Source organism: Streptomyces celluloflavus, assembly GCA_000720995.1.
Classification (GTDB): Bacteria; Actinomycetota; Actinomycetes; order Streptomycetales; family Streptomycetaceae; genus Streptomyces; species Streptomyces celluloflavus.
Genome location: JOEL01000027.1, coordinates 1 through 55,467, shown reverse-complemented (window position 1 = coordinate 55,467; position 55,467 = coordinate 1). Strand labels below are relative to the sequence as shown.

At 69.4% G+C, this 55,467-nt stretch carries 55 protein-coding genes and 4 pseudogenes (1 of these 59 only partly in view); 29 read left to right on the top strand and 30 right to left on the bottom strand.

All coding sequences use genetic code 11. The features are described 5' to 3' along the window. A protein-coding gene (gene car / locus IH09_RS23115; RefSeq protein ID WP_110952523.1) for a carboxylic acid reductase crosses the window boundary here: on the top strand, nucleotides 1-791 show its final stretch. Its footprint begins 2,740 nt before the window's first position; only the last 791 of its 3,531 coding nucleotides appear in the window; its start codon lies off the left edge, out of view; the stop codon is at nucleotides 789-791. Here the strand turns inward: car and IH09_RS23110 are convergent. Together IH09_RS23110 and IH09_RS23105 are read right to left on the bottom strand one after the other, a co-directional pair. Next, complete coding sequence (locus IH09_RS23110; protein WP_052859371.1) at nucleotides 748-1,314, bottom strand: DUF3291 domain-containing protein; 567 nt, start codon at nucleotides 1,312-1,314, stop codon at nucleotides 748-750. The two genes, car and IH09_RS23110, sit on opposite strands and share 44 nt — an antisense overlap. 408 nt (nucleotides 1,315-1,722) lie before the next feature. After that, complete coding sequence (locus tag IH09_RS23105) at nucleotides 1,723-2,655, bottom strand: LysR family transcriptional regulator (RefSeq protein ID WP_052859370.1); 933 nt, start codon at nucleotides 2,653-2,655, stop codon at nucleotides 1,723-1,725. Nucleotides 2,656-2,763: 108 nt separating this feature from the next. Here IH09_RS23105 and IH09_RS23100 point away from each other — a divergent pair, with 108 nt between their 5' ends. The 5 genes and pseudogenes from IH09_RS23100 (at nucleotide 2,764) to IH09_RS37755 (ending at nucleotide 7,826) form a co-directional block, all read left to right on the top strand. Then, nucleotides 2,764-3,609, top strand: coding sequence for an alpha/beta hydrolase (locus IH09_RS23100; protein ID WP_052859369.1), 846 nt, complete (start codon nucleotides 2,764-2,766; stop codon nucleotides 3,607-3,609). Nucleotides 3,610-3,695: 86 nt separating this feature from the next. Beyond that, nucleotides 3,696-5,075 (top strand): MFS transporter, encoded by a 1,380-nt coding sequence (locus IH09_RS23095; RefSeq protein WP_318279524.1) that lies wholly within the window; start codon nucleotides 3,696-3,698, stop codon nucleotides 5,073-5,075. Between the two features lie 165 nt (nucleotides 5,076-5,240). Next, nucleotides 5,241-5,825, top strand: coding sequence for a DinB family protein (locus IH09_RS23090; protein WP_052859367.1), 585 nt, complete (start codon nucleotides 5,241-5,243; stop codon nucleotides 5,823-5,825). A gap of 197 nt (nucleotides 5,826-6,022) precedes the next feature. Beyond that, nucleotides 6,023-6,126: pseudogene (locus IH09_RS40695) on the top strand (IS5/IS1182 family transposase); the annotation flags it as partial. A 398-nt stretch (nucleotides 6,127-6,524) separates the two neighbouring features. Continuing rightward, on the top strand, nucleotides 6,525-7,826 hold the full coding sequence (locus tag IH09_RS37755) for a VanZ family protein (RefSeq protein ID WP_172450474.1): 1,302 nt from the start codon (nucleotides 6,525-6,527) through the stop codon (nucleotides 7,824-7,826). 28 nt (nucleotides 7,827-7,854) lie between these two features. Here IH09_RS37755 and IH09_RS23075 read toward each other — a convergent pair whose 3' ends face one another. From IH09_RS23075 to IH09_RS40115, 4 genes are all read right to left on the bottom strand, one after another. Further along, entirely contained in the window at nucleotides 7,855-8,217 is a 363-nt protein-coding gene (locus tag IH09_RS23075) for a hypothetical protein (RefSeq protein ID WP_052859365.1), read from the bottom strand. A 96-nt stretch (nucleotides 8,218-8,313) separates the two neighbouring features. Beyond that, entirely contained in the window at nucleotides 8,314-9,309 is a 996-nt protein-coding gene (locus IH09_RS23070) for a radical SAM/SPASM domain-containing protein (RefSeq protein ID WP_052859364.1), read from the bottom strand. Nucleotides 9,310-9,828: 519 nt separating this feature from the next. Beyond that, the gene (locus tag IH09_RS23065; protein WP_190233381.1) at nucleotides 9,829-10,065 is read right to left on the bottom strand and encodes a hypothetical protein; all 237 of its coding nucleotides are present in this window, start codon (nucleotides 10,063-10,065) and stop codon (nucleotides 9,829-9,831) included. A gap of 85 nt (nucleotides 10,066-10,150) precedes the next feature. Next, nucleotides 10,151-10,648, bottom strand: a complete 498-nt coding sequence (locus tag IH09_RS40115) for a hypothetical protein (protein WP_318279523.1) — start codon at nucleotides 10,646-10,648, stop codon at nucleotides 10,151-10,153. A gap of 106 nt (nucleotides 10,649-10,754) precedes the next feature. On the opposite strand from IH09_RS40115, the gene IH09_RS23055 reads away from it, so the two are divergent. From IH09_RS23055 to IH09_RS23040, 4 genes are all read left to right on the top strand, one after another. Beyond that, nucleotides 10,755-11,588 carry a helix-turn-helix domain-containing protein gene (locus IH09_RS23055; protein WP_052859362.1) on the top strand — a complete coding sequence of 278 codons (834 nt, stop codon included), beginning with the start codon at nucleotides 10,755-10,757 and terminating at the stop codon, nucleotides 11,586-11,588. After that, entirely contained in the window at nucleotides 11,585-11,797 is a 213-nt protein-coding gene (locus IH09_RS23050) for a DUF397 domain-containing protein (RefSeq protein WP_052859361.1), read from the top strand. The genes IH09_RS23055 and IH09_RS23050 overlap by 4 nt, the downstream gene beginning before the upstream one ends. Before the next feature lie 226 nt (nucleotides 11,798-12,023). Next, complete coding sequence (locus tag IH09_RS23045; protein ID WP_052859360.1) at nucleotides 12,024-12,233, top strand: DUF397 domain-containing protein; 210 nt, start codon at nucleotides 12,024-12,026, stop codon at nucleotides 12,231-12,233. Between the two features lie 207 nt (nucleotides 12,234-12,440). After that, complete coding sequence (locus IH09_RS23040; protein ID WP_052859359.1) at nucleotides 12,441-12,818, top strand: nuclear transport factor 2 family protein; 378 nt, start codon at nucleotides 12,441-12,443, stop codon at nucleotides 12,816-12,818. Between the two features lie 420 nt (nucleotides 12,819-13,238). Here IH09_RS23040 and IH09_RS23035 read toward each other — a convergent pair whose 3' ends face one another. Beyond that, a complete protein-coding gene (locus IH09_RS23035) occupies nucleotides 13,239-15,044 on the bottom strand; it encodes an alpha/beta fold hydrolase (protein WP_052859358.1) in 1,806 nt (601 codons plus the stop codon). A gap of 339 nt (nucleotides 15,045-15,383) precedes the next feature. Here IH09_RS23035 and IH09_RS23030 point away from each other — a divergent pair, with 339 nt between their 5' ends. From IH09_RS23030 to IH09_RS40105, 3 genes and pseudogenes are all read left to right on the top strand, one after another. Beyond that, the gene (locus IH09_RS23030) at nucleotides 15,384-15,590 is read left to right on the top strand and encodes a DUF397 domain-containing protein (RefSeq protein ID WP_052859395.1); all 207 of its coding nucleotides are present in this window, start codon (nucleotides 15,384-15,386) and stop codon (nucleotides 15,588-15,590) included. 92 nt (nucleotides 15,591-15,682) lie between these two features. After that, entirely contained in the window at nucleotides 15,683-16,078 is a 396-nt protein-coding gene (locus IH09_RS23025) for a hypothetical protein (protein WP_052859357.1), read from the top strand. Nucleotides 16,079-16,419: 341 nt separating this feature from the next. Then, nucleotides 16,420-16,644 (top strand): annotated as a pseudogene (locus IH09_RS40105) (ATP-binding cassette domain-containing protein); the annotation flags it as partial. A 248-nt stretch (nucleotides 16,645-16,892) separates the two neighbouring features. Here IH09_RS40105 and IH09_RS23015 read toward each other — a convergent pair. The 3 genes from IH09_RS23015 to IH09_RS23005 form a co-directional block, all read right to left on the bottom strand. Next, nucleotides 16,893-17,903 (bottom strand): aldo/keto reductase, encoded by a 1,011-nt coding sequence (locus tag IH09_RS23015; RefSeq protein ID WP_052859355.1) that lies wholly within the window; start codon nucleotides 17,901-17,903, stop codon nucleotides 16,893-16,895. A 401-nt stretch (nucleotides 17,904-18,304) separates the two neighbouring features. Continuing rightward, nucleotides 18,305-18,670 carry a hypothetical protein gene (locus IH09_RS23010; protein ID WP_052859354.1) on the bottom strand — a complete coding sequence of 122 codons (366 nt, stop codon included), beginning with the start codon at nucleotides 18,668-18,670 and terminating at the stop codon, nucleotides 18,305-18,307. 556 nt (nucleotides 18,671-19,226) lie between these two features. After that, nucleotides 19,227-20,213, bottom strand: coding sequence for a transcriptional regulator (locus IH09_RS23005; protein ID WP_240150527.1), 987 nt, complete (start codon nucleotides 20,211-20,213; stop codon nucleotides 19,227-19,229). Between the two features lie 165 nt (nucleotides 20,214-20,378). Here IH09_RS23005 and IH09_RS23000 point away from each other — a divergent pair. Then, nucleotides 20,379-20,765 (top strand): annotated as a pseudogene (locus tag IH09_RS23000) (tetratricopeptide repeat protein); the annotation flags it as partial. Nucleotides 20,766-20,956: 191 nt separating this feature from the next. On the opposite strand, the gene IH09_RS22995 reads toward IH09_RS23000, so the two are convergent. The 3 genes from IH09_RS22995 to rocD all read right to left on the bottom strand — a co-directional run bounded on the left by IH09_RS22995 (nucleotide 20,957) and on the right by rocD (nucleotide 24,068). Next, the gene (locus IH09_RS22995) at nucleotides 20,957-21,493 is read right to left on the bottom strand and encodes a GNAT family N-acetyltransferase (RefSeq protein ID WP_052859351.1); all 537 of its coding nucleotides are present in this window, start codon (nucleotides 21,491-21,493) and stop codon (nucleotides 20,957-20,959) included. Nucleotides 21,494-21,724: 231 nt separating this feature from the next. After that, nucleotides 21,725-22,681, bottom strand: a complete 957-nt coding sequence (locus tag IH09_RS22990) for a hypothetical protein (protein ID WP_240150532.1) — start codon at nucleotides 22,679-22,681, stop codon at nucleotides 21,725-21,727. Nucleotides 22,682-22,862: 181 nt separating this feature from the next. Beyond that, on the bottom strand, nucleotides 22,863-24,068 hold the full coding sequence (rocD, locus tag IH09_RS22985) for an ornithine--oxo-acid transaminase (protein ID WP_052859350.1): 1,206 nt from the start codon (nucleotides 24,066-24,068) through the stop codon (nucleotides 22,863-22,865). A 318-nt stretch (nucleotides 24,069-24,386) separates the two neighbouring features. On the opposite strand from rocD, the gene trpS reads away from it, so the two are divergent. The 3 genes from trpS to IH09_RS22970 all read left to right on the top strand — a co-directional run bounded on the left by trpS (nucleotide 24,387) and on the right by IH09_RS22970 (nucleotide 27,350). Continuing rightward, the gene (gene trpS / locus IH09_RS22980) at nucleotides 24,387-25,400 is read left to right on the top strand and encodes a tryptophan--tRNA ligase (protein ID WP_052859349.1); all 1,014 of its coding nucleotides are present in this window, start codon (nucleotides 24,387-24,389) and stop codon (nucleotides 25,398-25,400) included. 187 nt (nucleotides 25,401-25,587) lie between these two features. Beyond that, complete coding sequence (locus IH09_RS22975) at nucleotides 25,588-26,169, top strand: 2'-5' RNA ligase family protein (RefSeq protein ID WP_052859348.1); 582 nt, start codon at nucleotides 25,588-25,590, stop codon at nucleotides 26,167-26,169. A gap of 221 nt (nucleotides 26,170-26,390) precedes the next feature. Continuing rightward, nucleotides 26,391-27,350 carry a YihY/virulence factor BrkB family protein gene (locus tag IH09_RS22970; protein ID WP_052859347.1) on the top strand — a complete coding sequence of 320 codons (960 nt, stop codon included), beginning with the start codon at nucleotides 26,391-26,393 and terminating at the stop codon, nucleotides 27,348-27,350. A 45-nt stretch (nucleotides 27,351-27,395) separates the two neighbouring features. Here IH09_RS22970 and IH09_RS22965 read toward each other — a convergent pair whose 3' ends face one another. Further along, nucleotides 27,396-28,922: a D-alanyl-D-alanine carboxypeptidase family protein gene (locus tag IH09_RS22965; RefSeq protein WP_240150531.1), complete on the bottom strand. Its 1,527-nt coding sequence runs from the start codon at nucleotides 28,920-28,922 to the stop codon at nucleotides 27,396-27,398. A gap of 10 nt (nucleotides 28,923-28,932) precedes the next feature. On the opposite strand from IH09_RS22965, the pseudogene IH09_RS22960 reads away from it, so the two are divergent. From IH09_RS22960 to IH09_RS22940, 5 genes and pseudogenes are all read left to right on the top strand, one after another. Beyond that, nucleotides 28,933-29,163: pseudogene (locus tag IH09_RS22960) on the top strand (SCO4848 family membrane protein); the annotation flags it as partial. Between the two features lie 640 nt (nucleotides 29,164-29,803). Beyond that, nucleotides 29,804-30,121, top strand: a complete 318-nt coding sequence (locus IH09_RS22955; protein ID WP_052859345.1) for a hypothetical protein — start codon at nucleotides 29,804-29,806, stop codon at nucleotides 30,119-30,121. 98 nt (nucleotides 30,122-30,219) lie between these two features. After that, nucleotides 30,220-31,614: a hypothetical protein gene (locus IH09_RS22950; RefSeq protein ID WP_205379284.1), complete on the top strand. Its 1,395-nt coding sequence runs from the start codon at nucleotides 30,220-30,222 to the stop codon at nucleotides 31,612-31,614. Nucleotides 31,615-31,743: 129 nt separating this feature from the next. Next, nucleotides 31,744-32,934, top strand: coding sequence for a S8 family serine peptidase (locus tag IH09_RS22945; protein WP_052859343.1), 1,191 nt, complete (start codon nucleotides 31,744-31,746; stop codon nucleotides 32,932-32,934). Between the two features lie 152 nt (nucleotides 32,935-33,086). Further along, nucleotides 33,087-33,593, top strand: a complete 507-nt coding sequence (locus IH09_RS22940; RefSeq protein ID WP_052859342.1) for an FBP domain-containing protein — start codon at nucleotides 33,087-33,089, stop codon at nucleotides 33,591-33,593. 178 nt (nucleotides 33,594-33,771) lie between these two features. Here IH09_RS22940 and IH09_RS22935 read toward each other — a convergent pair whose 3' ends face one another. Beyond that, on the bottom strand, nucleotides 33,772-34,584 hold the full coding sequence (locus IH09_RS22935) for a TetR/AcrR family transcriptional regulator (protein ID WP_318279522.1): 813 nt from the start codon (nucleotides 34,582-34,584) through the stop codon (nucleotides 33,772-33,774). 10 nt (nucleotides 34,585-34,594) lie between these two features. Further along, nucleotides 34,595-35,008 (bottom strand): alpha/beta fold hydrolase, encoded by a 414-nt coding sequence (locus IH09_RS22930; RefSeq protein ID WP_275126165.1) that lies wholly within the window; start codon nucleotides 35,006-35,008, stop codon nucleotides 34,595-34,597. A gap of 102 nt (nucleotides 35,009-35,110) precedes the next feature. On the opposite strand from IH09_RS22930, the gene IH09_RS22925 reads away from it, so the two are divergent. Beyond that, nucleotides 35,111-35,530, top strand: coding sequence for a MerR family transcriptional regulator (locus IH09_RS22925; protein ID WP_318279521.1), 420 nt, complete (start codon nucleotides 35,111-35,113; stop codon nucleotides 35,528-35,530). A 121-nt stretch (nucleotides 35,531-35,651) separates the two neighbouring features. Here the strand turns inward: IH09_RS22925 and IH09_RS22920 are convergent, their stop codons facing one another. From IH09_RS22920 to IH09_RS22900, 5 genes are all read right to left on the bottom strand, one after another. Further along, nucleotides 35,652-36,425, bottom strand: a complete 774-nt coding sequence (locus IH09_RS22920) for a succinate dehydrogenase iron-sulfur subunit (protein WP_052859340.1) — start codon at nucleotides 36,423-36,425, stop codon at nucleotides 35,652-35,654. Then, nucleotides 36,425-38,179, bottom strand: a complete 1,755-nt coding sequence (gene sdhA, locus IH09_RS22915) for a succinate dehydrogenase flavoprotein subunit (protein ID WP_052859339.1) — start codon at nucleotides 38,177-38,179, stop codon at nucleotides 36,425-36,427. Before sdhA ends, IH09_RS22920 begins: the two co-directional genes overlap by 1 nt. 25 nt (nucleotides 38,180-38,204) lie before the next feature. Beyond that, a complete protein-coding gene (locus tag IH09_RS22910; RefSeq protein WP_052859338.1) occupies nucleotides 38,205-38,687 on the bottom strand; it encodes a succinate dehydrogenase hydrophobic membrane anchor subunit in 483 nt (160 codons plus the stop codon). A gap of 9 nt (nucleotides 38,688-38,696) precedes the next feature. Next, complete coding sequence (gene sdhC, locus IH09_RS22905; protein WP_094793099.1) at nucleotides 38,697-39,077, bottom strand: succinate dehydrogenase, cytochrome b556 subunit; 381 nt, start codon at nucleotides 39,075-39,077, stop codon at nucleotides 38,697-38,699. Nucleotides 39,078-39,257: 180 nt separating this feature from the next. Next, on the bottom strand, nucleotides 39,258-39,815 hold the full coding sequence (locus tag IH09_RS22900) for a 2-oxo-4-hydroxy-4-carboxy-5-ureidoimidazoline decarboxylase (RefSeq protein ID WP_094791510.1): 558 nt from the start codon (nucleotides 39,813-39,815) through the stop codon (nucleotides 39,258-39,260). Nucleotides 39,816-40,356: 541 nt separating this feature from the next. Between IH09_RS22900 and IH09_RS22895 the strand changes: the two genes are divergently transcribed. After that, a complete protein-coding gene (locus IH09_RS22895; RefSeq protein ID WP_052859336.1) occupies nucleotides 40,357-42,057 on the top strand; it encodes a beta-N-acetylhexosaminidase in 1,701 nt (566 codons plus the stop codon). Nucleotides 42,058-42,164: 107 nt separating this feature from the next. Here IH09_RS22895 and IH09_RS22890 read toward each other — a convergent pair whose 3' ends face one another. Genes IH09_RS22890 through IH09_RS22880 form a run of 3 tightly spaced genes read right to left on the bottom strand, consistent with a single transcriptional unit; the run spans nucleotide 42,165 to nucleotide 44,335 of the window. Beyond that, complete coding sequence (locus IH09_RS22890) at nucleotides 42,165-42,695, bottom strand: SMI1/KNR4 family protein (protein WP_190233380.1); 531 nt, start codon at nucleotides 42,693-42,695, stop codon at nucleotides 42,165-42,167. A 6-nt stretch (nucleotides 42,696-42,701) separates the two neighbouring features. Beyond that, nucleotides 42,702-44,009, bottom strand: a complete 1,308-nt coding sequence (locus tag IH09_RS22885; protein WP_190233379.1) for a WXG100-like domain-containing protein — start codon at nucleotides 44,007-44,009, stop codon at nucleotides 42,702-42,704. Further along, on the bottom strand, nucleotides 44,006-44,335 hold the full coding sequence (locus tag IH09_RS22880; protein WP_052859333.1) for a WXG100 family type VII secretion target: 330 nt from the start codon (nucleotides 44,333-44,335) through the stop codon (nucleotides 44,006-44,008). Before IH09_RS22880 ends, IH09_RS22885 begins: the two co-directional genes overlap by 4 nt. A gap of 779 nt (nucleotides 44,336-45,114) precedes the next feature. On the opposite strand from IH09_RS22880, the gene IH09_RS22875 reads away from it, so the two are divergent. Then, the gene (locus tag IH09_RS22875; protein ID WP_052859332.1) at nucleotides 45,115-45,945 is read left to right on the top strand and encodes a sigma-70 family RNA polymerase sigma factor; all 831 of its coding nucleotides are present in this window, start codon (nucleotides 45,115-45,117) and stop codon (nucleotides 45,943-45,945) included. Then, entirely contained in the window at nucleotides 45,945-47,042 is a 1,098-nt protein-coding gene (locus tag IH09_RS22870) for a hypothetical protein (RefSeq protein ID WP_052859331.1), read from the top strand. The genes IH09_RS22875 and IH09_RS22870 overlap by 1 nt, the downstream gene beginning before the upstream one ends. Before the next feature lie 265 nt (nucleotides 47,043-47,307). Here the strand turns inward: IH09_RS22870 and IH09_RS22865 are convergent, their stop codons facing one another. Beyond that, nucleotides 47,308-47,985: a L,D-transpeptidase gene (locus tag IH09_RS22865; RefSeq protein WP_052859330.1), complete on the bottom strand. Its 678-nt coding sequence runs from the start codon at nucleotides 47,983-47,985 to the stop codon at nucleotides 47,308-47,310. A 129-nt stretch (nucleotides 47,986-48,114) separates the two neighbouring features. Here IH09_RS22865 and IH09_RS22860 point away from each other — a divergent pair, with 129 nt between their 5' ends. Further along, nucleotides 48,115-49,713, top strand: a complete 1,599-nt coding sequence (locus IH09_RS22860; RefSeq protein WP_052859329.1) for an acyl-CoA mutase large subunit family protein — start codon at nucleotides 48,115-48,117, stop codon at nucleotides 49,711-49,713. A gap of 75 nt (nucleotides 49,714-49,788) precedes the next feature. Here IH09_RS22860 and IH09_RS22855 read toward each other — a convergent pair whose 3' ends face one another. The 5 genes from IH09_RS22855 to IH09_RS37740 form a co-directional block, all read right to left on the bottom strand. Then, the gene (locus IH09_RS22855; protein WP_052859391.1) at nucleotides 49,789-49,992 is read right to left on the bottom strand and encodes a cold shock domain-containing protein; all 204 of its coding nucleotides are present in this window, start codon (nucleotides 49,990-49,992) and stop codon (nucleotides 49,789-49,791) included. A gap of 669 nt (nucleotides 49,993-50,661) precedes the next feature. Then, nucleotides 50,662-51,228, bottom strand: coding sequence for a GNAT family N-acetyltransferase (locus IH09_RS22850; protein WP_052859328.1), 567 nt, complete (start codon nucleotides 51,226-51,228; stop codon nucleotides 50,662-50,664). Next, a complete protein-coding gene (locus IH09_RS40690) occupies nucleotides 51,225-51,740 on the bottom strand; it encodes a lasso peptide biosynthesis B2 protein (RefSeq protein WP_404827276.1) in 516 nt (171 codons plus the stop codon). Before IH09_RS40690 ends, IH09_RS22850 begins: the two co-directional genes overlap by 4 nt. Before the next feature lie 104 nt (nucleotides 51,741-51,844). Continuing rightward, entirely contained in the window at nucleotides 51,845-53,548 is a 1,704-nt protein-coding gene (locus IH09_RS22845) for an albusnodin/ikarugamycin family macrolactam cyclase (RefSeq protein WP_052859327.1), read from the bottom strand. Nucleotides 53,549-53,625: 77 nt separating this feature from the next. Then, nucleotides 53,626-53,772, bottom strand: coding sequence for an albusnodin family lasso peptide (locus IH09_RS37740; protein ID WP_107436831.1), 147 nt, complete (start codon nucleotides 53,770-53,772; stop codon nucleotides 53,626-53,628). Between the two features lie 279 nt (nucleotides 53,773-54,051). Here IH09_RS37740 and IH09_RS22840 point away from each other — a divergent pair, with 279 nt between their 5' ends. Further along, nucleotides 54,052-54,882, top strand: a complete 831-nt coding sequence (locus IH09_RS22840; protein ID WP_110952518.1) for a helix-turn-helix domain-containing protein — start codon at nucleotides 54,052-54,054, stop codon at nucleotides 54,880-54,882. Continuing rightward, complete coding sequence (locus IH09_RS22835) at nucleotides 54,879-55,091, top strand: DUF397 domain-containing protein (RefSeq protein WP_052859325.1); 213 nt, start codon at nucleotides 54,879-54,881, stop codon at nucleotides 55,089-55,091. Before IH09_RS22840 ends, IH09_RS22835 begins: the two co-directional genes overlap by 4 nt. Nucleotides 55,092-55,467 lie beyond the last annotated feature (376 nt).

The window sequence follows — 55,467 nt, the reverse complement described above, 5'->3', positions numbered from 1 at the left end:
TCACCTCCCGGGTCAAGCAGTTCACCTTCCTGTCGACGGTCGCCGTCGTCTTCGGGTACGAGGCCGCGGCCGACGAGACGGCGGACATCCGCACGGCCTGCGCGACGCGCGACCTCGACAGCGGCTACGCCGACGGCTACGCGGCCGGCAAGTGGGCGGGCGAAGTGCTGCTGCGCGAGGCGCACGACAGGTTCGGCCTGCCGGTCGCCGTGTTCCGCTCGAACCTGATCCTCGCGCACCCCCGCTACCGCGGCCAGCTGAACATCCCCGACGTGTTCACCCGCCTCGTGCTGAGCCTGCTGGCGACGGGAATCGCCCCGGGCAGTTTCTACGCCCGGGGCACCGGCGAGGGTGGCGGGCACTACGACGGACTCCCCGTGGACTTCACCGCGCGAGCCGTCGCCTCGCTGGGCGACGACGCACGGGAGGGGTACCGGACCTTCAACGTCGTGAACCCGCACGAGGACGGCATCTCCCTCGACACCTTCGTCGACTGGCTGGTGGCAGCCGGACACCCGCTGGCGCGCATCCACGATTACGACGAGTGGCTCCACCGCTTCGAGACCGCCCTGCGCGGTCTGCCCGACGGCCGGCGGCAGCATTCGCTGCTTCCGCTGCTGCACGCCTTCGCCAGGCCGCAGGAGCCCCTGCCCGGCTCCGCCCTGCCCGCGGACCGGTTCCGCGCGGCGGTGCGGGCCGCCGCCTTCAACGAGGAGAACGACATCCCTTGTCTGTCGCGGGACCTGATCACCAAGTACGTGACGGATCTCCGGGCGGAGGGCCTGCTGTGACCGCGCCGCCGGGAGTTCCGTCCGGGGTGAACGAGTGGTGGAAGGTGAAGGCGTGCGGCGCGGGGTTGTGGTCGCGGAGGTGTTCCAGCCGGGAAACCCCGTCCCGCCAGGTGGGTATCAGGCCGTCGGAGACCCACCAGCACACGTAATTCGGGTGCGCTGACCGCTCGAACCAGTCGTAGCGCCTGGTCAGCGCCGTACGGTGCACACCGGTGTAGATGGCGTCGACGGCGGGGCGCAGGTCGGTCCAGAGGGAGAGGGTCGCGGCCAGGGCGGTGGTTTCCACCGTGCGGCCCTTGTCGTACCAGGCCGGTACGGCGAACTCTCCCCATGCGCCCCAGTCCGCCTCGAAGAACCCGCCCCGGTCAGCGTCTGCCGCCTCGGCATGCGCGAGGTATCCGGGGTGCCGACTGATCTCCGGGTAGACGGCCGCACCGATGTCGTAGAACTCGCCTATGAGAGGTGCGGGATCGGCGACAGGTGACGTCAGGATGCCGAATGTGTACAGCGCGAGATGGGGCATGCGTCTCTCCCTGGTGGGGGTGCCTGGTGTGGACCCGGTTCGGTGGCTTACGCACGGGGGCGGGGAGGGGTGGGGCGTGACCACCTCACCCCGTCGCGGGTGGCTCAGACGGAAGGAACTCCGGTGCGACCGTGGGCGATCGCCGAAGACCAGGTGAAGGTAGCTGCCTCCACGGGCCCTGTCGAAGTTGCGTTTTCCCTGCCCAAGTGGCTTCTCGCACCGCGGCGCCGACCACTGACTGATCGTTTCGGAATGAGTTGCGCTGTGGTCTTACGCTTGGCGATCTCGATCGGCAGGGTGTCCGGGGTGCCTGCTGATCTTGTTCCTGATGACCTGTGGGAGCGAGCGGCACCGTTGTTGCCGCCCGCTCCCGAGCGGCGCCGCCGTCACCCCGGACGCCGGCCCGCATCAAGTGTGGTGCCGGAGCCGGTCGTTGAGCGCGGCACCGACGTCGGGGCAGTTCTTCCGGATGGTGTCGAGGAAGGCGCGCAGCACCGGGGAGTGATCGCGGGCCGCGAAGGACAGGACGAGATCGGGCAGGGGCGTGCGCGGGGTCACGTCACAGAACCGCACTCCCGGACGCGGGACCGCCCTCATACGGGACGGCCCCAGGCCGACGCCCACGCCCGAGGCGGCGAGGCCGATGATCGTGTGCACGTCCCTCGCGGCGGTCGCGCCGCCGAGAGCCGATGAGTCCGTGCCCAGCAGGGTGCGCAGTCCGGCGACCACAGCGGGCTCGTCCTCGCCGGCCGACACGATCAGCGGCTGTCGCCGCAACTGATCGGCGCTTACCGCCTGTTGACCCGCAAATGGGTGCACCGTACTCACCACGGCGATCACGTGGTCGTGTCCGACGGGGACGGACACGAGATGCTCGGCTCCGGCACCCCGTGGGGGGCCGAGGGTGAAGGCCACGTCCAGCTCCCCGGCGACGAGAGCTGGGCTGCTGCGGCTGGTTGCCATCTCGTGCAGTTCCAGTCTCACGTCGGGCCGTTCACGGCCGAACCGGCTCAGGACGCCCGGCAGCGGGTCGAGCAGTGCCGAGGCGATGAAGCCGAGGCGCAGACGTCCCGTCTCGCCGCGCGCGGCCCGGCCCGCGTCGACCGTGGCCGCCGCGATCTCGTCGAGCGCCCGGCGCGCCCGCGCGAGGAACGCTTCGCCGGCGGCGGTCGGGAACACCCCCTGACGTGTGCGGTCGAACAGCCGGGCCCCGACCTCGCGCTCCAGGTCGGCGATCTGCTTGGACAGCGGCGGCTGCGCGATGCCCAGCTCGCCGGCCGCCCGGCCGAAGTGTTCGTGCTCGGCGAGAGCAACCGCGTACCGCAGGTGTCGCGCTTCCATGACCCGCCCTCCCTCCCATCGGCTGCTGGCCATACCTCAAAGATATCGCCATGCCACTTATCAGATCTATGAATGGATGGCGCTGTCGTCTCTGTCTGGAATGGAGCCATGAAGAACGCATCTCTGACCGGCACCGTCTTCGTTTTCGTGCACGGCGCCTGGCACAGCTCCGGACAGTGGGCGGCGACGCAGCGCGCGCTGGCCGGACTGGGCGCTGCAAGCGTGGCCGTCGACATGCCGGGGCACGGCTTCGACGCACCCCTGCCCACCGGATACCTGCTGCCCGGCCAGCCGGGCCTGCTGACCGAGAAGTCACAGCTCGCCACCCTGACGATGGACGACTGCGCCGAGGCAGTACTGAGCGTCCTGCGCCAGGTGCGTCACCATCGCACTGTCGTGCTCGTCGCGCACAGCGCGGGCGGCGGTCCCGCGTCCCTGGCCGCGGAGCGGGCGCCCGAGCTGGTGGACCGGATCGTCTACCTGTCCGCGTTCGTCCCGGGCGGGCGGCCGCGGTTCTTCGACTACTTGGGCTCACCCGAGAACGCCACCGCGCTGGGCCAGAACCTGAACCTCGGCGACCCCGAGGCCCTGGGCGCCGTACGGATCAATCCGCTCTCACCGGACCCCGCCTACCTCGACGAACTGCGGGAAACCCACTACCACGACACCCCCCTGGACCGCTTCGACCGGTGGCGGTCCGCGCTGAGCCCTGATCTGCCCCTGGCGATCCCGACGGCTCCGGTCACCCTGACCGCGGCACGGTGGGGACGAATTCCACGAACTTTCCTGCGCTGCGCCGAGGACCGGGCGCTGGCACCGGCCGCGCAGGACCTGATGATCGCGGAAGCCGACCGGGTCTTCCCCGGTAACCCGTTCACCGTGCATACCCTGCCCGGCAGCCACAGCCCGTTCGCCGCCCGGCCGGGCGAGCTCGCCGCGGTCCTCGCCTCGTGAGCCGGCACCGGCCCATGAAGGGTCCCCCGTTCCTGAGTGGGGGACGGCTCGCAGCCGGTGGCGGCGGGCGGCTCGTACTGCCGGTCGTGCTGAGCGCGACATTCATGCAGTTGCTCAACGTCACCGTCGCGCAGATCGCCGCCCCGGCGATCCGGGCCGACCTGGGTGCCGGCTCAGGTGCCGTGCAGCTGATCCTGGCCGGGTACACCCTGACCTACGCCTGCTTGCTCATCACGGCCGCGCGCCTCGGCGACCGGTACGGCTACCACCGGCTGTTCGTGCTGGGCACCGTCGTCTTCATGGCCGGTTCGGTAGCCGCCACGTGTGCTCCCGATGCCACGTTCCTCATCGTGGCCCGGCTGGTCCAGGGCGCGGGCAGCGGCTTGGTCGCCCCGCAGGTTCTGTCGATCATCCAGGTCGCCGTCCCCGCTGCCCGGCGCCCACGGGCTCTCGGCCTGTTCGGTGCCACGATGGGAGTGGCGTCGCTGGCCGGGCCGCTGATCGGCGGACTTCTCGTCGGCGCCGACCTCTTCGGTCTCGGCTGGCGCTCGGTGTTCCTGGTCACGGTGCCGGTGGCACTCGTCTCGCTCGCGGGCGCGACGGTACTGCCTCGCACGCGAGGCGCGGCCGGACAGCGCGTGGACGGGGTGGGCGTGTTGCTGACCACCGTGGGCTTCGGTGCGCTGGTGCTGCCGCTCGCGCTGGGAGGGGAAGCCGGCTGGCCCTGGTGGACATGGGCCACGCCGGCCGTGTCCGTGGCCGCTCTCGGCTGCTTCGCCCTGACTCTCCTGCACCGGCCGGATCCGCTGGTGCATCCGTCGCTGTTCCGCGACCGGAGGGCGCGGGCGGGGGTGCTGCTGGTGTTCGTGTTCAACGCCGGGGTGCCGTCCTTCACGTATCTGCTGTTCCTGCATCTGCAGTCGGCCATCGGGTATCCCGCCCTCACGGCAGCGCTGACGTCGGCTCCCTTCGCGGCCGCGGCCGTGCTGGGCAGCCGTGGCGCACCCGCGCTGGCCCGCCGACACGGGTCGGCCGTGCTCACGGTCTCGGCGCTGGTATTGGCGGGGACGGCCCTGGCTCTCGCGCCGCTCATCGGCACGGCGGCCGGACGCTGGGCGGCGTTGCCGGTCCTGGCTCTCGGCGGCGCCGCGTTCGGCTCGTTCACCGCCTCGGTGTTCGCGTCGGTGCTGGCGAGGGTGGACGGCCCCGCGGCCGGTTCTGTGTCCGGGCTGTTGCCCACGGCTCAGCAGTTGGGCGGGTCGATCGGGGTGGCTGCGGCGGGGCTCGTCTACTTCGCACCCGCCGCCGGCCCGGGCGCCGCGTTTCGGCACGCCATGATCTACGAGGCCGCCGTCTTCGCCGTCACCGCGCTGATCAGCCTTCGGATGCGCGACCGGAACCGACCAGCCGCGCCACGGGCAGATGCGGCGCGTGCTGCGGGGACGTTGGGAACACCCGGATCGTGAGCCCGGCGAAGCGCCGGGATGCGAGGCAGCAGGCTCGTAAGCCCCGACACCGAGCCGGCCTGCGGCCTCTATCTGCCTCCGCCGTCTGCGCACCTCATTTTGAAACGATCAGTTAGAGGTTCGGGATCTTGAGACCACGAGCAGCCCATGGCAGGCTCATGCCGCATGATCGATGAATTCGCGAAAGGCAACCTGCACGGGAGACTGCGGCGGGACCGCAAGGCGCTGCTCTGGAAACTCGACGGCTTGTCCGAATACGACGCCCGCCGACCTTTGACAGTGACCGGGACCAACCTCCTCGGCCTGGTCAAACACGTGGCCACCGTCGAGGCCAGGTACTTCGGCGAGGTCTTCGACCGCCCTTCCCCGGAACCGCTGCCCCGGTGGCAGGACTCCAACGGCAGCGATCAGTGGGCGACCGAGGACGAGACCTGCGATCAGATCATCGGGTTCTACCGGCGCACGTGGGAACACTCGGACACGACGATCAACGAGCTTCCCCTCGACGCCCCCGGCCACGTGCCGTGGTGGCCGGAGCCTTATACCAACACAAACCTGTTCGCCGTCATGGCCCATGTCCTCGGCGAGTCCAATCGGCATGCCGGGCACGCCGATATCCTGCGCGAGGGCCTCGACGGCCGGACCGGGATGCGCCCCGAACACGAGAAGCAGATCGACGAGGAAGCCCGTGCAGCCCACTGCGCGAAGATCGAGCAGGCCGCCAGGTCAGCCGCACCAATCAAGGCTTAGAGGTTGTCTCACGTGACGTGATGTTCGTGCGGCATCTGCCGCCGACGTTCGGCACGTCGCCTGCCACCGCGCATCGCCGCTGCACGGTATGGACCGAGGCCGGCCTGTGGCGTCGGCTGCACCGGGCGGTGCTGGACGAACTCGGGGCCCGGGGCAAGGTGGACTGGACCTCGGCGATCGTCGACGCGGCCTCCGTTCGCGCCAAAAGGGGGGATCGCTGACCGGGCCGAACCCGGTCGATCGCGGCAAGAAGGGCAGCAAGCTGCATGTGCTGTCCGATGCCCAGGGCGTCCCGCTCGCCGTCGACCCGCTCGGGCCGGCTGTCGGTCGCCGGACTGATCGCCATGCGGCGAACACTCAGCTGTCGAATGGTGTGCTTTATTTCGAGGCCCACAATGGGCGCGAGATAGGCCAGTCCAGTACCAAGGTCTACACGGGCGAGAGATATACGAAGACTGGCGGAAGTGCAGTTTCCGTGCAGATGAAGGTCGATTTTGCCGGTGGTCTCTACAAGGACACCGTGAAGACCGTCAAGGCCGGGCAGACTGTTAACTACTCGCTGAGCGTCCCCGTCAGTGTGGCGTCGGACTGCAGCGCTGTAGGTGTTATGACCGCAAACGGCACCATGTACGAGACGCCTTACATCAAGCAGCTCTGCTAGGGCGCTCTCCCTTCCCTCCCTCTTGAAGGATGTACCTGGTGATTGAAGCATCTGTTGGCGCGCTTCCTGGGCTGATCCCAGCATTTCTCATCATCGCAGCGATACTGGGCGTTCCGTCAGCGCTGATGGCGAAGGCAAAGGGTGGATCTGTTGTTCTCTCGCCTCTGTTTGCGGTGGCCCTGGCCGGTGTGCTGACCGTAACGCTGCTACCAGGCGGTGGAGGGTCAGGGCAGGTCGGCATCTGCGATGTCGGCCTGCCCCTTCAGGATCTCCTGTCCTCCGAGTCTGCTCGCCTCAACGTGCTGCTCTTTATTCCTGCGAGTTTCCTCGCAGTGCTCCTCTTCCGGCGGCCAATCTTGGCCCTCTCTGGATCTTTGATCTTGACGTGTGGTGTTGAACTGATCCAGGCGTGGGCAGACATTGGCCGTGCATGCAGCTACGACGACATCAAAGCGAATACGCTCGGCGGCTTTCTCGGTGTATTCTTCGGAACCGCATTTCTGTGGTTGCGGAAACGTCGCTCACCCTTCACTCGCACCGACACCCTATGGGGCGTATGTGCTGGCGTGGTGGGCAGTCTAATTCTTGCTGCATCGTTCGCCTTCGCCGTCGAGCCGGTTCACTCAGAAGAGCAGTCGCAGCACAGGCGCCAAGCCTTGCAGGATGATCTCGCTCAAGATGCCTGGCTTCAGCAGACGGTGGGTGAACTGTACGGCAAGGGGACAATCATTACCCAGTCCGCCAGTTTGAAATTGAAAAACGGGCACCGGCGCTTGGAGGCGGAGACGGCGAAGGGCGATGTGGTTGCGAGATGGCCCGAACGAAGGCTTGTACGCTTCGCCCTGAAGGGCAGCACAAGCGGAGGCGGAGCACTAACCGAAGCGGAAATCGAAAGCATCGGAGATCGCTTCGCCAAGAAATGGTTTCCTGATGAAGTGGCCGGAGCCAAAGCCACTCACAGGGCGGTCCACGGCAGTCACGGACCCCACGTACTTGTCTATCGTCGCTACGTAGACGGGGTGATGATGCCCATGCGGCTGGACCTCACTGTCTCGCCCGCCGGCCAAATCACTGCTATGTCTGCGAATTCCACACAAGACCCGAAACTCCCGAAAGTGACCGTTACTCGAACCGGTGCCAAGGAGCTGGCTGGGCGCACGGCCGAAGGCGCAACTGCGGTCCCCGCCAATCTCCTTGCTCAACGGGTCAACCACGCTTGGCGCCCTGTGTGGATGGTCTCCATCATGCGAGAGGCGGAGCAAACACCGGAGTCAACGATATTCATCGACGCTGTGACGGGAAAGGAAGTGACCCCAGAGCCGCCTACCGAGGACGGCTGAGCCACCGGTAGGAGATCCACGGAGAACCTTAAGACCTGTCCCCTTGTGTCTCTTTCAGGTATCCACGGGCGGCTTCGATGAATACCTCCCGGGCCTTCTTGAATGACACCCAGTCCTGTTCTTCGGTGCCGGCCCGGCCCAGGTGCCGGAGCTGTTCGACAAGGGCTTGCGCTTCCTTGTGCGGACCGGTGGGTTCGACCGTGATGAGGTTGCAGGCATCGCGGGTGACGGCGTATGCCTCATCTCGTGCGGCGGTGGCTTCTTCGGGACTCTCGTAACGGCCTTCGGCTTCCCAGTAACACACGGACGATTCCTGGTCTGCCGCGCTCAGGAAAGCCGCGTAGGCATCGCGTCGGGCGAGGTACAGCGCGAGAGGGAATGGCGTGCTCATATGGGCTCTCCGTCTTCCGGGGAATGGGACGCCGCCACGCTACTCGGGGGCGTCCCGGTCATCACCGCCTTGTCTCGAAGTTCCTTCTTGCGGGCGTCAGCAGTCGGTGCCCGCGACGCCCGGACTCCGGTAACGCACCGACCTGTGCGGCGACATGATCGGGGGAGTCGGCCGTCGCGCCGATTCCCCTGCCTTCCCCGATCCCGCTGATTCGCCGGTTGGTCCGCATACCGCATCAGGGGCGCAGGCCAGTTGGGGAGCGCAGGTTTCGAAGGACGGCCCGCAGTCGGGCAGGCAGCTCGGATCGCCGCCGGCCTGTGCCTTCTCGGGGAAGACATGGGCGAGTTCGGCACGGGCCCCCTGCATGGCGACGCCGTGGTAGATCTCCCGGATGCTCTGTTCGCGGACGTTGCCCACCGGCATCCAGCGCGCGAACACACAGGGCCAGACATCACCGTTCGGCGAGATGGCCATCTTGTTCCGGCCGCACCGCCCGCAGAGCTTCCTGATATCCGGCGCGGCGCCATTCGCTCCCCGGCCGAACGGGCGGATTTTGTCCGTCCGGACATCCCGGATGCCGACGTCCAGAAGATCGCGCCGTCCCTCCCTGCCGCGTTGTCCCTTCAGAACGTTGATCACGGCGCCGCGCAGGGGAATCCCGTATTCCCGGGCCTTTTCGACGTTGGCGCGGGTACGCCGGTGCGCACCCCGGTTCGCGGTCACGTCGTCGTGGTCGCCGGGGTCGTCGGAGTAGTAGCTGAACGCGAGCGAGACGCCCGTCAGGCGGAGGGCGGCCCAGGCTTCGTCCGTGAGGTGGGTGAGGTTGCTGAACACCTCGACCTGCATGTTCCGTGCGCGGGCGTGGCGGACGAGTCCGGGGAAGTCCGGGTGCAGGGTGGGCTCGCCGCCGATGAACTGGCAGTGCCGCGCGCCGAGTGCGGCCAGCTCGTCGATGGACCGGAACCAGTCTTCCGGGGTCATGGTGCCGTGGTCGCCCTGTGGGGAGCTGTCGGCGTAGCAGTGGCGGCAGTTGAGGTTGCAGAACCCCGTGATCTCCAGCCATACGAATTGAGGGGCGGCGAGTAGTGCCATATTTCGCTCTCCTTGACTTGTCCTCTTGTCCGGCTCTGTACGGCGGGGTGGGCTACCGGTGGAGGTAGCCCGTGACGAGCGTCAGCGCCAGGAGCATGAAGCTGCCCCATGAGATGAGGAGCAGAATGCCGCCCCAGAACGGGCTGTCGCTCGTGATGCGCCATCGCGCGAGGCGAGGTCGTGCATGTCGCGGCTTTCCGGTTACCCCCATGTGCCGCTCCCGGTACGGATCTTGTGGTCGGTCTTCCGCTTCTCTTCCTTCAACTTGTCGCTCAGATCTTTGGTGCTTCCCTTTTCTTTTTCCTTTTCCCTTTTTTCTGGCATAGCGGTGCCTCACGCTTTGTGGGTTGCCGACTTGCCCCGTTGCCCCCTGGGAATGTCACTTTCGGTGCCGTCCGGCTGGATGGCTCTTGGACCGCCGGCCGGACGGCCCGCCCTTTCCCCGTACCTCTCCCCGGGGGAAAGGCGCCTCGCGGCCGGGATTCCGATCGGTCGACCGGCCGCGAGGCGACTGAAGGGCTAGCGCGGTTTCACGTGCGCGCTCGCCTGCTTGTGGAGCTTCCGTATGGCGGCGAACTGCCGCTTCTCGCGGACGGTCGCCAGCCTGAGACGCGTGTACCTCCGGCTCCACCGCCACCCGGAGGGCCGTTCAAGGAGAACGTCCGACCCCTGCACGGCGACCGCGACGGCGGGTATGCCGAAGTCCTGGTCGTAGACGATGGATTGGACGGGAACGTCCTCCGCTTTGCCGAACACGGAGGCGTAGTCGGTCGCCTGCCGGGGAACCGTCGTGGGGCCGCGCCCCGGGGTGCGTTCCCCGCTCCTGCCGGATGCCGTATTCCTAGGGGGCGCCACGCCGGGACACCTCCCGCAGGGCGCTCGCCAGGCGGTGCGCCGTCTCGACGTTGCACCGGCCGAGGTCCACGAGTGCGATCGTCTGGCCGGCGCAGGTCGCGATGTCGGTGGTGAGGGACGGCAGGATGACGCCGGCGTCCCGGAGTGCGGCGGCGAGACCGTCGCGCGCCTCTCGGACTTCCTTGGTGATCCGCCGCCAGTCGTCTCGGCTCTGCGGCTCTTCTGTCAGCACGGGGTTACCTCCGTCATGCGGTGGGACCGCCCGGTCACTGCTGACGCCGTCTCGTGCGCAGATGCTGCACAGGTCCGGGCCGGGCGGCGGGCGCCCCGTCGGGTCGATGACGACCGCAGGGGCCACGAGCATCCGGCGCAACGCGCGCTCCGCCTGGACGAGGAGAGGCCGTGTCGGCTCCGCGAATTCGGTCGGCACCCACTCCGGCGGGCGCCAGGCGATGTACGCGGCGCGGGCGTTCCCTTCGGGCACGGCCACTCCTCTCCGTAGCGGTTCCGCTACCGGATGCGCTCAGCGTGGCCTAGAGTCAGGAACCATTCAACGTGTCGGTTGCGAAGGAAAGGCAGGTCATCGCGCCTTGAACCGCAAGGAGTTGAACCCTGAGAGCAGCCCGGAGGCGGCGTTCGGGGCACGTTTACGCAGATCACGAGAAGAACACGGCTGGAAGCAGGAGGATTTGGCGGCTCGGATGGGTTATTCGAGTACGCATATCTCAGCGGTGGAAACCGGTCGGAAGATGCCGACTCTCCGCTTTTCGCGCAGTGCCGATCTTGCTTTCGGTACCAGTGGCACCGCTGACACGTTCGAACGCGAATGGCGCGAGATTCGGCACGGCAGCCTGTTGGAGGGCTTTCCCGAGTACGTGGGGTACGAGGGCCGGGCGGTGGAGATCCGGCTGTACGAAATCGGGATCATCCCTGGGTTGTTGCAGACACCGGGATACGCACGGGTGTTGGCCGACAGTGCCGTACGGAGAGGGGCAATCACGACCGATCAGGCAGACGAACGGGTTGCACTCGTTGCTGAGCGGCAAGCCGCACTTGTCCGGATGCCCCTGCCGCTGGTGTTCGTGGCGCTGGACGAGAGCTGCATCCGCCGGTCCATCGGTGATGCTGGAGCCATGGACGCGCAGTTGGCGCAGCTGATCGAGTTTGCTGAGCAGTCGAACACGATGTTTCAAGTCGTCCCGTTCGACATGAGCCATAGGCCGTTCAACCTGCCTATAACGGTGCTGACCATGCCGGACCGCTCGCTCATGTCGTACGCCGAGTCTTCGCAACGGGGGCATCTCGAACGGGAAAGCACAGCAGTACTTCCCATGCTGACGGCCTACCATCAGCTACAGGCCGAATCGCCCTCGCAGGCCGCATCCGTAGCCATGATCGAACAGGTACGAAAGGGCACTCCGTGACCACCACGACCGTTCCCCCCCGTTGGTTCAAGTCCTCCTACAGCGACAACGGCGGCCAGTGCGTTGAGGTCGCCGCCAACCTCGCCGCTTCGCGCGGTGTGGTCCCCGTCCGTGACTCCAAGGACCTGAGCGGCCCCGTGCTCACGTTCGCCTCGGCCGCCTGGTCGGAGTTCGTCGGCGGCGTCAAGACGGACGAGCTGTCCGCGTAGCCACCGCTCGCCCTCCGGCTTCCCGGCGGAGGGGGTAGTGCCCAGGCCCCGCTGCCCGCATGGGTGGCGGGGCGCTGTCGTACGGGGCCCCGCGCCGCACTGCCGAAGGCTGGGAAAGGGCTTCCGTAGCACCTCTGTTGGCCGCCTACCATCAGTTGCGGGCTGAAACGCTCTCCCGGGCGGAATCCGTAGCCGCCATCAGCCAGTTGCGAAAGGGCACCCCGTGATGACCATGAACGAATCCCCTCGCTGGTTCACGTCCTCCTACAGCAACAACGGTGGCTCCTGCGTCGAGGTCGCCGCCAACCTCACCGTCTCGCGCGGCATCGTCCCCGTCCGTGACTCCAAGAACCCGCACGGTCCCGTGCTCACGTTCGCCTCGGCCGCCTGGTCGGAGTTCGTCGGCGGCGTGAAGGCGGACGAGCTGTCCGCGTAGTCACCGTTCGCCCTCCGGCTTCCCGGCGGAGGGGGTAAGGCCCAGGCCCCGTTGCCCGCATGGGTGGCGGGGCGCTGCCGTACGGGGCCGGAAAACCTCTTCCGTAGTACCCCCGTTGTCCGCCTGGTGCTGTGAGCGGGATGGTCCACCGTGATCGGAGGCGGCTCGCGGGACGAATGCACGCGCAACCGCTGGTATTACTGGGGCATGCAGGAAGAGACGGCACGTTCCGCGATCGACACGTTCATCTCCGCCTTCAATGCCTCGGACGACAGCTATGTGACTGCCCTGCTCTCCCAGGCCCTGACCTCAGACGTGGTCTTCTGGGGGCCGTTGGGTCGCAGCGAAGGAATCGAGGCGGTCGAGCAGTTCGTGCTGGACATCCGGCGCCACCCGGCGGGGACCGGCACGATGGTGCGCTGCTCAGCGGTGGACATGCCTGGCGAGTGGGCCCGCTACCAGTGGGTCTTCACCACGCCGGACGGAGGCCCCCGCCTGGCGGGAACGGACGTCGTCCATCTGCGGCGGAGCCTCATCGACCAGATCATCGTCTTTGCGGGGGAGATCGATCAGTCCGCCTCCTGAGCCGTCCTTCCGTCGCTGTCCTTCTCGTGAACTTGTCCCTTTCGGCACTCCGGGGCTGCGGTTCGCGGTCGGTCAGGCTGCGGCGTCGAGGGGCCTCCGCCCCAGCGGATGAAGGCCCAGTCGTCATAGCGCGGCCCCCTCGCCCCTGCTCCGGCGCTCTGCCGGTGCCAGGCCGTGGCACGCGGTTCCACCCGCTTGAACCGGCCCGCGATCCGGGCCATGGCCTGGTCGGACATCGCCCGCCAACGGACGGCGTCGATGCTGTGTCCCGCGGCCACCGAATGATCTTCAGGAGTCCGTACAGCCCCCGGTGATCACGAGGTGGCCGTTGCCGTTTCCGACCGGCCCCGGCGACCCCGTACAGCAGCCCGCTGTACGCCGGTCGGCGGGCTGCCGTACGGGCCTGGGCCCCTGGAGCCATCAGCCCAGCGGCAGCTCCAGCTTGGCCTCGTTCCCGCTCACCGAGGTGATGGTGGTGGTGGTGAGGGCGGGGAGGTCGGAGCCCGCGTAGGAGTACAGCGGGTCACGGCTGTTGACCACCAGGGCGAGCCGGTGGCCGGTCGGCAGGTCGTAGGAGGCGGCCTGGAGGTTCCAGCTGACGGTGGTGTCGGCCTCCGGGGTCAGGTCGGTGACCGTCAACGGCTCGTGGGTGATGATCCGGGCGGTGCCGTTCGCGGCGACGTCGTACAGGTAGGCGATCACGGTGGCGGCGTCGACGCTGCTGCGCACGGTGAGCCGCACGGTGGCGGCGCCCCGGATCCGGCGGGCCACCTCGTCGGATCCGGTCAGCGGGTCGGTCGACCAGACCAGCAGCTGACCGCGCTCGAACTTCGCCGGCTCGTAGGACTTGGGGTTGCCGAACCACTCCTGCTGCCCGGTCTTGAGCAGCTCGCCCGCGACGGAGGAAGTCAGGGCGCCGGCCTCGAATTCCCGCGACCATCCGGCGGTCGGCTTGTCGGTGAGCGTGCCGTCACCGGTGCCGTTGGCATCGGTGAGGTACCAGACCTCGCTGCCGGTGGTGGCCTCGTGCCAGGACTCGTACGTCTCCCGGTGCGCCGGGACGGTGATCAGCTTGGTGCCGCCCGGGATGGCGACCGTCCGGTAGGTGAACATGCTCTGGCTGTTCACGGCCGGCCAGCTCGGCACGTCGTTGTCCGCGCCGAGCAGGTGGTGGTCCAGCCACTCGTAGGCCTCCCGCGTCGGCTCCGCCAGCCCGGGGAACGGAACCCCGAGCACCAGCCCGGCCAGGCCGGGGCCCTCGGGGGCGCCGTGGTCGCCGATCCACAGGTTCAGCCGCTTCGGGACGGTGAGCCGCTCGAAGAGGTCGACCACCGGGTTGACCGGGAACAGCGTCTCGTGCCAGGTGTTCGAGATGAACGTCGGGACGCCCCGCGCGTTCGTCCGGTCGACGTGGGTCTCCGGGGAGCGCTCGGTGCCCCAGGCGACCACCTCGTCGAGGTTCTGACCGCTCAGGAAGTCCTTGAGGAGCTGCTGCGTCGTCTCGTCGAACTTCTCCTCCAGCGGGCCGCCGGTGAAGTCGATCAGCGCCTGCACGGCCTTCAGGTGCCGGGTGCCGTTGTTGTACAGGCTGGTGGCGAGGTTCCCCCAGGTGCTCAGCGCGACCACGGCGGAGACGCGGTTGGCCGGGTCGTTCGCGGCAACCAGCTGGCTGATCCCGGAACCGTAGGACTCGCCGAGGAAGCCGATCCGGCTGGGTTCGAGGGCCTCCTGCGCGTAGTCGATCACGGATGAACCGTCGGCCCAGTCGTTGGGCCCGGCCACGTCGACGAAGCCCTCGGAGGTCGACAGCCAGCCCTTGATGCCGATGCCGCGCGGGGAGTAGGCCAGCACGTGGTAACCGCGCTGCGCCAGCTTGAGGTAGGCGTAGAGGAACGGCAGCCAGCCGTACGGGTTCCACCCGGCGGGCACGATCACCACGGGGCGCGGGGCGCCGTCCGTCAGCTTGATGCTGAACGCCGACAGCCGGATACCGTCCTGCGTGGTGATGCGGGGCAGTGCGATCGTGGCGATCCGCCGGACCTCGGCCACCAGCTCCGAGAGCTCCGGCGGGAGTTCGACGCCCTCCTCACCCTGAAGAGAGGCGAGTAACGCCCGGGACACGTCAACGACAGCCTGGCTGACGCTGTGGTCCGGGCCCCAGACACCGTTGGTGGCGATGTCGGTGAGCGTCGCTTCGGTGACCGACGGAGTCGGGTCACTGGTCATTCGGAACCACCTTCTCATTCGAACGGATGCCGATCGGCATCATGATCAGAGCAGGGGGGAATCCAACTGATGCGGCCATCAATATTCATCAGAACCAGTGAAGTTGCCGCGATGTGTACTCGCACCCGCCTCATCTACGCTAAGCAGTCCGGAAATTGGGGCCCCACTGCTCCGCCTGCATAACTCTGGAGCGCATGCGCCACGAATGGCTTCCGTACAGTCCGCTGTCCCTGCTGCGTCGCCGCGCACAGCACGCTCGCCCACCGGAACGACGTGCCCGCCGGGCTCTCCCGGGCGGCATCCGTGGCCATGATCGAGCAGTTCCGAAAGGGGTACCTCGTGACGACCGAATCCCCCCGTTGGTTCAAGTCCTCGTACAGCGAGAATGGTGGCGCCTGCGTCGAGGTCGCCGCCAACCTCGCCGCCTCGCGCGGCATCGTCCCCGTCCGTGACTCCAAGAACCCGCACGGCCCCGTGCTCACGATCACCCCGGCCGCCTGGTCGGAGTTCGTCGGCGGCGTCAAGGCGGACGAACTGTCCGCGTAGCCGCTGCGCTCGCCTCTCCGGCTTCCCGGCGGAGGGGCGAGCGCCCAGGCCCCGCCGCAGCGTCCCCAGCTTTCAGAGAAGAGTCTTTGCAAATGTCTCACTTCAGCAACGCCGCCGACGATGTCATCGCTGAGCGAGACGAGCTGGCCGTTCAAGTTCAACGAGAGCTGGAACTGGCCGGCATCTCCGCCTTCCGGCTCGTGGGCACGACGGAGCGGGCGGGAGCGGAGATTGAGGTGGACCGCGGCGACGATGCGGCTGGTGGGGTGTTCGTCACCTGGAAGCCTCACCCAACCGTTTCCGCAAGGGCAGTTGAAAGCGTACGGAACGGCGAATATCACGCTCGGTCAATTCGGCATTCCGGCGCTATCGCCATGCATATGCGGGATGCAGTGATCGGGATTCTCGTTTCGGCGGGTTTTCAGGCCGAAGCCTCGGACGACGATATGCGGCCACTGGCAGTCCGCGTCCGGGGCGGCGAAGGGTGAGAGGGCTGCCATGCCGAGGGACCCGGAACGGGGCAGCGGCTACCCCGGGGCTTCGCGTCGGCGGTAGGGGAGGGGCTTCGGGCGGCCGTGCGGAGCCTGGTACGTTGACCGCCGTCAGCGATCTTTCGTAGAGGAGACCGGACATGGTGGGTGACGACGACATCTCCGGGTGATACCCGGAGCTGAGACCACCGGCAGACGCACCTTTGGCGGTGCCGCCGTTGTGGTCATTTCGCCGTCCCCTTTTCCCTGTCCCAGCGGCAGCTCCCTTCGCATGACGGTTTCCGTACAGCGGTTTCCCGGGGAGCGGTCTGCCTTCTTTCCCGCACGAGGTCATCGCCATGTCCGACGCTTCCGTCATCTGCTCCCAGCTGTTCTTCTCCTGGCCCGACACCCCGGTCTTCGCGGGCCTTTCCTGCACCGTCGGCGCCGGCCGTACTGGCCTCGTGGCGCCCAACGGCTCCGGCAAGACCATCTTGTTGAGGCTGCTCACCGGTGAACTCGCCCTGGACGGCGGATACATCAAGCGTGCCGACGGGCGGATCGCCGCCCTGTCGCAGCGCCTGCGAAATCTCTTGCCAATTGACCAAACTCAGGAGCAGTCGGTGGACGTCAGCTTTCGATACCCACGGGCACGTTGCCGCTGCGCGTGGCCCTGCTGCCGGCCGCGGTAACGGGCATCCTGCTCACTGCGCCGGCGGGCAGCGCGCGGATCATGCAGTTGCGCGCGACCGCCCGCAAGCACCGCCGGGCCGGCCACAGGGCTGTGAAGGCCGAGGCCAAGGACTCGTCGAAGGCCCGACGGTAGCCCGGACTACCGGGAGCCCGCCACAGGCCGCGACTTGTAGAAGGACTCCTCCAGGTAGGCGGCCTCGTGCGGCTGGTAGGGCTCCTCCAAGTAGGCGGCCTCGTCTTCGTCGAGTTCGACGTCCACCGCGGCGACCGCGTCGGCCAACTGGGCCGGCTTGGTGACCCCGACGATGGGCGAGGTCACCGCCGGGTTGCGTATGACCCAGGCCAGGGCGACCTGGGCCGCGGACAGACCCCGCTTGCCCGCGATCTCGTGGACGCGCTCGGCCACCGCCTGGTCCCCGTCGCGGTAGAGGATCTTGCCGCCCTCGTCGGTCTCGGCACGCGCCGTGGCGGTGTCCCGGGCCCGCGTCAGCCTGCCCCGCGCCAGCGGGCTCCACGGGATCACGCCGATGCCCTGGTCGGCGCAGAGCGGGAGCATCTCCCGCTCTGCCTCCCGGTGGATGAGGTTGTAGTGGTCCTGCATCGACACGAACCGGGTCCAGCCGTTCAGGTCAGCCAGGTACAGGGCCTTGGCGAACTGCCAGGCGTACATGGAAGAGGCTCCGATGTAGCGGACCTTCCCGGACTTGACCACGTCGTGCAGCGCCTCAAGGGTTTCCTCGATCGGGGTGTCGTAGTCCCAGCGGTGGATCTGGTACAGGTCGATGTAGTCGGTCCCCAGTCGCTTCAGAGAGGCGTCGAGCTCGGCGAAGATCGCCTTGCGGGACAGTCCGGCGCCGTTCGGGCCGGGGCGCATCCGCATCCAGACCTTGGTGGAGAGAACGACCTCCTCGCGCCGGGTGAAGTCCTTGACCGCCTGGCCGACGATCTCCTCGCTGCTTCCGGCGCTGTACCCATTGGCCGTGTCGAGGAAGTTGACGCCGCCCTCAAGGGCCTGCTTGATGATGTCCCGGCTGGCGTCCGCGCCCAGCGACCAGGGCTCGCCGCCCCGGTCCGGCTCGCCGAAGCTCATACAGCCGAGGGTGATGGCGGAGACTTCCAGTCCGGTCGTCCCGAGTTTGATGTATCGCATGCTTCGGAACCTAGGAGTTGGAGTGCGCTCTAACGCAATACGTCTCGGTCTGGAATTCGGAGGCGTGGGGCATGCGCGCCCTGTCAGGTTTCGACCGTTTCGGCCAGGATTACCAGAGAACCCAGTGATAGCGAGTAACAAACTGTCAATTCTCGGCCGAGCGCGTGGGGCACTACTCAGCCCCCCGACGGCAAACCGGCCTCGCGGGTCCGTCGCCACGACCGAGCATCGCTCGATCACTAAGAGATTCCGCTGGTCCGGGCGGCGGTATCGCGGCGCTCGCGACGGCGCCCCTACCCGCGGGATCTCTAACATGGAGCCGTGGAAGCCGCCGGACTTCAGGGCTTCCACGGCTCTTGTCACAGCCCCTTCTCCCGCGGAGCGGGGAGCGGTATTCGCTGTCAGACTGCGCGGAAGCTCATGCGCGGTTGCCAGGACTGCCAGGTGTGGAAGTCGTTGGCCGGTTCCGAAAGCGCGTCACCTGTGCAGTCGGCGGTGGCGTACATGTCGAGTCTTTTGTCGGTCAGGTTGAATATGCCGAAGGCAGGGAAAGGCAGCGTGACGCATTCCGATCCGGGATTGGCGTACCACGACGTCTTCCCTTCCCAGGGAGTCTCGTAGAAGCACGCGGATCCGTTGGTGCAGACCGGTTCGCCCGGCTGCCGGGTGACGGGGCCATCGGCCAGTGCGGGAGCGGCGAAGAGCGTCATCGCGAGTGCCGGCACCGAGAGAGCGACCGTGAGGGTGGATTTGATGCGAAGACCCATGACTACCTCCGTGAAGTCGAGTAGTAAGGCGCTTTGTGCGGGTGCTGCTTTCCCTGATATGCCAGGATGCGCTGCTCAGAAGTAGCGGAAGCCGCGCCGCTCTTCGGGCGGCGGACCGATGTCCGACAGACCATGCAGGGATTGCAGCACCACCGCACAAGTCAGTTCCCCGGCGACATCGCCGGACGGACACCCGACGATGGGTATATTTCCGCGCGCATTACGTCCGGGACAGTGCGTCCCGCTGATTCACCAGGGAATGCGAAAACGCTACCAGCAAGTGTCAACTCCCGTCACTGGTCTCACACTTCAGGGTTGATCGGATGGCCCGCCTTTCATGCCTCCAACTGTGGCTCCAGACTGCGTGATTGAGGATGGAACGGCCCGCCATCGTCACTGGATTTCCAGTCGGTTCTGCGCCGGGGCGGGCCCAGTGGCCCGACGGCTTCGCCGACACCGGTGCCCGGCAGCGGTCACGCATCGGCCGCCGTCGCGGACTCGAATGCCGGGTGCACTCCCGCGCTCCCGGCAGGACCGGCACAGTCCGCTCCGGTCGTCACGCGGGCCGGATGCGGGTGGCCGCGACGAGTTCTCGTACACCGCTGGTGCGGGGGTGCCGCTCGGCGAGGTCGGTGACGAGGGAACGGATGCCGGGGCGGTCGCGGACCTCGGAGGGGGCTGCGCGGTGCGCGGCCAGGAGGGCGTGTGCAGTCTGCTCGGCCTTGCCCCACTGCCACCATGCCCGCGCCAGGTCGGTGTGGAGGCGGCCGCGGCGTTCGGCGGTGGGGAAATGGGCCGGGTGGAGGTTGCGACCGGCGTGTACGGCCGCGCCGGCGTCGCCGAGGGACCACAACACGCCGACCTTGTAGAGGGTGACGGAGGCGGGTGTGACGCTCAAGCTGTGCAGCGGGCCGGCCGGCTGGTCGGGCAGGAGGGCGGCGGCGCGTTCGGCGTCGCCGATCATCTCCAGGGCGCGGTCGCGGTCGCCGGCCTGGGCAGCGGTGTAGGCGGCGGTGCAGAGCATCTGGGCGAAGGCCGCGGCCTGGGCGGGGGTGGTCAGTCCGGTCGCTTCGATCCGGGCGGCGGCGTCGAGGGTGACGCGCTGGGCGGTGTCGGCGCGGTCTTCGTGGCGCAGCACGATGCTGAAGGCGCGGGCGGAGGCGGCTGCCGCCAGGGGCGAGCCGGACAGCCGGGCGTAGGTGTGGGAGCGGTCGGCGGTGATCCGGCTCGCCGCGTACCGGCCGATCTTGGAGAGGGCTTCGGTCGCCAGGTCGTAGCAGCCCGCGAGCCTCGCGAAGTCGGCGGCGTCTCCGGCGTCGGCGCGGGCCTGGGCGGTGGCGAGGAGCGCGGGCAGCATCGTGACGAGCTCGGTGTGGGCACCCTTGTCGAACAGCGCCCGCGCCGTGCGGTACTCGGCCGAAAGGCCGGCCGCGGTCGGGGTCCGGGCGGGGCTGGGCAGCAGTGCCAGGGCTTCGTCGAATCCGTCCAGGACGTAGAGGGGCACGGCGAGACCGGCGGCCCGCAACAGGGACCGACGATGCATCGGATCCTCCTCGGACGGGGTGTGCCGCTCGGCCTTGGCAACGGCGCTGCCCTCGGCGATGAGGGCCTGTGCCCGGGGAGAACCCCAATTCGGTACCTGTGTACGCATGGACGCCCTCGGGAGCCGACAGACATCAGCCCGCCAACAGTAGCCACACGGTAACTGTCCGTCGAGCACGCGCCGGAGCGGCCGGGGCGGTCCTGGGCGAGCCACTACAGCCACGGCCGGTGGGCGCACGAGTCCGGCATGATCCACGCCGTCATGGGCGACCTCGCCGCGGCCGAAGAACACCTGCACCTGGCCCTCGACATCCACGGCCTGGACCGCAAACGGACCCGCGCGATCGTGCTCGCCGACCTCGGCCACGTCCAGCTCAAGCGCGGCAACACCGAGACCGCCCTGGCCACTTGGAACGACTTCCTGACCTGCGCGGACGGCGTGCAGTCCGTCCGCGTCAACGACGGCCTGACCAACATCGCCGCCCGCCTGCCCGGCATCCCCGGCAGCCCGGCCGCCGCCGGACTCGGCGAGCGCCTCGCCGCCCGCACGTGAGGCACCGATGGCCGTCGACGGGCCGGCCGCGCTCGCGGACCTGTTCACCCGCACCGTCGACGATCACCCCGGCCGCCTGGTCGGAGTTCGTCGGCAGCGTCAAAGCGGGCGGACTCTCCGCGTAGCCGCTGCTCGCCCATCCGGCGTACGGCGGACGGAGCGCGGCTCCCGACCGGTGGCCGGTGGCCGGTTCACAGTTCCCGGATGAAGGAGACCCGGTCCAGGCCCGGTCCGTCGTAGTCCAGGTGTACCGGTACGCCCTGGTCGAGGCGGTCGCCCGGTTCCATCCGGAAGCCCATACGGGTGTGGTACGCGATGGAGTCGAGGTTGCCCGGACTGGTGATGCAGCGGATCCGGGTCCGGCCGAGGGTGCCGACCGCGTTGAAGAAGCGGCGGTAGAGGGCGCTGCCCAGGCCGTTCCGCTGCCCCTCCGGGCACACACCGACGAAGTGGATGTAGGCGGTGTCCGGGTCGGTCTGGGACAGGAAACCGATGAGGAACGCCTGCAGGGTCCGGTCGGCGCGCTCGACGACATAGCTGGTGTCGGCGAAGTGCTGGAGGAACAAGCGCGGTACCAGCAGCCGCCGTTGGGCGGCGCCCACCTCGCCGCCCTGGCCGCCCCACCAGTCCGCGAGGGCCAGTTGGAGGCGCGGATGGTCCGACGGGACCGGGTGGCGCAGCGTCGTGCCGTCGGGCAGGGTCTCGATCGCCGGCGGACGCTCAGTCATGGTCTGAATCCTTTGGTTGACGCGGTGGATGGGGGAGCGGTGGTCAGGCGGTACGGGGTGAGTCGGGAGTGGGCAGGCGGGCGAAAGGGGGCGGCTCGTCCGGATTGCGGCCGGTGTAGGGGCAGCGTAGGGGTGGATATCGCCTTACTCCAGGTTCTTTCCCGCCCTGACCGTTCCCGCCCCTGACCGTTCCCGTACCCGGCCGTTGCTCTCTTGGCCCGTGCCGCTCGGTCATCGCTTTCCCGTTCCCTCCCGCCTCCCCGTCCCCTCCCGTTTGCCCGTGCCTTCCGGCTCGGTGGCGGGTCCGTCGGGGGTCGTGTCGGGGGGTGTGCCGGTAGTCGTGTCGGTGGCCGTGTCGGTGGCCGTCCCGTCGGTGGGGGCCTCCCCGAACCGGGCCAGGACGAGCGCGCCGACCACCGCGAGGGCGAAGCCGGTGATCGCCAGTGGCGCCAGGCCCTCGCGGGTGCGGTCGCCGAGCCAGGCGACGCCGATCAGCGCGGGGCCGACGGTTTCGCCGATCACCATGCCCGCCGTGGCGGCCGTCACCGAGCCGCGCTGGAGGGCGGAGGTCAGCAGGAGGAAGGCCGCGCCGCCGCCGATGAGCAGGGCGTAGGTGGCGGGGTTGGTGAGCAGTGTGGGCAGCGAGAGGTTGTCGATGAGGCGGACGGCGACCTCCACCACGCCGAAGCCGAGGCCCGCCCCGAGGCCCAGTGCCGCGGCGCGGGCACGGTCCGGGAGCCGGCCGGCCAGTGCGCCGGCGGCCGGTACGGCGAGCGCGAAGACCAGCACCCCGACGCGCAGTGCGGACGAGCCCGTACGGTGCCCCTCCGCCCCGGAGGCGAGCCCCAGCATCGCCAGCCCGCCGCACACCACCGCCACCGCCAGCCACTCGACGCGGCTCAGCCGGACGCGCAGGACGCGCGCCGCGACCACCGCCGTCACGGCGAGGCTGGCCGCCAGCGCCGCCCCGACCGCGTAGATCGGCAGCGACCGCAGCGCGACCAGCTCCAGCAGGAAGCCGCACCCGTCCATCGCCAGCCCGAGCAGATACCGCCACTGGGTGAGCACCCGCAGCAGGAGCCGGGCGTCGACGCCGGATCCGCTGCCGGGGGCGGTGGCGCGTGCCGCCACCGCCTGGAGGACGGAGGCCGTGCCGAAGCACAGCGCCGAACCGAGCGCGCAGAGCATCCCAAGGATCACGGACCGACTGTAGGCGCTGTCCGGTGGTGGGGCGCGAGGGGATGGCGTGGCACGGGGGCGTGGCCCGGGGTGAGGACGTGGTCCGGGCCGTACGCCGCCCGCCTGCCCGTGTGCCCCGCGTCGTAGGCCCCGCTCCGTACGTCACCCCCGTACGCCACCCCGTACGTCCCTAAACCCCCAGTACGTGCCGCAGTTGGTCGAGGCCCCAGTCCAGGTCCGCCTTGCTGATCATCAGCGGCGGGGCGATCCGGATCGTGGCGCCGTGCGTCTCCTTGACCAGCACACCGCGCGCCAGCAGCCGTTCGGAGACGGCCCGCCCGCTGCCGCGTGACGGGTTGATGTCCACGCCCGCCCACAGCCCCCGCCCGCGCACTGCGTCCACTGCGCCGCCGCCCGCCAGCGGGCCCAGCTCGTGGTGCAGATGGACGCCCAACTCCGTTGCCCGCTGCTGGAATTCACCGGTCCGGAGCATCTCGATGACCTCCAGGGCCACCGCGCAGGCGAGCGGGTTCCCGCCGAACGTCGAACCGTGTTCGCCCGGTGCGAAGACGCCCAGTACCTCGCGGGAGGAGACCACCGCCGACACCGGTACCACCCCGCCGCCCAGCGCCTTGCCCAGGACGTACACATCGGGGACCACGTCTTCGTGCTCGCAGGCGAAGGTCCGTCCGGTGCGGCCGAGGCCCGACTGGATCTCGTCGGCGATGAACAGCACGTCCCGGTCCCGGGTCAGCTTCCGTACGCCCGGCAGATAGCCCGCCGGCGGCACCAGCACCCCGGCCTCGCCCTGGATCGGCTCCAGCAGCACCGCCACCGTGTGCTCGTCCACGGCCGCCGCCAGCGCGGCGAGATCGCCGTAGGGGACGCTCTCGAAACCGGGGGTGTAGGGCCCGAAATCGGCGCGGGCCTCGGGGTCCGTGGAGAAGGAGACGATGGTGGTGGTGCGGCCGTGGAAGTTGTTGTCCGCGACGATGATCTTCGCCCGGCCGTCCGGGACCCCCTTGACCCGGTAGCCCCACTTGCGGGCCGTCTTGACGGCCGTCTCCACCGCCTCGGCGCCGGTGTTCATCGGCAGTACCAGCTCCATCCCGCACAGCTCGGCGAGGCGCGTGCAGAAGTCGGCGAACCGGTCGTGATGGAAGGCGCGTGAAGTCAGCGTGACGCGCTCCAACTGGGCCCTGGCGGCGTCCAGCAGCCGGCGGTTGCCGTGCCCGAAGTTGAGCGCGGAGTACCCGGCGAGCAGGTCCAGATAGCGCCGTCCCGCCACATCCGTCATCCAGGCGCCCTCGGCGGTGGCCACGACGACGGGGAGCGGGTGGTAGTTGTGCGCGCTGTGGGCTTCGGCGGCGGCGATGCCGTGCTCCGTGGACGTCACCGGTGGCTCCGTTCGGTAGGCCGTACGGGGGATGCGGGAGGTGGGGTACGGGGGAGGCGGGGGGCTCACCCGCCACTTGCCTCTCGTACCGCCCGCCCGTATCCCGTATCCCGTGTCACGTATCTGGTGTCGCGTATCCGGCGGCACGTATCTCGTGTCACGTTCTATTGTCACGCGGGTGGTTTGTGGCGAAACCTCCCGATGGTGGATGCGGCGTACGACGCGGCGTCGGAGGGCCGGCCAGCGGGGAGGCGGTCTTGCGGCCCCAACGCGCACCGCACGCCGGGGACCGTTCGGCGACCTGAGACAATCGGTGCCATGGCTCTCGATCGTCCGCGTGTGCTCTCCGGTATCCAGCCCACCGCCGGCTCCTTCCACCTCGGCAACTACCTCGGCGCGGTGCGCCAGTGGGTGGCGCTGCAGGAGTCCCACGACGCCTTCTACATGGTGGTGGACCTGCACGCGATCACCGTTCCGCAGGACCCCGCGGAGCTGCGGCAGAACACCCGGATCGCCGCCGCCCAGTTGCTGGCCGCCGGTCTCGACCCGGAGCGCTGCACCCTCTTCGTACAGAGCCATGTGCCCGAGCACGCGCAGCTCGGCTGGGTGATGAACTGCGTCACCGGCTTCGGTGAGGCGTCCCGGATGACCCAGTTCAAGGACAAGTCGGCGAAGCAGGGCGCGGACCGCACGACGGTCGGCCTGTTCACCTACCCGGTGCTGATGGTCGCCGACATCCTGCTCTACCAGGCCAACCAGGTCCCGGTCGGCGAGGACCAGCGCCAGCACCTGGAGCTGACCCGCGATCTCGCGGAGCGCTTCAACACGCGCTTCGGCGACACCTTCACGGTCCCGAGCCCGTACATCGTCAAGGAGACGGCGAAGATCTTCGATCTTCAGGACCCGTCGGTGAAGATGAGCAAGTCGGCGTCCTCGCCCAAGGGGATCGTCGACCTCCTCGACGACCCCAAGGTCACCGCGAAGAAGATCAAGAGCGCGGTCACCGACACCGACACCGTGATCCGCTTCGACCGCGAGGCGAAGCCGGGCGTCAGCAACCTCCTGACGATCCTCTCCACGCTCACCGGTACGGACGTCCCGGAGCTGGAGCGGTCCTACGAGGGCAAGGGGTACGGAGCGCTCAAGACCGACCTCGCGGCGGCGATGGTCGAGTTCGTCACGCCGTTCCGGGACCGTACGCAGGAGTATCTCGACGACCCCGAGACGCTCGACTCCATCCTGGCCAAGGGCGCCGAGAAGGCCCGCGCGGTCGCGGCCGAGACCCTGGCCACCACGTACGACCGGCTCGGGCTGCTGCCGGCCAAGCACTGACGGACGGGCCGCGGACCCGCCCGTAACGGGACCGGGGCGCGCCTCGCGAGGGGCGCGCACCCGTCACACTGCAGCGGTGCGACGGGCCCGGAACAGAGCGCGAACAGAGCGTGGCGCACCACCGCTGCACCGCCGTGCGGCCCGCACGGTTGCGCGGCGGCACGGAAGCATCAGGAGGGAGAACGCAATGGGGACCGTCACGCTGGGCGTTTCGATCGCCGTACCGGAGCCTTACGGCAGTTTCCTCCAGCGGAGGCGCGCGGGCTTCGGCGATCCGGCCGCACACGGCATCCCCACGCATATCACCCTGCTCCCGCCGACGGAGGTGGACACCGAGGCGCTGCCCGGCGTCGAGCGGCATCTCGCCGAGGTCGCGGCGTCCTTCCGGCCCTTCCCGCTCCAACTGGCGGGCACCGGCACCTTCCGGCCGCTGTCACCGGTGGTCTTCGTACGGGTCGCCGAGGGCGAGGCGGGCTGCGTGGCGCTCCAGGCCCGCATCCGCGCCGCCTCCGGGCCGTGCGCCCGGGAGCTCCAGTTCCCGTACCACCCGCATGTGACCGTGGCGCACGCCATCGCGGAAGAGGCGATGGACCGCGCCCACGCGGAGCTGGCGGACTTCTCCGCGACCTGGACGATCGACTCCTTCGCGCTCTACGAACAGGGCGCGGACGCGGTGTGGCGGCTGGAGCGGGAGTACCCCTTCGGCCCGCAGTCGGCCGCCGTACCGCGCCAGGCCGACCTCTCCCGGCCGCCGGCTGCTTCCTGTTAGCCGGGAGCCGTTCCTGTTGGCGGGGACCCGTTCCTATTGGCGGGGCCGCGCCGTATGGCGGGATCGCGTCGGCGCATCCCTGCCTGCCGGCCGGCCGTCGGAGGTCCCGGGCGGAAACCGGCTTTCCCGGCATCCGGACGCTAGTGTTCCGCATCACCCGGGGCACCCGCCGTACGGGTACGGGCCCCGTCGGCGGTGAGCGGGGCCGAGAGGGGAGCGCCATGGACTGGCTGAGCGGACTGCCGGTGATCGGGCCGGCCGTGACCTGGCTGATGACCACGCACCTCTGGCGCGCGTACGAGCGCATGCTGCGGGTGCACTGGACCAGACTGGCCGCCGCGATCACCTTCACCAGCTTCATCGCGGTCTTCCCGCTGCTCACCGTCGCCGCCGCGATCGGCGCCTCGGTGCTCAGCGACCGGCAGCTGCACGACCTGGAGAACAGGCTCGCCGACCAGATCCCCGGCATCGCCGAGCAACTCGACCTCGCGGGCCTCATCGAGAACGCCGGCACCGTCGGCCTGATCGCCGGTGCCGTGCTGCTGTTCATCGGCATCGGCTGGGTCGAGTCGCTCCGTGACTGCCTGCGCGCGGTGTGGGAGAAGGACGACGACGGCACCAACTTCTTCGTCGGCAAGCTCCGGGACGGCGGGCTGCTGCTCGGCCTGGGCGGCGTGGCGGTGCTCTCGCTCGCCTGCTCGGCCTTCGCGTCGGCGGCCGTCGGCAACGCCGTCCGGGCCCTGGGCCTGGCACCGGGCGGCCTCGGCAGCATTCTGCTCACGGTGGCCGGATTCTGTATCGCGGTCCTCGCGGACTTCCTGCTGCTCCTCTACATCCTGACCAAGCTGCCCGGCGTCCGCCCGCCCCGGCGCGCCGTCGTCCTCGCGGGCCTCTTCGGCGCGGTCGGCTTCGAACTGCTGAAACTGCTGCTCAGCGGCTATCTCAAGGGCGTCGCCGCCAGGAGTATGTACGGCGCCTTCGGCACCCCGGTCGCGCTGCTGCTGTGGATCAACTTCACCGCGAAGCTGCTGGTGTTCTGCGCGGCGTGGACGGCCACGCGGGGACGGGACGATGTGGTGCCGGGGGAGATGGGGGAAGCGGGGGAGGGGGGGCCGGCGGAGGATTCGGGGGCGGCGGGGGAAGCGGGGCCGGCGGCCGGACCGTCCCGCCCGGGTGCGTGAGAACCGTCCCCGCTTCCGTCCGCCGTCGGCCCCGCCCCCGTCCGGCTACTTCCGGGTGCGGCGGCCGCGTACCAGGTCCGGCAGCGGCCAGCGGCGGTGCACGCCGAGCGCCACGGCGCCCAGCACCACCAGCGCGCCGCCGGTGATCCCCAGCGCGGTCCAGGCGCCGCCGCCCGAGCCGTCACCGGCTTCCAGCGCCGCCTGACTGTTCTTGTGGCCGTTCTTCGCGTCGCCGCCGGCCGCGTCCTCCTCGCTCCGGGGTCCGACGAGCCGGCCGACCGGTTCGACCTTGTCGGCCGCCGCGAAGCCCCAGTCGAGGAGTTTGGCGGCCTCCCGGTACGCCTCGTTGTGCTCCTTCTTCTCCGGGTTCATGACCGTGACGAGGAGTTTGCGGTCACCGCGCTGGGCGACCCCGGTGAAGGTCGATCCCGCGTTGGTGGTGGAGCCGTTCTTGACGCCCGCGATGCCCGGGTACGGCTTGATGTCCCGGTCGCCGACCAGCAGCCGGTTGGTGTTCTGGATGCCGAACGTCTTCCGCTTGCCGTCCTTGGCCTCCTCCCCGGGGAACTGCGCGGTCGCCGTCGAGCAGTACTCGCGGAAGTCGGCGTTCTGGAGCCCGGCGCGGGCGAACAGGCTCAGGTCGTACGCGCTGGAGACCTGACCGGGCGCGTCGTAGCCGTCCGGGGTGACGACATGGGTGTCGGTGGCGTTCAGCTCCTTGGCGCGCTGCTGCATCTGGGTAACGGTCGCGTCGACGCCCCCGTTCATCGCCGCGAGGGTGTGCACCGCGTCGTTGCCGGAGCGCAGGAAGACGCCGAGCCACAGATCGTGGACCGTGTAGGTCAGGTTCTCCTTTATCCCGACGAGGCTGCTGCCGTCCCCCATGTCCGCCAGGTCGGCGGGCTTGACCTTGTACTTCTGGTCCTTGGGGAACTTCGGCATCACCGTGTCGGCGAAGAGCATCTTGAGCGTGCTGGCCGGTGCGAGCTGCCAGTGTGGGTTCTTCGACGCGAGCACCTTGCCCGACTCGGCGTCGGAGATGATCCACGAACGGCCCGTGAGCTCCGCCGGGCCGGGCAGCTCCGGCGCCCCGGCCTTCGGCTGCACCTGGACGCCGGCCACGCCCATCCGGTCCCCGCCGGTCTGCGACATCTTGGCGGGCGGCACGGGGGCCTTGGGCGGGTTCTTGCCGTCCGCCGGAGCGGCGTACGCGGGGCCGGCCAGCAGCAGCGGGGGCGCGAGCAGCGCGGCGGCGGCGACCGCGGTGGCGGTCCGCACCGACCTGCCCGTACGCACCGGCCTGCTGGCACGCGCCGCCTTGCCGGTACGCGCGGACCCGCCGGTACGTGCCGGTCTCCCGGCGTCGCCGGGCGTGGCCGAGGCGGACGCCGCCCCGGCGGGGAGCCCGGCTCCGGAAGGGAGCGCGGCCGTGGCGGCGGTGGAAGCGGATGAGGCCGTGGAAGCGGAGAAGGTCGTCGGCACGTCGGTGAACGTACCCCTCTCCGGGCGGCATCCAGACACCACCCCACGGAAGAGTGCCCCTGCCGCCCGCCGGATGGAGCCGCTGCCCATACTGGAACTCATGAAGCTCTCTCGCCCCGTGTCCTGGTTCCTGCTCGCCTTCGGGGTCTGGAGCTGGTTCATCTGGATCACTTTCGTCAAAAACCTCTGTAAGGACGGCAGCGGTCTCGCCTTCGACGACGCCGGTGCCCCGACCGCCTACTTCTGGGTTCATCTGCTGCTCGCGGTGACGTCCTTTCTCTTGGGGACGGCGATCGGCGTGATCGGGTTGCGCGGCGTACGCGCACTGCGCCGCGGCCCGGCGAACGACACACCCGACGCGACCGCCCCCGTCACCCCCTCCTCTCCCTCCTCTTCTTCCTCTTCGTCTTCCGCCTCCTGAGGCACTGCCCCGGGGAACCACCTCCGATTCCCCCTCGCCGGGCGGGGATCGGCCCCGCGCACCGCTCGCCCGGCGTGCACCGGGCGAGCCCCCGGCCCGACGGCGGGAGCCTGCCCGGCCGGGCCGCCCGGAGCTGGGCCGGGTGCTGTATCTCACACCGGTATCGCGCGCCGGTGCCTCGTACCGGCGCGGGCGGGGCAGGGGGAGCTGCCGCGGGTCGACGTGGGCGCACCGGCCCGCGCGTACGCCTGGAGCTCGCCCGTACGCGCGGGGGCGCTCGCGGCCGCCAAGATCGCTCAACTCGCCCCGCGGAACACAGAGTTGGCCATTCGGTGAGCGCATAACTGCCGGGCGGCACGGGCACTTGGTAACTGACTGTCTTCCCGGTGCGGCCGTATTTTGCCCAAATCAAATAGTTCGCGGCTATTGGGCGTACCGCTCCGGCTCCCGATTCCTGGTTTTCCCTCCCCTTTACGTTGTCTTTATAGCGCCGCTTCGCAGGGCTGCCCGTGGGGAACCAGCAGGGCACGAGCGAAGGGGGAGAGCGCTCATGGGAGAGCAGTTCAAAGTCGATCTGGACGAGCTGGACGGCGTCGTACGCCGGCTCAGGCGCCTGCAGGGTGACATGGACGATCCGAGCCAGAAGGTCACCTACAACACGACGATTCCGCAGTCGGCCTTCGGCGCCGGATTCCTGGAGGCGGGCAGCCTCGCCTCCGCCCATGACGGTATGCAGCGGTACATGTCGGAGGTCATCAAGGCGCTCCAGGACCTGATCCGCACATTCGGCGAGAAGACGGAAGCCAGCCGGGGCGCGTACGAGGACCAGGAGCAGAACACCAGGATCTCGATGAACGGGAACGGCTGAACGCGGCCGCGAGGCCGACGGCGGCACGACACGAAGGGCGAAGACGAAGGGGGGCCGGCGTGGTTGACGCCAGGCAGGAGTACGAGAGCGCCAAGGCGATGGATCGGCAGCGGAAGGCGGGTGAGCGGGATGAACAGCTCAAGTCGTTCAAGGGATACGCCCCCGTTCCCAAGTCGCCTTCCGACTTCCACCACCATGGGATCAATGCGTTACGCAAGATGATCGAGAATGCCAGTCCCGAGGCGATAGAGACCTCCGGAAATCACTGGCGCGCCGCCGCCGACCGGCTCGCGGGCGAGGACGGCCGGGGCGGAATCCGCAAGTCCTTCATGGACGCCGTCGACCATGCCACGGCGCATTGGGAGGGCTCGGCGGCCGAGGCGTTCCGCAAGGAAGCGGGCACGGTACTCGGGAAGATCGACCGGACATACGGCCATGCCCGGGTTGTCGAAGGTTCCCTGATCGGTACCCGGGAAGCCGGGCCGGAGGCCGGGGTCGCGCACAGCCTCCGCGAGGCGAAGAAGGCCATGTCGAACATCAAGGACCCGGGTATAGGGGCCCGGGTGATGGACGAGAGCGGGGATGACAGCCAGTTCACACGGGATATGGCGAACCCGAAGATGGACGCGCGTATGGCGCTGGAGCTCAATAGGGACAGCCTGTCCCTCACTAAGGAACGCCAGGTCGAGGCGGTCATCGTGATGGATGAGCTGGCGGCCAATTACACGCTCCACGGGGATCGCCTCAACCATGGAACCGGTAACGGTACGAGCGGCAACGACTGGCCGGTGCCGCCCGCGTCCACCCCTCCGCCGCCTCCCGTGAACATGCCCGTGACGGGCGGTACGCGCCCACGCCCGGCGGCGGTGTCGCCGAAGAAGCCCAAGAACGTGGGCGGCCATGCGGTACGGGAAGGCTTCAGCGGTCCCGATAGCCAGCGGGCCGATGTGCCCGTACACACCGGACTCGACAGCTTGCCGGGTGGCACCTCCGTGCAGCCGCCGGGCGGCGGGGGCGCGACCACCGGCGGCGGCACACCGCCGAGCGGCGGCCACAGCGGGACCGGCGGTACGGGCGGCTTCCCCAGCGGTGCGATCCCGCCAGGCGTCGTCGGCGTGCCGGGCGGCGCCATGGGCTCCGGTCGGGCCGGTGGGGCGCGAGGTGGCGCAGTCGGGACGGTGGGCGCGATACGCCCCGGCGGCGGTGCCCAGTCGGGTGTACCCCGTGGTGCGGCAGGCAAGCCGGGTGGTCCGACGGGCGGCGCCAAGCAGGGCGGCGCCGGTCTGCACCGCAGCCGTGGCGGTTCGCAGGCAGGGACGGGCGGTGGCGCGAGGGGCGCACAGGGGGCCTCAGGAACGGTCGGTTCTCAGGGTGTGGGCGGGGGCCGAAAGGGGGAGAAGGGGCGTGGAGGAAAACAGCGTCCCGATTACCTCGTTGAGGAAGAGGAGACGTGGACTCCGCAGCGCAATGTGGCACCCCGCGTCATCGAGTAAATCGAGCAAGCAGGCGACACCGTCGCCCGGCGGGCAGTGAGGCGCGGGTCCCGCACCACTGTGTGCGGGGCCCGCGCCTCGGACTGAGCATCGCCGCCGGACATCCAGTACGGCGAGTAGGAGCGCAGCATGAGGGCCACCCGAACCGTGCACGCAACCGTCGGTGCGACGCTGACCGGAGTGTTGCTGCTGACCGCGGGTGGTACCGCCGCCGCAGATCAAGTGCGCAAGGATCTATGGCCGTTGGAGGCGTTCGAAGCCCAGGCGCTGTGGCAGAAGGCCACCGGTAAGGGGGTGACGGTGGCGGTGCTCGACAGCGGTTTCCGTACCACTCATCAAGACCTCACGGGGCAGTTTTTGCCCGGTGCGGACTTCACGAACACCTCGCAGGGTGATGGCTCCAAGGACCTCGCACCGGGCCAGGACCTCCGCGATCACGGTACGGCGATGGCCGGGATCATCGCGGGTCACGGTCATGGGCCGGGCGGCTCCGAGGGGGTCAAAGGGCTGGCGCCCGGTGCCAAGATCCTGCCCATCCCGCAGTACAAGAACGGCGCCGCGGCCACGCGGTACGCGGTGGACCACGGCGCGGATGTCATCAACATGTCGTACGGGGAAACCTTCGTGGCCGACACCTGTGAATCCATCCACTACGCCATCGAAAAAGGTGTCGTGGTCGTGGCAGCGGTGGGCAACGACGGCTGGTCGCAGAGGAGTTACCCGGTGGGCTGCCCCGGCGCGATCGGCGTCGGCTCGGTCGATCAGTACGGCAAGGCGTCCGACGACAACAACTTCAACTCCGATTTGGACCTCCTGGCCCCCGGCGTGAAGATCCCCGTAGCGATGGGCGGCAGCGATACGGCCTACCGCACCGAGGACGGGAGCTCGGCCGCCACCGCCTACGTCTCGGGTGCCGTCGCCCTTCTCAAGGAGAAGTTCCCCCACCTCACCCCGGGCCAGATCGCCAACCGCCTGGTCAAGACCGCCGGTCTGGCCGGTCCCCAGAAGGCCAAGCACCTCAAACTGCCGGACGTCCACTACGGCTACGGCTTCATCCAGCCCGGCCCCGCGCTGACCCGCGACATCCCCGCGGGACCCGCGCAAGGACCGCTGCCGATGCCGCAGGGCAAGGCGCCGCAGACGGCCGTCGTCCCCGGCGCCGACAAGGGCCCGGACCCCGACCCGCCGATGGGCGGCAAGGAGAAGCTGATGCTCTTCGGCGGCGGCGTCGTCGGCCTGCTGGCCATCGGCGCCATTGTGACCGGCGCCGTCACCAGCGCCCGGCGCCGCAAGAGCGGCGGCAGCGGGGCGTGGAGCTGAGCCCGGGACGGACGCGGATGGTGAAGCGAGCCACTCGCCCCCACCGCGCCGGCCAGGCCACCAACCCCGCCGCACGCCTCTTCGGCTCACCCGCTCACCCGCGGTAAAAAATCGGGCGACGGTTTCCGCTGCCGCTGTTAGGTTCCCTGACCATGGAACCAGTGGGTGAGAAAGCGGTTCGCGCATCGTTCGTCAACTGCTCGAAGGGCGAGGCGAGCAGGATCAACCTGCCCGTGGGAATGGCCGAACTCCCCTGGGAGCACCTGGACTTCATGGGATGGCGCGACCCGGGAGCGCCGGACCGCAGCTATCTCGTCGTGCCGCGCGACGGCGGTCTGATCGGTGTCACGCTGCGCGTGCCGAGCGGTGTGCGGCGGAGTTTCGTCAAGACCACGGTGTGCTCGGTCTGTGTGACCGGACATCCGGGCTCCGGCGTCAGCCTGCTCGCCGCGCGCCGCGCCGGTCCCTCGGGGCGCCAGGGCAACACCGTCGGGACGTACCTCTGCGCCGATCTCGCCTGCTCCCTCTACGTCCGCGGCCGGAAGAAGTCCCAGCTCGCCGGGCAGTACGAGGAGACGCTGCCGCCGGAGGAGCGGGTCGCCCGGATGATGCGCAACCTGGACGGCTTCCTGGACAAGGTGCTGGAGGGGGACAAGTAAGCCCGCCGACGGAGATCGACCGCCGGCCGGTCTCCGCGCCGCGGACGGCGGTTCTGCCGGGGGATTTGCCTATCCGCGCGGGAGGAATCCGAATCCGCGTATTCCGCCGAAAGGAACTCAGGCCCGCCGTCCGGGTGTTCACGCGGTTCGACATCGCGGCCCCGCTGAACCGTCGCGGCTACTTGCCCACGCCGTTCCGCACTTTCGGAATGATGAACTCTTCCACCAACTCCACGGCGTCGCGAACCAGCGGCCGGACGACCCTGAACCGGGAGAGCCGTACGGCACGCGCGACCATCGGCGCGGACTTCCGCACGAAGGCCCGGGTGCGCTCGGTGTGTTCACTGCGGTCGAAGACCCAGTAGAGGACCACCCCCATGAGGTGGAGCCACAGCACGTCGGGGAGGAGGCCGGCCAACTCCGCGTCGAGTTTCGGGCCGACCTGTGAACCTTCGAGCACGTCCCGGAAGATCTGGACCGCCGCCGCCCTGGCCGGGTGCGATGCGTCGGAGAAGGGGCTCAGGGGGCTCTCCGGATCGGCTGCCGTGCTGAAGAACTGGGCCGCGAACTCGTGGTACGGCTCCGCGCAGTCCACCCAGGCCAGCAGGGCGACTTCCACGCGCTCCCCGAAGTCCGCGATCCCTTGGAGGCGCGCACGGGTCACCGCGGCGTGCTCGCGCACCATCCGGTCGTAGAAGCCGGTGATCAGAGCGGCTTTCGAGTCGAAGTAGTAGTAGGCGTTGCCCACCGAGACACCGGCCTCTTTGGCGATGGCCCGCATGGTCGTCTTCTCGTAACCGCGCTCCTGGAAGAGCCGCATGGCCGTTTCGAGAATCAGGGCACGGGTCTGCTCACTCTTGGTACGCGCCCGGCCCGTACCACCCGCGCTGTCCGCCGCATCCGCGCCGTCCGTACTGCCCGCGCCATTCGCCGTACCGGCAGGATCCGCCGCCCCCGCCGTCTCTCCACTACCCCTCGTTGCGTCGTCCACAGCCGTGAGCCTAATCGGGGCCCGGCCGGGCGCACGGGCCGGGAAACCAGGGAAAGGGACGGGCGCCCCCCTCGGCCACGCCTGCCGTCTTTCCGCTGCCCCTCGTTGCGTCGTCCACCGCCGTGCCCAGCGAGAAGCCGATCAGCGTGAAGGTCTCCAGCCCGCCCCGGACCGCCTCGGCGACCAGCGCGTCGGCCAGACCGTCCAGCGTCAGCGGGTCCGCGGCGCGCGGGGTCCGGCCCGAGCCCGGGTAGTCGGGTGCCACCACGCGGTGGCCGGAGGCCGCGAGAGCGGGGATGAGCTCGGCGTAGTTGCCCTCGATGCTGCCGGTCGCGCCGTGCGCCAGCAGGATGCCGGGGCCGGTGGCCGGGCCGGTGACGGTGGTGGAAAGGGGCGGCAGGGAAGCCGCGGGAATCTGTGCCATGGGGGAGAGGTTGCACCTTCACATCGGCGTGAAGGTCAAGTCGGGCGGGATGGCGGCGGAGGGGAGTGCCGGTGAAGGGACGTCCGGTGGAGGGGAGTGCCGGTGAGCGGCGGCACGGGTGAGCGGATGCGGATCGGCGAGCTGTCCCGGTGCACCGGCGTCAGCGCTCGCGCGTTGCGTTACTACGAGGAACGGGGACTCCTCCACGTCCGGCGCGACGCCAACGGCTACCGGCGCTACGACGCCGAGTCTGCCGAGACCGTCGCCCGTATCCGCGACCTTCTCGCCACCGGGCTCGGCACCGACGACATCCGTGCCCTGCTGCCCTGCGCCCAGGGCGGCCCCGGGCTGGTCCCGTGCGCGCTCTCCCGCGGGTTCATGGCGCGGCAGCTGGCCCAACTGGACGCGGAGATAGCGGAGTTGACACGGCGGCGGGCCGCGCTGGAGGCGTACGCGCAGACCATGCGGGACCGCCGCCCCCAGGACGAGGCCCTGGCGGCGAGCTCCCCGCGGTCCGCCTGATCTCCGTCCGCCCGGCCGCCTTCCACCCGCCCCGCCGGGCCAAGCCGAAGGGCCCCGCCCCCGTGACGCACAGCATGCGCGACACGGAAGCGGGGCCCTCGGAGCCTGGTGTCCGACCGGGTCAGAAGCGGCGCGTGATCAGCGCTCGCTTGACCTCCTGGATCGCCTTGGTGACCTCGATACCGCGCGGGCAGGCGTCCGTGCAGTTGAAGGTCGTACGGCAGCGCCAGACGCCGTCCTTGTCGTTGAGGATTTCGAGCCGCTGCTCGCCGCCCTCGTCACGGCTGTCGAAGATGAAGCGGTGCGCGTTGACGATCGCGGCCGGGCCGAAGTACTGGCCGTCGTTCCAGAACACCGGGCAGGACGACGTGCACGCGGCGCACAGGATGCACTTGGTGGTGTCGTCGAACCGCTCGCGGTCCTCGGCGCTCTGCCGGCGCTCGCGGGTCGGCTCGTTGCCCTTGGTGATCAGGAACGGCATCACATCGCGGTAAGCCTGGAAGAACGGATCCATGTCCACGACCAGGTCCTTGAGGACCGTCAGACCCTTGATGGCCTCGACCGTGATCGGCTTCTGCGGGTTGATGTCCTTGATCAGCGTCTTGCACGCCAGACGGTTCTTGCCGTTGATGCGCATGGCGTCGGAGCCGCAGATGCCGTGGGCGCAGGACCGCCGGAAGGTCAGCGTGCCGTCCTGGTCCCACTTGATCTTGTGGAGGGCGTCCAGGACGCGCTCCTTCGGGTCGATCTCCAGCTCGAAGTCCTGCCAGCTGGCGTCCTCCGAGACCTCCGGGTTGAACCGGCGGATCCGGAAGGTGACCTTGATCAGGTGCGCGGCGCCGTTCTCGGCGGCGTCGAGCGCCGCGGAGTGCTTGTCAAGCGTCGGGGTGCTCATCAGTACTTACGCTCCATCGGCTGGTAGCGGGTCTGCACGACCGGCTTGTAGTCGAGGCGGATCGACTCGGAGCCGTCTGCGCCCACCTCGCGGTACGCCATGGTGTGCCGCATGAAGTTGACGTCGTCGCGGTTGGGGTAGTCCTCGCGGTAGTGACCACCGCGGGACTCCTTGCGGGCGAGCGCGGACACGGCCATGACCTCGGCCAGGTCGAGCAGGTTGCCCAGCTCGATGGCCTCCAGCAGGTCGGTGTTGAACCGCTTGCCCTTGTCCTGGATGGACACGTTCCGGTAGCGCTCGCGCAGCTCGGCGATCTTCTCGACGGCCGTCTTGATGGTCTGCTCGGTGCGGAACACCATGACGTTGGCGTCCATGCACTCCTGGAGCTCGGTGCGCAGCGTCGCGACCCGCTCGGTGCCGGTGGACGTACGCAGCCGCTCGACCTGGTCGACGACCAGGCGCGCCGGGTCCTCGGGCAGCTCGACGTACTCGGCGTCCGCGGAGTACTCGGCGGCGGCGATACCGGCCCGGCGCCCGAAGACGTTGATGTCCAGCAGCGAGTTGGTGCCCAGCCGGTTGGCGCCGTGCACGGAGACACAGGCGACCTCGCCGGCGGCGTACAGGCCCGGCACGACGGTGGTGTTGTCGGCCAGCACCTCACCCTCGACGTTGGTCGGGATGCCGCCCATGGCGTAGTGCGCGGTCGGCTGGATCGGGATCGGGTCCGTGTAGGGCTCGATACCGAGGTAGGTGCGCGCGAACTCGGTGATGTCCGGAAGCTTGGCGTCCAGCTGCTCCGGCGGCAGGTGGGTCAGGTCCAGGTAGACGTGGTCGCCGTCCGGGCCGCAGCCGCGGCCTTCGCGGATCTCCGTGTAGATGGAGCGGGAGACGACGTCACGCGAGGCCAGGTCCTTCATGACGGGCGCGTACTTCTCCATGAAGCGCTCGCCGTCCTTGTTGCGAAGGATGCCGCCCTCGCCGCGCGCGCCCTCGGTCAGGAGGATGCCCATCCGCCAGATGCCGGTCGGGTGGAACTGGAAGAACTCCATGTCCTCCAGCGGCAGACCCCGGCGGTACGCGGCCGCCTGGCCGTCACCGGTCAGGGTGTGCGCGTTGGAGGTCACCTTGAAGAACTTGCCGGTGCCGCCGGAGGCGAAGATGATCGCCTTCGCCTGGAAGACGTGGATCTCGCCGGTCGCCAGCTCGTACGCGACGACGCCGGCCGACTTCTTGACCCCGTCGACGTCCTGCATCAGCAGGTCCAGGACGTAGAACTCGTTGAAGAACTCCACACCCTCCTTGACGCAGTTCTGGTACAGCGTCTGGAGGATCATGTGGCCGGTGCGGTCCGAGGCGTAGCAGGACCGGCGGACCGGGGCCTCACCGTGGTTGCGCGAGTGGCCGCCGAAGCGGCGCTGGTCGATGGTGCCGTCCGGCGTGCGGTTGAACGGCAGGCCCATCTTCTCCAGGTCCAGGACCGAGTCGATGGCCTCCTTCGCGAGGATCTCGGCGGCGTCCTGGTCGACCAGGTAGTCGCCGCCCTTGATCGTGTCGAAGGTGTGCCACTCCCAGTTGTCCTCCTCGACGTTCGCGAGGGCGGCGGCCATACCGCCCTGCGCCGCGCCGGTGTGGGAGCGGGTCGGGTAGAGCTTCGTCAGGACCGCGGTGCGGCTGCGCTTCGTCGACTCGATGGCCGCGCGCATGCCCGCGCCGCCGGCGCCGACGATGACGGTGTCGTACTTATGGATCTTCATGGGTGGATACCTCAGCCCCGGGGCCTTATTGGATGTTCGGGTCGAAGGTGAAGATCACCAGCGTGCCCAGAAGGACGGTGAACACCGTGGCGGTGTACAGCAGCATCTTCAGCCAGAAGCGGGTGTTGTCCCGCTGCGCGTAGTCGTTGATGACGGTGCGCAGACCGTTGGCGCCGTGCAGCATGGCGAGCCACAGCATGCACAGGTCCCAGACCTGCCAGAACGGCGAGGCCCAGCGGCCGGCCACGAACGCGAAGCCGATCTTGGAGACGCCGCCGTCCAGCACCAGCTGGATCAGCAGGTGGCCCAGGACCAGGACGACCAGCACGATGCCGGACAGCCGCATGAACAGCCAGCCGTACATCTCGAAGTTGGTACGCGTCGACTTCGGCGTCTTCGTGGTGCGCTTGCGCGGCGGCTCGATCACCGGGGCGGGGTGGTCGACATCGTAGAGGGGGACGTTGTCCATCTCGGTGGCACCTGCGGGGGAGTGGGTTTCAGCAGACATCTCGCGTCATCAGCTCCCGAACAGCGTGCGCAGGGTGTGCTGCAACACGGGGTAGAAAGCACCGGCCATCAGCACGACCCAGATACCGACCACGGTCCAGAGCAGCTGCTTTTGGTACTTGGGGCCCTTCGACCAGAAGTCCACGGCGATGACGCGGAGGCCATTGAGCGCGTGGAAGAGGATGGCGGCCACCAGGCCGTACTCCATCACGTTGACGAGGGGCGTCTTGTATGTCGCCACGACGTTGTCGTAAGCCTCGGGCGAGACTCGGACAAGAGCGGTGTCGAGGACGTGTACGAACAGGAAGAAGAAAATGAGGACGCCAGTGACTCGATGAGCCACCCAGGACCACATGCCTTCCCGGCCGCGGTACAGCGTTCCAGCCGGCACGGAAAAACCCTCCGGGAGCGGGGATTGGAGCCAGCCGGCTTCACTGTCGGTTTGGCCCGGCCGGGTACGGTCCACCGGCCCTGGACATCGTAGCGACGTGTTGTCGGTTCCTCCCGCCGGGGTCCGCAGGTGTGATCAAACAGGCACCAACGGGCTATCACACGCGTACGAAGTGGGTCTTTACCGGCGGGAGGCCGCGAGCCGGGCCAGTCGTCCGCGGGTGAGTCTGCGCAGCTCATCCGCGGTGCGGGCGCGTTCCTCGTCCGGTTCGTTGCCGAGCCGGGTGCGGATGGCGGTCAGTACCGCGTCCAGCAGCTCGTCCTCGGGGAAGCCGTCCAGGCAGATCACGAAGACATGACGGAAGCGCCGCTCGTACTCGGCGTGCGCGGCGCGTAGCGCGATATGCGCGGCGAGTGTGCCCCGGCCGCGCGCGCCGACCAGCGGGTGCGGTGAGACGGATTCCTCGGCGAACGCCTCGTCCAGATCGGCCGGTGCCATGTCGTAACAGGCTTCGTCGGAGGCGGCGAGCAGGGACTCCAGGTCGGGGTACGGGCGGTACGCGGCGATCCGGGCGGCCCAGCGGCGGCTGCCGCAGCAGGTCAGCAGCGCGGCCCGGGCGTCATCCGGCGCGGCGGTGTTGAAACGGTCCAGTCCGGCGCCGGCCGACGGGCTCGGCGGCAGCGTGACGCGGGACCGCGGCGGTATGCCGTAGCGGGGCGCGAGCGGAGGATGCAGCATCGTCGGCCGGGCGGCCGGGGTGTCACCGGACAGCGTGGGCTCCTCGGACGGGACGGATGCGGGGCGGGCGCGGGGAGTGAGGGGAGGGGGGCCTGGAGTGGATCGGGAGTGGATCGGGAGTGGGCCTGGAGCGACTACGGGGTGGCTTGTAGTGGTCTGGTCTGCTCTGGAGTCGTTTGGCGTGGTGTAGGGGGATGCGAGTGATCTGAACGGGTCTGTTCGGCGGGTGCGGGGCGGGTGGCTGACGGAAGCTGGACGGGAGCGGACGGTGCCGGGCGCCTGCGGAAGCGGCGGGGAGTGGTGCGGCCGCCGCCGGAGCGGGAGCTGTGCGCGGCATCCGGCCGGAATTCCGGCCGAAATCCCGCGATGCGGGAGCCCTGGGAAGGGAGTGACGGATCGAGACGCCAAAGTAACGACGGTTGTCGGCCATTGTCTGAGGGATGCGCGAATTTCACCCGGATGAGAGAGCTGCCGCGTCCCCGGTGGACGGCCGGTCCGGGTATCCGGCAGTGTCCACGCCCCGAACAGTGAGGATTGCACGATGTCGAAACCGATGCGGCGGACGGGTTCCGCACGGGCACCACGGCCGTCCGGGCCCGCGCGCCCGTCGCGGCGCGCCCCCGCGGCCTGGGCCGCGCTGGCGGTCCCCGCGCTCGCCTCGGCGCTGGCGCTGACCGGCTGCTCCGGCGCCGCGGACACCGAGCCGCCCGGCAGCACCGGCGCCGCGGCGAGCCCGTCCGCCGCCCCGACGCCCACCTGGGCGGCGGTGACCGGCGCGCCGCGCACCATCCCGGCCGTCCGTGAGTTCCGGGCGGCCGACGGGCGCGGCTGGCGGCCCACCAAGGGGGCCCGGGTGGTGGTGCCGGCCGGTGAACGGAGCGGCGTCGCCGACGAGGCCCGGCTGCTCGCCGCCGATCTGGGCGGGCTCCCGGTGGTCTGGGGCGACCAGACCGTACGGCCCGGGGACGTCGAGGTGAAGCTCACCGGCAAGGAGGGCGCGCCGGTCCGCGACACCGCCGACGAGGCGTACACCCTCACCGCCCGCGACACCCGCCTCACCCTCGCGGCCCCCACCGACGCCGGCATCTTCAACGCCACCCGCACCGTCAAGCAGGCCGTCCGCACCGGGGGCGGGCTGCCCGAGGGCACCATCGAGGACCGGCCGGACCGTCCGCAGCGCGGTCTGCTGCTGGACAACGCCCGCAAGCCGTTCAGCGCGGAGTGGATCGAGGCCCGCATCCGGGAGATCGCCGACCTCAAGCTCAACCAGTTCCAGCTGCACTTCTCCGACGACCAGGGCTTCCGTATCGAGAGCTCCTCGCACCCCGAGATCGTCTCCGCGGACCACCTCACCAAGGACCAGGTCCGCCATCTGGTGCAGCTCGCCACGAGCCTGCACGTCACCGTCATCCCGGAACTCGACTCACCCGGCCACCTGGGCGCCGTACTCGCCAAGCACCCCGACCTCCAGCTGCGCAACGCCCAGGGGAAGGCGGTGCACGGCGCGATCGACATCGCGAACCCCAAGTCCGCGGCGCTCGTCGACGACCTGCTGCGCGAGTACGCCGAGCTGTTCACCGTCCCCAAGGGCGCCGACGGGTACTGGCATCTGGGCGGCGACGAGTACCAGGCGCTGACCGTCAGCGACCCGGCGGCGTCGTTCCCGGGTCTGGCGAAGGCCGCCCAGCAGAAGTACGGCACGGGCGCCACCATCAAGGACCTGGCGACCGGCTGGCTCAACGACCGGCAGCAGACCGTGCGGGCGGCGGGCCGCAACCGCGTCGAGGCGTGGAACGACGGGTTCTTCCGCGGCGGGAAGGTGGCCGCCGACAAGGACCGTACGGTCGCCTACTGGACCGGCAAGGAGATCGGGGCGCGCGACCCGGCGGAGTTCCTGCGCGAGGGCCGCACCGTCATGAACCTCAACGACGAGTACCTCTACTACGTGCTCGGCCAGCCGAACAACTTCATCTATCCGACCGGCGAGCGCATCTACCGGGAGTGGACCCCGCGGGTACTGCGCGGCACCGAACCGGTCTCCGTCGGCACGGACCAGACCGGACCCGACCGGGTACCGGGCGCCCGGTTCGCGATCTGGAACGATCTGGCCAAGGCACAGACACCGGACCAGATCGCACACGGGATCCGGATGCCGCTCCGGGCGCTCGTCCAGAAACTGTGGGACCCCCGGAAACCGGCACTGTCCTGGGCGGACTTCAAGGCGTTGGGGGGACAGATCTGAGGGGCGGTGGGGGGACGGCCCCGGCCGTCCCCCCACCGGCCTAAGGGTTGTCCCGCTATTCGGTGGTGCCGCCGGATGACCGGATCGGAGGCGCGTCGCTGTACCCGTTAGATCCACGGGTTGCGCTCGTAGCTGGGCTCCTCGTCGGGGAAGTCCTCGGGGAAGACCTCGCTCACCAAGTCGCCTCTCAGGACACGCAGGAGGTAGCTCTCCACGGGCCCTTCGTACAGGTCGTATTCGTCACCTCGACCGATCACTGTGAGGACAGCCCACCGGTCCGGATCCTCATGCGGAATCAAGAAGCACAGATCTGCATTGTCCGTGCCTCCCCAACGAACAAGCTCGGACGGGCTTGACCCTCGCTCCGCCAGCAGGTCCCGGATCTCCTCACGCGTCCTCTCCATGGTTTCGCGTGCGGCCAGTGTCCGGTGGACCAAATTCACGTTTTGGTTCTCTGCCCCAGCGCGGTAGACACGCAAGAAGTTGTCAAATTTTGTCCCACCGAACACTCCCAAGAAGCGCTTGAATCGTTCGGGGAAGACCACGCCGAGACTCTTCTCCGCGTCAGCCCAGTCGTTGAGCACCGGGCCTCCCTCACCATATGCAGGAAACGACGCCAAGAGATCCAGATCGGACATGCCCACCTACTTGTTGATGATCGTCTGATTGATGTGTAGTCCGGATCCTGCCGCCTCGATGTGGATACCGGCAGGTATGAGATCGCCCGGATGTGCGTAGACGGGAGTGGCGGAGTAATCCACAGGCCCTTTGTTCTTCACAGTGTCGTAGATTTGCAGCTCTATGTCTTTCATGGCCTCGTTATTGGCCTTGTCGTACATGATCGCAATATTTGCTTCCGACCTGCCATCGCCGCCCAAGGACCGGGCCAACAGGTGGCCACGCGTGTGGTCTGCGGCTTCCCCCTCCCAGCCAGGTGGCTTCACCCGCCGCGATGCCTTGGTGCCGGCGTCGAGCATGTCGTGCGTGATCGTCGTTTCGACGCCGGTCGCCCGCCCGATGCTGTCCAGTGGCTTGCAGTATGGGGGGATTGGCTTTTGAGGTGCCCGGCCTCCCCCTCCGCCGTGTTCAGCGCTGCGCATCAGCGGCCGGCCGGTTGGGCCGACGGGACCTTCGTCGGCCGTCGCCAGGCGTGGGCCGCCCGGGTTGGGCAGCCGCATGCGGAGATCGGGGAGTGAGATGTCGAGTCGGCCCAGGCCGTCCAGCTTCATGCCGCCCAGGACATTCTTGATGCCTCCGGCGTCCGCCACCGCCTTGACGCCGCGGGCGGCTCCGCCGACGGCGCCGCCCAGGAGCATGCCGGAGACGCCGGCATCCTTGATTTCGGCGGCGTTGATGCCCCGCTGATCGCCGAGCAGATTCCTGCCGCCCTGGGCGACGACCACGTCCACCGTGATGGCCTCGATGCCGCCGATGGCGGCAGTGGCGAGGACTGTTCCGGCGATCTCGGCGACGGTGGCGGAAACGGCGAGGCCCGCTGTGCTCGCCGCGGCAACGATCGCTTCGGTGGCGCCGACCGCTGCGACCTCACTGATGCCGCCGGTGAAGATCGCCAGGGCCGTACCGGCCACCAGGACCGCGCCGGCGATCTCCAGCTCGTGCTCGATCTTCTTCTTCGCCTCGGCGATCTGGTCCGCGAACTTGTCCAGCGCCTTGGCCATGTCCTCCGCGGCGGAGGCGAGGTCGTCCAGGTACCCCTTGCCCCCGCCGTGATACTTGCGCCAGAAAGTCTCGAAGGCGTCGATCGACTTGCCTTTGTTGTTGTCGATGACGTCCTGGGCGGACTTATGCGTCGCCGAGGTGATGTCCTTTACGTCTTCTGCGAAGGTCCGCCAAGCCCGTGCGGCTTCCCGGAGCTCGTCCTCGTCCCCTTCCGGCCACCACATGCCCGTCAGATCTTGAACGATCTCCTTGATCTTGTCTCCGGCACTCAATGTGCGCCGGTCCCATGCGGCTTGAAGCCCGAGGCGTTGGAGCGATCCACTTCCTCGTGGTTATCTGCCATGTCCTTCATGGACTTGTGGATGCTCTCCAGCCCCTTCGTCAACGCATCGGCGGCACGCTCTATCTGTGCGCGATGCGGGCTGTAGACACCCTCGAACTTCTTCCCTTGCTCGTCGTTCCCCCATGACGCGCCGAGCCCGTCGAGTGAGTGCTTCAGTTTCTCCGCCGCCTTCGCCAAGGCGGCGGACTCCCTGTGGAATTTCGGTGCTTCGTTCTTCAATTGGTCTGTGTCGACGTCGAAGCCGGAATCGGTCACGGTTCCCCCCAGAACCTCTGCGTTCAGTCGCACTACGAACCTACGCTGCGCCACTGACAATGCACCCAGCCGGCTTCGCCCATCAAACCGTTTGTCGACTTCGTCGCGATTGCTTGTGTTACGGGAGGGCTGGATATAGCCAGTTGTGGCGCAAACTCGGTTCAATTAAACCGACCGGGGTGTTGGAATCCGTATGCGTTCGCTGCCGATGGGTGTGAGCGGAGAGGGGCCGGTCGCCTCGGTGAGGGCGGGCCGATCTGTCTCAGCCGGCGGCGGGGGCTGCTCGCGTACCCATCCACGTACGCAAGGCCGTTCAGACGAAGACCGTTCAGGCAAGGCCCGTTCAGACGAAGGCCGTTCAGGCGAGCGAGGGGCGGCCGGTGCCGCCACCCCCCACAGGAGAGGCCCCGGCCGCCGCTCGCGGAGGGCCGGTGACGGCCCTCTATCCGGTACAGCGCCGGACGGCGCGAAAGCGTCACACGAGGGGCGGCCGCGGGGGCCGCGGCGGAGGCGGCGCGGCCCGGGTGTGGCCGTGTCGGTGGCGTCTGTCGCGTCGTGCGGTGGCCCGGGTGAGGGTCGGGCGGGCGGTCGGGTTACGGTCAGCGGGAACAGCCGGGGCGCCGGAAGCGCGCAGGAGCGCCGTGGTTTCCGGCGGGCGGCGGCCGGGACCGACTGCCGGGCGGGATGCCGGGCGTGTTGATGGAGCGCGGCGGCCGGGCGCGGTAACCAAAGGGGCAAGGACGGGGCGGCGGAGTTTCCGCGTGCGACAGGATGGACCCGTGCGAGGGGACGACATTCAGCCGGACGACGACCGGCTGACGGTTGCCGTGCAGGCGGCCCAGGGCGGCGACGAGGCGGCGTTCCGTACCGTCTACCGCGCCGTACATTCCCGACTTCTCGGATATGTACGGACGTTGGTGGGTGATGCGGATGCCGAGGACGTCACGTCCGAAACATGGCTCCAGATCACCCGTGACCTCGCACGGTTCAGCGGCGACGCGGACCGCTTCCGCGGCTGGGCCGCGCGTATCGCCCGCAACCGCGCCCTGGACCACATACGGATGCGCGGCCGCCGCCCCGCGATCGGCGGCGACGAGAGCGAACTGGCCGACACCCCCGGCGCGGCCGACACCGCGGGCGAGGCGCTGGAGGCGCTGGGCACCGGCCGCACCCTGCGGCTGATAGCCCGGCTGCCGCAGGACCAGGCCGAGGCCGTGGTGCTGCGCGTGGTGGTCGGGCTGGACGCCAAGAGCACGGCGCAGGTGCTGGGCAAGCGGCCCGGCGCGGTGCGCACCGCCGCGCACCGGGGCCTGCGGCGGCTCGCCGAGCTGATCGCCGAGGAGCCCGCGGCGGGCGGCGCCGGCGGGGAGCCGGACGCGGCGGCGGGCGGCGGCGCGGGGTGCGCCGCGGCTGGGCCCGCGTGCGGCGGCGCGGACGGTGCCGCCCAGGGCGGGGGCACCTGCGCCGCCCGGCCCGCGCGGCCCCCGCGCGGGGGTGGCGGAACGGTGGGCGGGGTGCCCGCACAGGGCCGCGGATGCCGGGACGGCGCCGCCGAATCGTACGTACCCGGTGTGACGGAAACGGCCGCACGGACGCAGAAGGACATGTGATGGCCGACGAGCGGTACAGCTGGCTCGACAGGGACGCCGCGGAGCGGTTGCTGCGCGGTGAGCCGGTCGGCGCCCAGGACGGCGCCGGGGCCCGCGAACTGACGGAACTGCTGGCCGCCGCCGCGGCGGCCGGGGCCGGACCGGCCGAGACCACCGCGCTGCCCGGCGAGGAAGCCGCACTGGCCGCGTTCCGCCGCGCCCAGGACGGCGCCGGCGACCAGGCCCGTGGCCCGGCCGGCCAGGACCCGGCCGGGCACACCGTCCACACCCTCGACACCGTGCGCAGCCTCGGCATCGTCGAGCGCATCCGGCTCGGACGGCCCGTCCGGCGCGGCTTCGCGGCCGCGCTGCTGGTCTGCGCGGTCGGCGGCGTCGCCGTCGCGGCCGGTACCGGCGTACTGCCGACGCCCTTCCGCAGCGACGACGCCGGCCCCGGGCCCGCCGCCAGCATCTCGGCCGCGGTGACCCCCGGACCGCTCGAAACCCAGCTGCCGGGCGTGGGACCGGACGGCGTGACACCGCACCCCCCGCAGCTCACACCCGGCCGGGACGCTTCCCAGACCCCCGGCACCCCCACCCCGGGCATCAGCCCCGGCGGCTCCCCGGCCCCGGGCCGCACCACCCCGGGCGGCGGTCCCGGCAGCACCGGTGACGCGGAATTCGGCGGCGGCCGGGACACCACCGGCGCAACCGGCGGCGACAAGGAACCCGGATCCGGCCACGGCGCCCGCAAGAAGTTCGTCCCCGCGCTCTGCCACGCCTACGAATCGGACCGGCGCGGCAGCATGGACCCCGGCACGCTGCGGCTGCTGGAGCGCACGGCGGGCGGCCAGGCGAAGGTGCACGCCTTCTGCCGCCAGTACCTCGCGCACCACGGCGGCCGGCCGGGCGGCGGCAAGGGCGGTCAGGGCCAGGACGGCGACGGCAAGGGCGGCAACGGCCAAGGCGGTGACGGCAAGGGCGGCAAGGGCGACAACGGCCAAGGCGGCGACGAGGGCGACGACGAGGACCACCCCGCGCCGCCGAGCCCCGCCCCCAGCCCTGGCGCGTCCACCCCGGCGCCCGCCCCCGTCACCCCGTCGGCCCCCGCCCGGTGATCCCGAGCGCGGCCGCCCGGGGACGGGTGTGACGGGACGGGTGTGACACTTTTCGGCCCACCGGCGCAGTAGGGAGTGAAGCCGACTGGTCATCGGCTGTGCAGGAGCCGGGGTTCCCCCCGTACCCACGGCTTCTGCGCCCATGGCGCGGGCGGGGCACGTTCCCCCGGCCCTGCCCGCGCCTCTTTTCCTTGCCCGAGCCCGAGCCCGAGTTTTTCCGTTCCCGTGGATCCCAGGGGCGCCAGCCGGTGGGGCAGCGGTGCGGTCAGTGGTAGACGACCACCTTGTCGCCCGGCCGTACGGCGGCGAAGAGGGCGGCGATCTTCTGCCGGTCGCGGACGTTCACGCAGCCGTGTGAGGCACCGGTGTAGCCGCGGGCGGCGAAGTCCGACGAATAGTGCACCGCCTGGCCGCCGCTGAAGAACATCGCGTACGGCATCGCCGAGTGGTAGAGCGTCGAGACGTGCCGGCGGCTTTTGAACGTGACGCCGAAGGTGCCCTCGCGGGTCGGGGTGTACTCGGCGCCGAAGCGGACGTCCATCGTCGAGACGGCCTTGCCGTCGACCATCCAGGTGAGGGTGTCACTGCGCTTGCTGATGCAGAGCACCCGGCCCGTCAGACAGCGCCGGTCGAGGGTCCCGGCCGGTTTCGCCGCGGGCGGGTGGGGCCGGTGGTACGAGGGCTTCGCCGCGGGGACCGGCTTCGGGGCGGTCGGCCGGAGCCGCACGGTGCGGTGCGGGGCCGGGGGCCGGGCCGGGGGCGTCGGCAGGTGGTACGTCGGGGGCGGCGGCGGGGAGCCGAGGAATGGCTGCTGCTGGCCGCCGCGCCCGCCGGACGCCCCCGCACCGGTGACCGTCACCGGCCGGCAGCCCGCGGCCGCCGTGAGCAGCGCGGCCGCCGCCAGCGCCGTGGCCGCCGCCCGTCCGGCATGTCTGCGCCCCATGCGCCACCTCCAGGAATCGCCGGCCCGCCCGGCCACCGTTGATGCTTCCCAGCGCTGCGGGGCGGCGAACCTGCGGGCATGCTGAGAGCGAAGCAGGCATACCGGTCATCCCGTGGGAGGCGGACAGTCATGGCGCGCGAGTCGGGCGGCGTTCGGTACAACGAGAGCGGGCTGCCCGTCGAGCCGGTGTACGGGCCGCGGGCGCTCGCCGGCTGGGACCCCCGGGAGCGGCTGGGGGAGCCGGGGGCGTATCCGTTCACCCGCGGGGTGTACCCGTCGATGTACACCGGCCGCCCCTGGACGATGCGCCAGTACGCGGGCTTCGGCACCGCCCGCGAGTCCAACGCGCGCTACCGGCAGCTGATCGCCCACGGTACGACGGGCCTGTCGGTCGCCTTCGACCTGCCGACCCAGATGGGCCACGATTCGGACGCGCCGATCGCCAGCGGGGAGATCGGCAAGGTCGGGGTCGCCATCGACTCCGTCGAGGACATGCGGGAGCTGTTCGACGGCATTCCGCTGGACCGGGTCTCCACGTCCATGACCATCAACGCGCCCGCCGCCGTCCTGCTTCTCCTCTACCAACTCGTGGCAGAGGAAGGCGGGGTGACTGGGGATCAGCTGTCGGGGACCATCCAGAACGACGTACTGAAGGAGTACATCGCGCGCGGGACGTACATCTTCCCGCCGGCGCCCTCGCTGCGGCTGGTCGCGGACACCTTCCGGTACTGCCGGGCCGAGATCCCCAAGTGGAACACCATCTCCATCTCCGGCTACCACATGGCCGAGGCCGGTGCCTCGCCCGCGCAGGAGATCGCCTTCACGCTCAGCAACGGCATCGAGTACGTCCGTACGGCCCTCGCCGCCGGGATGGCGGTGGACGACTTCGCGCCCCGGCTCTCCTTCTTCTTCGTCTCGCGGACCACTCTCCTCGAAGAGGTCGCCAAGTTCCGGGCCGCGCGCCGGATGTGGGCCCGGCTGATGAAGGAGGACTTCGGCGCGCGCGACCCCAGATCGCTGATGCTGCGCTTCCACACCCAGACCGCCGGTGTCCAGCTCACCGCACAGCAGCCCGAGGTAAACCTCGTACGGGTCGCCGTGCAGGGGCTGGCCGCGGTGCTCGGCGGCACCCAGTCGCTGCACACCAACTCCTTCGACGAGGCGCTCGCACTGCCCACCGACACCTCGGCCCGGCTGGCGTTGCGGACCCAGCAGGTACTCGCGTACGAGACCGATGTCACCGCCACCGTCGATCCGTTCGCCGGGTCCTACGCCGTCGAGTCGATGACGGACGACCTGGAGGCGGCGGCCACCGAACTCATGGTCTACATCGATGAGTTGGGGGGTGCGGTGGCCGCCATCGAGCACGGCTTCCAGAAGGGCGAGATCGAGCGCAACGCGTACCGGATCGCCCAGGAGACGGACGCCGGTGAACGGATCGTGGTCGGCGTCAACCGCTTCCGGCTGGACGAGGAGGCCCCGTACGAGCCGCTGCGGGTCGATCCGGCGATCGAGGCACGCCAGGCCGCGCGGCTGGCCACGCTACGGGCCGGCCGCGACCGGACCGCGGTGACCGCCGCCCTGACCGCCCTCCGGCAGACCGCCGAGGGCACCGGCAACGTCCTCTACCCGATGCGGGAGGCGCTGCGGGCGCGGGCGACGGTCGGTGAGGTGTGCCAGACGCTGCGGGAGGTCTGGGGGTCCTATCTGCCGACGGAGGCGTTCTGAGGGGCGGGGTGGGTGCTCCTGCCCGGTTCGGACGGGGCCGATGGAGAGGACTGAGACGGGCGGTCGCCGCCACTCTCAGAGGGGGATGACGTTGGCGGCTTGCGGGCCTTTGGGGCCCTGCACGACCTGGTACTCGACCCGTTCGCCCTCCGTCAGCGTCCGGTACCCGGTCCCGACGATCGCCGAGTAGTGGACGAAGACATCCGGGCCGGGGATATCCGGCGCGATGAACCCGTACCCCTTCTCGGCGTTGAACCACTTCACGGTGCCGAAGTTGATCAGATCGCGCCGGCTCTCCACCGACTGCCCGGCCACCGCTCGGCCGGTCTCCGCCCACACCGGGACGGAGACCGCCACCAGGACACCGAGAGCGAGAACCGGCGCGCACAGCATGGCCGCCACACGGCCGCGTACAAGGACGAGAGGGGACATCACATGGCTCCTTACGGGAGAGGGACCGGGCCGTCCGGCGGCCCGGTGCGGGGCTGGGTGGTGCCCGGCACGGTTTCGCGGTGCGTGAGGCGGCGGTCCCTCCGCCGGGCGGTTGCGGGATCGATGCCGTGGGCGCGGCGGTCCGCGCGCGCGTCCGATCGGCGCCCCGGAACGGAAGTCCCAAGCAGGCATGGCTGTTGGCTGATGCGTTCACTGCCGGGGGGGGAAAGAGGGAGGTGGTGAGGCCGTGGGGTCGGCCCGGCACCGGAGAGTGGATTCGTCGACCATCGCGGCGGCCCAGCGATGTCTTTCCCCGCCGACTGCTGGGGGAGACGGGCGCACCGGCTAAACCACCTCTTCGTGGGCAAAGCGGGGGTGTGGGCGCTGGAGCGGGGGGAGTGCGGCAGCCCACGTGATCTGGCGGCTTACGTGATCGAACGGACGGGTCACCAGCCCATAAGCGGAACCCCGCCCGCAGAACAGCGAGCAGGGTCCCGCTCGTGGTCGTTTACAGGGTCAGTCGCCGAGAGTGGCGGTCACGGCAGACGGGCCGGGGAAGTCCTCGGGCAACGCGTCCATGAGCAGTTCGTCCACGGGCTGCCCGAGCCAGTAGCCGGACTTCCGCAGCCGTCCGGATTGGCGGAACCCTGCCTTTTCATAGGCTGCGACTCCGGCACGGTTGGGCTCCAGTACCTTCAGCCACACCATGCGCAGGGCGGCAAGATGGAACGCCCAGTCCAGTGTCAGCCGGGCCGCCTCCGCCGCGTGCCCCTTGCCCCGTTCGTCCGGGGCGAGCACGATGACGAACTCAGCCGTACGCACATAGGTGTTGACCTGCAAGACCGTCATTCCCACGGCCGCGTTGTCCGTCAGCCGCACCACCTCGAACTGTTGGTAGCGCTCGTTGCCCCTCTGTCGCTCGTACCCAGCGGCGCGAACCTCCCACGACTGCGCCCACTGGTTGCCGTACCCGAGGATGGTTCGGGCGTCGTTCTCCCACTTGTGGTACTCGGGCAGCATGTCGTGGCGGGGCATCCCCAGGGCAAGGCTCTCGCCGGTCAGGAGAATGTGCGGGTCACTCACGGTCGTACTCCTCTTTCGGCCCTTGCCGGGCCTGGGCCGTCCGGTGTGTATGTGGGGGTGTAAAGAACGGTGTCCGCCGGTTCCTCGACTGCCTCCCCTTCAGGGCCGGCAACCCAGGCGTGCAGCCGTACCGGGTCGGTGGCTATGCCATGGCGCCACTCGGCCCGGCGTCGGGCCACCGCCAACAGGAGAGCGGCAGCCGTTGAGTCCTCCATGCACGCCCAGCGCATCGGCATCACCCGTGAAGCCCGGCGAACCGCGCACACAGCGTAGCGAGACTGACCTGCCCTAGCCGGGGGCAAGTTGCGCCCCGTACAGGCCAGCCGTACGAGTCGGGAGAACCGGCCACGGCGGGGGCCGATTACCCGTGCCGCAGCGGTGACGAGTACGACCGGCACGGCACCGACACGCCACCGCAGCGGGATGGAGACAGGGTCCGGCAGGATGGCCGACTGTTCGACCGTCCCCCACGACAGGGCAGCGTCCTGGAGCCGTACGACCGTCGCGCCCATGTGCGCGGCAGCTTCCGAGGCGGGGCGCAACTCGGTGTGCCCCGTGTCGTAGTCGATCAGTACACACGCATGGGCGGTGAGCGCGGCCACGGTGTTGTCACGGCTCATCGGACTTCCGCCGAGGCCGTTGAGGACCGCTCCCATTCGGTGCCCGATGTGCTTTCGACTGCTTCCAGCCATGCTTCGGCAGCGAGCACGGCGAGCAGTGGGGGCCAAACCGTCTGCGCCCCGAGGGCAGCCGCGTGCATCGTGGCACGCAAGGGGGCGGGGGTGACGACGCCCAGGGCAGCCAGACGCCCGTCCGCGAGACCGAGAACGCGACGCAGGTTGGTGCGTAGCCCCTGGTGGAAGTCGCCGACGAACAGCCCCTTGGTGGCGCGCTTGCGGTGTGCGTCGGGCAGTAGATCGGCGAACGTGTCGGCAAGCAGGGGTTTGTACCGCCTTGCGGAGAACCGTTGTTCGAAGGATGCCGAGACCACAGCGTCAAGAACAGCCCCGTCAAAGTACGGATTGTGGAGCGCGACACCGAGTGAGTCCGCGAGCTGAATCTCCGTGTAGGCGGAGCGCGCCACGTTCCGAAGGGATGCGACGAACACCGCGTCCGCGCCGCTGCCCGCGGGGATGCTCACCGCCGGCACAGGAGCGTTCAGCCATGCAGGCCGGGGCCGCACCGTGCGGCCGAGGTGTGCCGTGTCACCCCGGAGGGCCGCAGAGATCAGCGGGCGGGGGCTTTGCCTGCGCAGCCGCGCCCAATCCATCGCGTACCCGAGCATCCGCAGCCAATGGCCACTGCGGGCGAGACTCGCGAGATGGATGGGCGCAGGCAGGAACAGATTGTCCCCGCCGTCCCCGGTCAGGTGGCATACCGAGCCTGCCGCAGCCATCACCCGAAGCTGATCCGAGAACATTGCCCACACAGGAGTGGACGGAGCTGGCTCGTCTGTGGCGGGTAGCGGCACGTCGGTTGCGGTGAACGGCAGATGACCAAGGCTTAGCGGGAAAAACGTACGGTCAAGGCCCGTAACGGTCAGGGCTCGGGCGTACTCGAGGTCACCGCCGTGCGTTACTCCTGCCGGATGGAGCGTCACGCCCGTGACTGGTCCGTACTGCGCAGCCAACAGTGCCAGCGTGGTTGAGTCCATGCCCGCGAGGTCGGTTGTTGCTGTCACCCCTTCCACGCGTACGCGGACCCCCTCGTCGAGAGCGCGCCGAAGCGCTGCCGAAGCGTCGTCGGGTGGGCGCCTCACAGGGGTCCACCAGGGGGTCAGTGATGCTTTGCCCGCAGTGTCCAGCGTCAGCAAGTGCCCGGCGGGCACCGGCTTTACTCCCGTCCACGCACTACGGCCGGGAGCCGGTGCGTTCTTCTCTCGCAGGAAGGAGGCAAGCCATTCGGTATCCACGCTGCCACCGGTCAGCGGGGAGAGTGCGAGCGAACTCGACCCCCAGACCACACCACCGGGACCGCGCACCGTATAGAGGGGGGAGGCGCCGGCCGCGTCGGTGAGGATTTCAACGGCACCGTGCGCACCTGTGCGCACCACCGTGTACGAACCGGCCCACGAGCTGACTGCTGCCGCGAGATCGGGGCACGACAGGGCGTCGGCAAGATCACGTTCCGAAGCGGAGCACGGGCCGAGTACGGCAATTCGTGCGTCCCCGAGTTTCACCGTTCGTGCATGCCCCGGCTGCCAGTTGCCAGAGACCCACAGCACCGGATCACTCCAGAGCAGGCGCGCCCCTACCGGAATTGTGGAGGGCCGGCTGCCTGGCGCGCAACCGCCGAGCCACCGTGCTTTGCCTTCATTCAACTCAACACCTCATCCGCCACCAGGAACCGGAGCGACCCCCGTGGGAATTGCTCCCGTCGGGGGCCGCCGTGCTTCGATCAGTCGTACGGGTTCTGCTTCGACTCGGTGCTGTTCTGGTCACTACCACGCGTCAGCGTGGCAGCGTCGCCCAGAACGATGACCGTCGGAGCGGCAAGGGGGTCTGCGTCCTTAGCCGTGTCCGCTGCGGTGTGCTGCTGCGACATGCGTTGTTCCTCCTCTCCACATCAGGCGGGGCAGGACAACCCCTTGCGCGGAGGGAGCACCCAACGTTGTGCGCAAGGGGAAGACTGGCCAGGGCCGGACGCCCATTGACAGAGCTGCCGTTCGGCGCGGCCTGGTCGTCGTCGTGGCGTTCGTCAGAACGTTCCTTCAGCACACGGCCGCTCCTCTCTGTAGCGTTACCGCTACCAAGCGGGTTCAGCGTGGCCTACAGTCGGACCGTCTTCAACTTGCGCGGATTGCTCGGAGGGCTAGGTGCCTAATTGGTGAACCGTAAAGAACTGGACCCCGAAAGGTCGCCCGGTGCGCGCTTCGGCCAGCGGTTACGTGCATTGCGTGATGAGCGCGGCTGGACGCAGGACGAACTGGGGGAGCGCATGGGGTGCACCGGAACGCACATTTCCGCCGTCGAAACTGGTCGAAGACCTCCAACTCCACGCTTTGCAGCGAGTGCTGACAGGGCATTCGGTACGGGTGATCGGCTCGAACGCCAGGGTCGGGCCGTATGGCACACCGCGATACTTGAGGGGTTCCCGGAGTTCGTTGCTCACGAGGTGCGCGCGGCGGAGATCCGGCTCTTTGAGCTGGGCATCATTCCGGGGTTGCTCCAGACTCCGGAGTACGCCGCAGCCATCACCACGGGCGCCGTGCGACGCGGGGCGATCACGGAACAGCAAGCAGAGGAACGGCTGACACTCCTCGCTCAGCGGCAGGCATCCTTGGACCGGATTCCCGCGCCCCTGGTGTACGTGGTTCTTGACGAGAGTTGTCTACGGCGAGTGGTGGGCGGTCCCCGAGTCATGGCGGCCCAGCTGGAGCAGCTCGCCGCGTTCGCCGAGCTGCCCTCCACGGTCCTCCAGGTGGCCCCCTACGATCTTGGGGAACGAAGGCCGTTCGACCTGCCGGTGCACCTGCTGACGCTGCCGGACCGGGCCCAACTCGCCTACGCCGAGTCCGCGCAACAAGGAAGGTTGGAGCGCGATATGCGCTTCGTACAGCCCCTGTTGACCGCCTACCATCAGTTACAGGCCGAAGCGCTCTCCCAAATGGCATCTGTGGCCATGATCGAGCAGGTACGAAAGGGCACCCCGTGACGACGACCGATTCCCCTCGCTGGTTCAAGTCTTCTTACAGCAGCAACGGCGGCGCGTGCATCGAGATCGCCGACCACCTCGTCGTCACGCGCGGCGTGGTCCCCGTCCGTGACTCCAAGAACCCGAGCGGGCCCGTTCTGGACTTCCCCGCCGACGCGTTCTCATCCTTCGTGGCGGGCGTCAAGGCTGGAGAGTTCGGCACCGCCTGACCGCTCCTGACCACCCGAAGCGCGTTACGGGCCCCGCCGGTCATCCTCTTCGGAACGGCGGGGCTGTCTTGTGTCCGGCAACGAGTCCGAACCCCCGGACCGCCGAAGGCGCCGACGCTGTCCTCTATCCGATGCGGGAAGCGTCGCGGGTCCGGGCGACGGTCCGTGGGGTGTGCCATACGCTGCCGGAGGTATGGAGGGTCTATCTGGCGGCGGAGGCGTTCTGAGGGGTGGGGCGGCGGGGTACCGGGTGTTCCTTGTCGGTCCGGGCGGGATCGATGGCGGGGTGGTGGGGCGGGCTCTTGCTGCGGCCTTCGGTGTGGGCGTGCGGGGTGTCGAGGTGGTGGTGGAGGGCTCGGATTCCGGTGGGTGGGGG

Coding starts and splice junctions, on each gene's coding strand:
- IH09_RS22965 (WP_240150531.1), bottom strand. CDS start 28,922: ATGGGCAGCGGCTCCATCCGGCGGGCGGCAGGGGCACTCTTCCGTGGG.
- IH09_RS23025 (WP_052859357.1), top strand. CDS start 15,683: ATGTCTCACTTCAGCAACGCCGCCGACGATGTCATCGCTGAGCGAGAC.
- IH09_RS23090 (WP_052859367.1), top strand. CDS start 5,241: ATGATCGATGAATTCGCGAAAGGCAACCTGCACGGGAGACTGCGGCGG.
- IH09_RS22930 (WP_275126165.1), bottom strand. CDS start 35,008: ATGGCACAGATTCCCGCGGCTTCCCTGCCGCCCCTTTCCACCACCGTC.
- IH09_RS22870 (WP_052859331.1), top strand. CDS start 45,945: ATGGCCGACGAGCGGTACAGCTGGCTCGACAGGGACGCCGCGGAGCGG.
- sdhA (WP_052859339.1), bottom strand. CDS start 38,179: ATGAAGATCCATAAGTACGACACCGTCATCGTCGGCGCCGGCGGCGCG.
- IH09_RS23110 (WP_052859371.1), bottom strand. CDS start 1,314: ATGCCCCATCTCGCGCTGTACACATTCGGCATCCTGACGTCACCTGTC.
- IH09_RS23100 (WP_052859369.1), top strand. CDS start 2,764: ATGAAGAACGCATCTCTGACCGGCACCGTCTTCGTTTTCGTGCACGGC.
- IH09_RS23105 (WP_052859370.1), bottom strand. CDS start 2,655: ATGGAAGCGCGACACCTGCGGTACGCGGTTGCTCTCGCCGAGCACGAA.
- IH09_RS22920 (WP_052859340.1), bottom strand. CDS start 36,425: ATGAGCACCCCGACGCTTGACAAGCACTCCGCGGCGCTCGACGCCGCC.
- IH09_RS22895 (WP_052859336.1), top strand. CDS start 40,357: ATGTCGAAACCGATGCGGCGGACGGGTTCCGCACGGGCACCACGGCCG.
- IH09_RS22970 (WP_052859347.1), top strand. CDS start 26,391: ATGGACTGGCTGAGCGGACTGCCGGTGATCGGGCCGGCCGTGACCTGG.
- IH09_RS40690 (WP_404827276.1), bottom strand. CDS start 51,740: ATGGGCGCGACGGTCGTACGGCTCCAGGACGCTGCCCTGTCGTGGGGG.
- IH09_RS23045 (WP_052859360.1), top strand. CDS start 12,024: ATGACCATGAACGAATCCCCTCGCTGGTTCACGTCCTCCTACAGCAAC.
- IH09_RS22975 (WP_052859348.1), top strand. CDS start 25,588: ATGGGGACCGTCACGCTGGGCGTTTCGATCGCCGTACCGGAGCCTTAC.
- IH09_RS22955 (WP_052859345.1), top strand. CDS start 29,804: ATGGGAGAGCAGTTCAAAGTCGATCTGGACGAGCTGGACGGCGTCGTA.
- IH09_RS22995 (WP_052859351.1), bottom strand. CDS start 21,493: ATGACTGAGCGTCCGCCGGCGATCGAGACCCTGCCCGACGGCACGACG.
- IH09_RS23010 (WP_052859354.1), bottom strand. CDS start 18,670: ATGGGTCTTCGCATCAAATCCACCCTCACGGTCGCTCTCTCGGTGCCG.
- IH09_RS23040 (WP_052859359.1), top strand. CDS start 12,441: ATGCAGGAAGAGACGGCACGTTCCGCGATCGACACGTTCATCTCCGCC.
- IH09_RS23005 (WP_240150527.1), bottom strand. CDS start 20,213: ATGCATCGTCGGTCCCTGTTGCGGGCCGCCGGTCTCGCCGTGCCCCTC.
- IH09_RS22950 (WP_205379284.1), top strand. CDS start 30,220: ATGGATCGGCAGCGGAAGGCGGGTGAGCGGGATGAACAGCTCAAGTCG.
- IH09_RS23075 (WP_052859365.1), bottom strand. CDS start 8,217: ATGAGCACGCCATTCCCTCTCGCGCTGTACCTCGCCCGACGCGATGCC.
- IH09_RS22865 (WP_052859330.1), bottom strand. CDS start 47,985: ATGGGGCGCAGACATGCCGGACGGGCGGCGGCCACGGCGCTGGCGGCG.
- IH09_RS23070 (WP_052859364.1), bottom strand. CDS start 9,309: ATGGCACTACTCGCCGCCCCTCAATTCGTATGGCTGGAGATCACGGGG.
- IH09_RS22940 (WP_052859342.1), top strand. CDS start 33,087: ATGGAACCAGTGGGTGAGAAAGCGGTTCGCGCATCGTTCGTCAACTGC.
- IH09_RS22890 (WP_190233380.1), bottom strand. CDS start 42,695: ATGTCCGATCTGGATCTCTTGGCGTCGTTTCCTGCATATGGTGAGGGA.
- IH09_RS22990 (WP_240150532.1), bottom strand. CDS start 22,681: ATGCTCTGCGCGCTCGGTTCGGCGCTGTGCTTCGGCACGGCCTCCGTC.
- IH09_RS37740 (WP_107436831.1), bottom strand. CDS start 53,772: ATGTCGCAGCAGCACACCGCAGCGGACACGGCTAAGGACGCAGACCCC.
- trpS (WP_052859349.1), top strand. CDS start 24,387: ATGGCTCTCGATCGTCCGCGTGTGCTCTCCGGTATCCAGCCCACCGCC.
- IH09_RS22860 (WP_052859329.1), top strand. CDS start 48,115: ATGGCGCGCGAGTCGGGCGGCGTTCGGTACAACGAGAGCGGGCTGCCC.
- IH09_RS23015 (WP_052859355.1), bottom strand. CDS start 17,903: ATGCGATACATCAAACTCGGGACGACCGGACTGGAAGTCTCCGCCATC.
- IH09_RS22945 (WP_052859343.1), top strand. CDS start 31,744: ATGAGGGCCACCCGAACCGTGCACGCAACCGTCGGTGCGACGCTGACC.
- IH09_RS22900 (WP_094791510.1), bottom strand. CDS start 39,815: ATGCTGCATCCTCCGCTCGCGCCCCGCTACGGCATACCGCCGCGGTCC.
- IH09_RS22910 (WP_052859338.1), bottom strand. CDS start 38,687: ATGTCTGCTGAAACCCACTCCCCCGCAGGTGCCACCGAGATGGACAAC.
- IH09_RS23035 (WP_052859358.1), bottom strand. CDS start 15,044: ATGACCAGTGACCCGACTCCGTCGGTCACCGAAGCGACGCTCACCGAC.